General features: G+C 39.7%; 53 protein-coding genes and 5 pseudogenes (2 of these 58 cut by a window edge). 17 read left to right on the top strand and 41 right to left on the bottom strand.

The genetic code is table 11. The annotated features are described in order from the left end of the window. The 11 genes from RRU94_RS16965 to RRU94_RS16920 all read right to left on the bottom strand — a co-directional run. Window positions 1–245 carry the 5' portion of a sugar ABC transporter ATP-binding protein gene (locus RRU94_RS16965; protein WP_315692050.1) on the bottom strand. It extends 1,312 nt beyond the left edge of the window, so only the first 245 of its 1,557 coding nucleotides appear in the window; the start codon lies at window positions 243–245; its stop codon lies off the left edge, out of view. 90 nt (window positions 246–335) lie between these two features. Next, entirely contained in the window at window positions 336–1,319 is a 984-nt protein-coding gene (locus tag RRU94_RS16960) for an ABC transporter substrate-binding protein (protein ID WP_315692049.1), read from the bottom strand. A gap of 1,202 nt (window positions 1,320–2,521) precedes the next feature. Then, on the bottom strand, window positions 2,522–2,665 hold the full coding sequence (gene sda, locus RRU94_RS16955; RefSeq protein ID WP_315692048.1) for a sporulation histidine kinase inhibitor Sda: 144 nt from the start codon (window positions 2,663–2,665) through the stop codon (window positions 2,522–2,524). Window positions 2,666–2,846: 181 nt separating this feature from the next. Further along, on the bottom strand, window positions 2,847–2,984 hold the full coding sequence (locus RRU94_RS25730; RefSeq protein WP_410492982.1) for a helix-turn-helix domain-containing protein: 138 nt from the start codon (window positions 2,982–2,984) through the stop codon (window positions 2,847–2,849). A gap of 84 nt (window positions 2,985–3,068) precedes the next feature. Then, entirely contained in the window at window positions 3,069–3,791 is a 723-nt protein-coding gene (locus tag RRU94_RS16950) for an amino acid ABC transporter ATP-binding protein (protein ID WP_315692047.1), read from the bottom strand. Continuing rightward, window positions 3,784–4,443 carry an amino acid ABC transporter permease gene (locus tag RRU94_RS16945; RefSeq protein WP_315692046.1) on the bottom strand — a complete coding sequence of 220 codons (660 nt, stop codon included), beginning with the start codon at window positions 4,441–4,443 and terminating at the stop codon, window positions 3,784–3,786. Before RRU94_RS16945 ends, RRU94_RS16950 begins: the two co-directional genes overlap by 8 nt. A 28-nt stretch (window positions 4,444–4,471) precedes the next feature. Further along, entirely contained in the window at window positions 4,472–5,263 is a 792-nt protein-coding gene (locus RRU94_RS16940) for a transporter substrate-binding domain-containing protein (protein WP_315692045.1), read from the bottom strand. A gap of 457 nt (window positions 5,264–5,720) precedes the next feature. Further along, window positions 5,721–6,557 carry a sugar phosphate isomerase/epimerase family protein gene (locus RRU94_RS16935; RefSeq protein WP_315692044.1) on the bottom strand — a complete coding sequence of 279 codons (837 nt, stop codon included), beginning with the start codon at window positions 6,555–6,557 and terminating at the stop codon, window positions 5,721–5,723. Between the two features lie 113 nt (window positions 6,558–6,670). Then, the gene (locus RRU94_RS16930; protein WP_315692043.1) at window positions 6,671–7,384 is read right to left on the bottom strand and encodes a GntR family transcriptional regulator; all 714 of its coding nucleotides are present in this window, start codon (window positions 7,382–7,384) and stop codon (window positions 6,671–6,673) included. 88 nt (window positions 7,385–7,472) lie between these two features. Next, a complete protein-coding gene (locus RRU94_RS16925; protein ID WP_315692042.1) occupies window positions 7,473–8,291 on the bottom strand; it encodes a fructoselysine 6-kinase in 819 nt (272 codons plus the stop codon). A gap of 13 nt (window positions 8,292–8,304) precedes the next feature. Next, complete coding sequence (locus RRU94_RS16920; RefSeq protein WP_315692041.1) at window positions 8,305–9,267, bottom strand: SIS domain-containing protein; 963 nt, start codon at window positions 9,265–9,267, stop codon at window positions 8,305–8,307. A 162-nt stretch (window positions 9,268–9,429) separates the two neighbouring features. Here RRU94_RS16920 and frlD point away from each other — a divergent pair, with 162 nt between their 5' ends. The 3 genes from frlD to RRU94_RS16905 are packed head-to-tail and all read left to right on the top strand — an operon-like array spanning window position 9,430 to window position 11,522. Continuing rightward, window positions 9,430–10,212 (top strand): fructoselysine 6-kinase, encoded by a 783-nt coding sequence (gene frlD / locus RRU94_RS16915; protein ID WP_315692040.1) that lies wholly within the window; start codon window positions 9,430–9,432, stop codon window positions 10,210–10,212. 25 nt (window positions 10,213–10,237) lie between these two features. After that, the gene (locus RRU94_RS16910; RefSeq protein ID WP_315692039.1) at window positions 10,238–11,101 is read left to right on the top strand and encodes an amidohydrolase family protein; all 864 of its coding nucleotides are present in this window, start codon (window positions 10,238–10,240) and stop codon (window positions 11,099–11,101) included. Beyond that, window positions 11,094–11,522: a secondary thiamine-phosphate synthase enzyme YjbQ gene (locus RRU94_RS16905; RefSeq protein ID WP_315692038.1), complete on the top strand. Its 429-nt coding sequence runs from the start codon at window positions 11,094–11,096 to the stop codon at window positions 11,520–11,522. The genes RRU94_RS16910 and RRU94_RS16905 overlap by 8 nt, the downstream gene beginning before the upstream one ends. A gap of 49 nt (window positions 11,523–11,571) precedes the next feature. Here the strand turns inward: RRU94_RS16905 and RRU94_RS16900 are convergent, their stop codons facing one another. After that, the gene (locus RRU94_RS16900; RefSeq protein ID WP_315692037.1) at window positions 11,572–12,933 is read right to left on the bottom strand and encodes an MATE family efflux transporter; all 1,362 of its coding nucleotides are present in this window, start codon (window positions 12,931–12,933) and stop codon (window positions 11,572–11,574) included. Window positions 12,934–13,830: 897 nt separating this feature from the next. On the opposite strand from RRU94_RS16900, the gene RRU94_RS16895 reads away from it, so the two are divergent. The 3 genes from RRU94_RS16895 to RRU94_RS16885 all read left to right on the top strand — a co-directional run bounded on the left by RRU94_RS16895 (window position 13,831) and on the right by RRU94_RS16885 (window position 15,414). Continuing rightward, window positions 13,831–14,184 (top strand): hypothetical protein, encoded by a 354-nt coding sequence (locus RRU94_RS16895; RefSeq protein ID WP_315692036.1) that lies wholly within the window; start codon window positions 13,831–13,833, stop codon window positions 14,182–14,184. Window positions 14,185–14,267: 83 nt separating this feature from the next. Further along, window positions 14,268–14,537 carry an STAS domain-containing protein gene (locus RRU94_RS16890; RefSeq protein ID WP_315696015.1) on the top strand — a complete coding sequence of 90 codons (270 nt, stop codon included), beginning with the start codon at window positions 14,268–14,270 and terminating at the stop codon, window positions 14,535–14,537. A 310-nt stretch (window positions 14,538–14,847) separates the two neighbouring features. Then, the gene (locus RRU94_RS16885) at window positions 14,848–15,414 is read left to right on the top strand and encodes a hypothetical protein (protein ID WP_315692035.1); all 567 of its coding nucleotides are present in this window, start codon (window positions 14,848–14,850) and stop codon (window positions 15,412–15,414) included. Window positions 15,415–15,510: 96 nt separating this feature from the next. On the opposite strand, the gene RRU94_RS16880 is transcribed toward RRU94_RS16885, so the two are convergent. The 5 genes from RRU94_RS16880 to RRU94_RS16860 all read right to left on the bottom strand — a co-directional run bounded on the left by RRU94_RS16880 (window position 15,511) and on the right by RRU94_RS16860 (window position 19,359). Further along, entirely contained in the window at window positions 15,511–15,933 is a 423-nt protein-coding gene (locus RRU94_RS16880) for a hypothetical protein (protein WP_315692034.1), read from the bottom strand. Between the two features lie 62 nt (window positions 15,934–15,995). Beyond that, window positions 15,996–16,373, bottom strand: a complete 378-nt coding sequence (locus tag RRU94_RS16875) for an immunity 22 family protein (protein ID WP_315692033.1) — start codon at window positions 16,371–16,373, stop codon at window positions 15,996–15,998. Between the two features lie 41 nt (window positions 16,374–16,414). Continuing rightward, window positions 16,415–16,594 (bottom strand): hypothetical protein, encoded by a 180-nt coding sequence (locus tag RRU94_RS16870; RefSeq protein WP_315692032.1) that lies wholly within the window; start codon window positions 16,592–16,594, stop codon window positions 16,415–16,417. Window positions 16,595–17,134: 540 nt separating this feature from the next. Beyond that, window positions 17,135–18,436 (bottom strand): CitMHS family transporter, encoded by a 1,302-nt coding sequence (locus tag RRU94_RS16865; RefSeq protein ID WP_315692031.1) that lies wholly within the window; start codon window positions 18,434–18,436, stop codon window positions 17,135–17,137. A gap of 284 nt (window positions 18,437–18,720) precedes the next feature. Next, window positions 18,721–19,359 carry an RraA family protein gene (locus RRU94_RS16860; protein WP_315692030.1) on the bottom strand — a complete coding sequence of 213 codons (639 nt, stop codon included), beginning with the start codon at window positions 19,357–19,359 and terminating at the stop codon, window positions 18,721–18,723. A 599-nt stretch (window positions 19,360–19,958) separates the two neighbouring features. Here RRU94_RS16860 and RRU94_RS16855 point away from each other — a divergent pair. From RRU94_RS16855 to RRU94_RS16845, 3 genes are all read left to right on the top strand, one after another. Continuing rightward, entirely contained in the window at window positions 19,959–21,038 is a 1,080-nt protein-coding gene (locus RRU94_RS16855) for an isocitrate/isopropylmalate dehydrogenase family protein (protein WP_315692029.1), read from the top strand. 335 nt (window positions 21,039–21,373) lie between these two features. After that, window positions 21,374–22,027: a class II aldolase/adducin family protein gene (locus RRU94_RS16850; protein WP_315692028.1), complete on the top strand. Its 654-nt coding sequence runs from the start codon at window positions 21,374–21,376 to the stop codon at window positions 22,025–22,027. Window positions 22,028–22,409: 382 nt separating this feature from the next. Beyond that, window positions 22,410–23,705 (top strand): four-carbon acid sugar kinase family protein, encoded by a 1,296-nt coding sequence (locus tag RRU94_RS16845; RefSeq protein WP_315692027.1) that lies wholly within the window; start codon window positions 22,410–22,412, stop codon window positions 23,703–23,705. A 389-nt stretch (window positions 23,706–24,094) separates the two neighbouring features. Here the strand turns inward: RRU94_RS16845 and yyaC are convergent, their stop codons facing one another. The 7 genes and pseudogenes from yyaC to RRU94_RS16805 form a co-directional block, all read right to left on the bottom strand. After that, a complete protein-coding gene (yyaC, locus tag RRU94_RS16840; protein ID WP_315692026.1) occupies window positions 24,095–24,703 on the bottom strand; it encodes a spore protease YyaC in 609 nt (202 codons plus the stop codon). Window positions 24,704–25,182: 479 nt separating this feature from the next. After that, window positions 25,183–25,428, bottom strand: a complete 246-nt coding sequence (locus RRU94_RS16835; protein WP_315692025.1) for an HPr family phosphocarrier protein — start codon at window positions 25,426–25,428, stop codon at window positions 25,183–25,185. A gap of 434 nt (window positions 25,429–25,862) precedes the next feature. Next, a pseudogene (locus tag RRU94_RS16825) lies at window positions 25,863–26,913 on the bottom strand (quinone oxidoreductase family protein). A 133-nt stretch (window positions 26,914–27,046) separates the two neighbouring features. After that, window positions 27,047–27,811 carry an SDR family NAD(P)-dependent oxidoreductase gene (locus tag RRU94_RS16820; protein WP_315692024.1) on the bottom strand — a complete coding sequence of 255 codons (765 nt, stop codon included), beginning with the start codon at window positions 27,809–27,811 and terminating at the stop codon, window positions 27,047–27,049. A gap of 64 nt (window positions 27,812–27,875) precedes the next feature. After that, entirely contained in the window at window positions 27,876–29,057 is a 1,182-nt protein-coding gene (locus RRU94_RS16815; protein ID WP_315692023.1) for an iron-containing alcohol dehydrogenase, read from the bottom strand. Between the two features lie 165 nt (window positions 29,058–29,222). After that, on the bottom strand, window positions 29,223–30,671 hold the full coding sequence (locus RRU94_RS16810) for an aldehyde dehydrogenase family protein (protein ID WP_315692022.1): 1,449 nt from the start codon (window positions 30,669–30,671) through the stop codon (window positions 29,223–29,225). Next, entirely contained in the window at window positions 30,664–31,350 is a 687-nt protein-coding gene (locus RRU94_RS16805) for an aspartate/glutamate racemase family protein (RefSeq protein WP_315692021.1), read from the bottom strand. The genes RRU94_RS16810 and RRU94_RS16805 overlap by 8 nt, the downstream gene beginning before the upstream one ends. A gap of 171 nt (window positions 31,351–31,521) precedes the next feature. On the opposite strand from RRU94_RS16805, the gene RRU94_RS16800 reads away from it, so the two are divergent. Together RRU94_RS16800 and RRU94_RS16795 are read left to right on the top strand one after the other, a co-directional pair. Further along, window positions 31,522–32,397, top strand: coding sequence for a LysR family transcriptional regulator (locus RRU94_RS16800; protein ID WP_315692020.1), 876 nt, complete (start codon window positions 31,522–31,524; stop codon window positions 32,395–32,397). A gap of 168 nt (window positions 32,398–32,565) precedes the next feature. Beyond that, entirely contained in the window at window positions 32,566–33,645 is a 1,080-nt protein-coding gene (locus RRU94_RS16795) for an isocitrate/isopropylmalate dehydrogenase family protein (protein ID WP_315692019.1), read from the top strand. Between the two features lie 180 nt (window positions 33,646–33,825). Here the strand turns inward: RRU94_RS16795 and RRU94_RS16790 are convergent, their stop codons facing one another. From RRU94_RS16790 to RRU94_RS16775, 4 genes and pseudogenes are all read right to left on the bottom strand, one after another. Then, window positions 33,826–34,092 (bottom strand): HPr family phosphocarrier protein, encoded by a 267-nt coding sequence (locus tag RRU94_RS16790; RefSeq protein WP_410493049.1) that lies wholly within the window; start codon window positions 34,090–34,092, stop codon window positions 33,826–33,828. Window positions 34,093–34,113: 21 nt separating this feature from the next. Then, window positions 34,114–34,881, bottom strand: a complete 768-nt coding sequence (locus RRU94_RS16785; RefSeq protein ID WP_315692018.1) for a class I SAM-dependent methyltransferase — start codon at window positions 34,879–34,881, stop codon at window positions 34,114–34,116. 549 nt (window positions 34,882–35,430) lie between these two features. Continuing rightward, window positions 35,431–35,652, bottom strand: coding sequence for an HPr family phosphocarrier protein (locus RRU94_RS16780; protein ID WP_315692017.1), 222 nt, complete (start codon window positions 35,650–35,652; stop codon window positions 35,431–35,433). Window positions 35,653–35,762: 110 nt separating this feature from the next. After that, window positions 35,763–35,972: pseudogene (locus tag RRU94_RS16775) on the bottom strand (tripartite tricarboxylate transporter permease); the annotation flags it as partial. Between RRU94_RS16775 and RRU94_RS16770 the strand changes: the two are divergent. Then, window positions 35,962–36,093 (top strand): annotated as a pseudogene (locus tag RRU94_RS16770) (acetyl-CoA C-acyltransferase); the annotation flags it as partial. The pseudogenes RRU94_RS16775 and RRU94_RS16770 overlap by 11 nt on opposite strands. A 186-nt stretch (window positions 36,094–36,279) precedes the next feature. Here the strand turns inward: RRU94_RS16770 and RRU94_RS16765 are convergent. The 9 genes and pseudogenes from RRU94_RS16765 to RRU94_RS16725 all read right to left on the bottom strand — a co-directional run bounded on the left by RRU94_RS16765 (window position 36,280) and on the right by RRU94_RS16725 (window position 46,942). Next, on the bottom strand, window positions 36,280–37,803 hold the full coding sequence (locus RRU94_RS16765; protein WP_410492981.1) for an acyl-CoA carboxylase subunit beta: 1,524 nt from the start codon (window positions 37,801–37,803) through the stop codon (window positions 36,280–36,282). A 50-nt stretch (window positions 37,804–37,853) separates the two neighbouring features. Next, window positions 37,854–38,636, bottom strand: coding sequence for an enoyl-CoA hydratase (locus RRU94_RS16760; protein WP_315692015.1), 783 nt, complete (start codon window positions 38,634–38,636; stop codon window positions 37,854–37,856). A 41-nt stretch (window positions 38,637–38,677) separates the two neighbouring features. Continuing rightward, on the bottom strand, window positions 38,678–39,580 hold the full coding sequence (locus RRU94_RS16755) for a hydroxymethylglutaryl-CoA lyase (protein WP_315692014.1): 903 nt from the start codon (window positions 39,578–39,580) through the stop codon (window positions 38,678–38,680). A gap of 44 nt (window positions 39,581–39,624) precedes the next feature. Next, window positions 39,625–39,843 carry an acetyl-CoA carboxylase biotin carboxyl carrier protein subunit gene (locus RRU94_RS16750; RefSeq protein WP_315696011.1) on the bottom strand — a complete coding sequence of 73 codons (219 nt, stop codon included), beginning with the start codon at window positions 39,841–39,843 and terminating at the stop codon, window positions 39,625–39,627. A 41-nt stretch (window positions 39,844–39,884) separates the two neighbouring features. Continuing rightward, the gene (locus RRU94_RS16745) at window positions 39,885–41,219 is read right to left on the bottom strand and encodes an acetyl-CoA carboxylase biotin carboxylase subunit (protein ID WP_315692013.1); all 1,335 of its coding nucleotides are present in this window, start codon (window positions 41,217–41,219) and stop codon (window positions 39,885–39,887) included. Window positions 41,220–41,301: 82 nt separating this feature from the next. After that, window positions 41,302–41,886, bottom strand: a pseudogene (locus tag RRU94_RS16740) (AMP-binding protein); the annotation flags it as partial. Window positions 41,887–41,932: 46 nt separating this feature from the next. Then, entirely contained in the window at window positions 41,933–43,072 is a 1,140-nt protein-coding gene (locus tag RRU94_RS16735) for an acyl-CoA dehydrogenase (protein WP_315692012.1), read from the bottom strand. A gap of 862 nt (window positions 43,073–43,934) precedes the next feature. Then, window positions 43,935–44,837, bottom strand: coding sequence for an ROK family protein (locus RRU94_RS16730; RefSeq protein WP_315692011.1), 903 nt, complete (start codon window positions 44,835–44,837; stop codon window positions 43,935–43,937). Between the two features lie 218 nt (window positions 44,838–45,055). Then, on the bottom strand, window positions 45,056–46,942 hold the full coding sequence (locus tag RRU94_RS16725) for a beta-glucoside-specific PTS transporter subunit IIABC (protein ID WP_315692010.1): 1,887 nt from the start codon (window positions 46,940–46,942) through the stop codon (window positions 45,056–45,058). Between the two features lie 180 nt (window positions 46,943–47,122). Here RRU94_RS16725 and RRU94_RS16720 point away from each other — a divergent pair, with 180 nt between their 5' ends. After that, complete coding sequence (locus tag RRU94_RS16720; protein WP_315692009.1) at window positions 47,123–47,833, top strand: GntR family transcriptional regulator; 711 nt, start codon at window positions 47,123–47,125, stop codon at window positions 47,831–47,833. A 281-nt stretch (window positions 47,834–48,114) separates the two neighbouring features. Here the strand turns inward: RRU94_RS16720 and RRU94_RS16715 are convergent, their stop codons facing one another. The 3 genes from RRU94_RS16715 to RRU94_RS16705 all read right to left on the bottom strand — a co-directional run bounded on the left by RRU94_RS16715 (window position 48,115) and on the right by RRU94_RS16705 (window position 51,670). Beyond that, window positions 48,115–48,369, bottom strand: a complete 255-nt coding sequence (locus tag RRU94_RS16715) for a SemiSWEET transporter (protein ID WP_251271812.1) — start codon at window positions 48,367–48,369, stop codon at window positions 48,115–48,117. Window positions 48,370–48,391: 22 nt separating this feature from the next. Then, entirely contained in the window at window positions 48,392–49,855 is a 1,464-nt protein-coding gene (gene bglA / locus RRU94_RS16710; RefSeq protein WP_315692008.1) for a 6-phospho-beta-glucosidase BglA, read from the bottom strand. Window positions 49,856–50,521: 666 nt separating this feature from the next. Further along, window positions 50,522–51,670, bottom strand: a complete 1,149-nt coding sequence (locus RRU94_RS16705; protein WP_315692007.1) for an ElyC/SanA/YdcF family protein — start codon at window positions 51,668–51,670, stop codon at window positions 50,522–50,524. A 727-nt stretch (window positions 51,671–52,397) separates the two neighbouring features. Here RRU94_RS16705 and RRU94_RS16700 point away from each other — a divergent pair. After that, a pseudogene (locus tag RRU94_RS16700) lies at window positions 52,398–52,911 on the top strand (DUF3916 domain-containing protein). 748 nt (window positions 52,912–53,659) lie between these two features. Here the strand turns inward: RRU94_RS16700 and RRU94_RS16695 are convergent. Then, complete coding sequence (locus RRU94_RS16695) at window positions 53,660–54,037, bottom strand: DnaJ family domain-containing protein (RefSeq protein ID WP_315692006.1); 378 nt, start codon at window positions 54,035–54,037, stop codon at window positions 53,660–53,662. A 363-nt stretch (window positions 54,038–54,400) separates the two neighbouring features. Here RRU94_RS16695 and qoxA point away from each other — a divergent pair, with 363 nt between their 5' ends. The 3 genes in view from qoxA to qoxC are tightly spaced (at most 30 nt apart) and all read left to right on the top strand, a layout consistent with a single transcriptional unit that may run on beyond the window. Next, complete coding sequence (gene qoxA / locus RRU94_RS16690) at window positions 54,401–55,330, top strand: cytochrome aa3 quinol oxidase subunit II (protein ID WP_315692005.1); 930 nt, start codon at window positions 54,401–54,403, stop codon at window positions 55,328–55,330. Between the two features lie 30 nt (window positions 55,331–55,360). Beyond that, window positions 55,361–57,307 (top strand): cytochrome aa3 quinol oxidase subunit I, encoded by a 1,947-nt coding sequence (gene qoxB / locus RRU94_RS16685; RefSeq protein WP_315692004.1) that lies wholly within the window; start codon window positions 55,361–55,363, stop codon window positions 57,305–57,307. Then, window positions 57,307–57,671: the 5' portion of a cytochrome aa3 quinol oxidase subunit III gene (qoxC, locus tag RRU94_RS16680; protein WP_315692003.1), read on the top strand. It continues 232 nt past the right edge of the window; only the first 365 of its 597 coding nucleotides appear in the window; its start codon is at window positions 57,307–57,309; the stop codon falls past the right edge of the window. The genes qoxB and qoxC overlap by 1 nt, the downstream gene beginning before the upstream one ends.

Genomic DNA, 57,671 nt, shown 5'->3' with positions numbered 1-57,671 from the left:
GAAATAGGCTGTCCTTTCATATAAATTTGGCCGCCGTTGTTATCCGGGTTATGAATACCTGCCAATACTTTCATAAAGGTTGATTTCCCCGCACCATTCTCCCCCATCAGTGCGTGTACTTCACCAGGATAAAGTTCAATTCTTACATTCTTTAAAACCGTTACATTTGAAAAGGTTTTGCTTATTCCCTCCATATGCAAGACAGGCTCTTTTGCTGTTTCTTTTACCTGCTCCTTTACAATCATATCTTTCTCCCTCCCTTATTTTGTTGAGGTAAAGTTTAAAAGAAAGCTGACAAAAGCTTTGTCCTTGTCAGCTTATTTATAACAAAAGGTTTACCAGCCTTGATAAGAATCCAACGATTCTTGTGTAACAAGTTTTACTGGAACTTTAATAAGCTCCTCTACCTTTTCTCCGTCCTTCACTTTCATTCCAACTTCAACTGCTTTTTTTATCATATTTCCCGGAGATTGAGCCGATGTTGCCACAAATGTACTACCTTCTTTCGCCATTGCTTCTGTTGCTTCCGGAGCGCCATCTACGCCGACGACAAAGAATTCATTTTGACGATCTGCTTGTTGTTGGGCAATCTCAACGCCGATTGCTTCTGGATCGTTTATAGCAAATACAGCATCAATAGATCCTGACGGGTTCGCTTGTAAAATGCCTTCCATGACTGTCAATGCTTTTTCGCGGCTGCCTTCGCCGTTTTGTTTAGCCACTACTTTGATATCCGACTTTTTAATGGTATCTTCAAATCCTTGAATCCGGTCCGTAACAGCCGAAACAGGAGGACCGTCTATAATAGCAATATTTCCTTTGCCACCTAACTGTTCAATGACATATTCGCCGGCAAGTTTTCCAGCTTGATAGTTATCAGATGTAACAGTAGCGTCAACGCCGCCTTCTGCTTCAGTATCCACTGCGATAACCGGAATACCTGCTGCTTTAGCTTGTTGAACCGCTGCAGCAATGCCTTTAGTGTCAACTGCATTCAGTAAAATAACATCTACATTTTTTGTAATAAAGTTTTCAATTTGAGACGTTTGTTTCGCTAAATCATATTCGGCACTTTCAACAAGAACTTCCGCTCCTAATGCTTCGCCTGCTTCGGTAGCACCTTTTCCCATTGCTACAAAGAAAGGATTCGCTAATGTTCCTACTGTTAAACCGATCTTTAACTTTTCATCGCCACTCTCTTTCCCGCCGTCAGAAGATGAACCAGCATCGGCACCGCTTTCCGCTCCGCTGCATGCAGCCATGACGGACATGGCAAGCGCTAATACTAATATTAATAATGCCCTGAAATTTTTTGTCATAATAATTCCTCCTTAAATTAAGTATTAAAATAATGAATTACAGAATATGTTATCCCTTGTTTCCGCTTACAAATATATTTGCATCACCCCCTTTAAAGATCATTCATTTCCTCAGAAATCTTTATGATCATTTTTGATCGATTAGGATTTTAAAAAAATAAAAATGATAGCGTTTTCACAGTTGTTAATTGTGAAATGCCAGTAAAATTAATTTAAATATACTGTTTTCACTCATGATTATTTTTGATTGTTTATGACTTTTTATGATTGTATTATGTCAGATTATTATTGTCAATGTTTTCTAAATATACCAATATTATTTATGTATAGTAAACTAATTTTTTTTATGATAGGTGTTAACAAATCAGAATCTATATATCAATGGTTTGACACATGATAATTGATTAAAGATTTTTATATAAATTAAATCCATATTTCTATACCTATATACTTTGCTTATAAATTTTTATTTAATTTTTAAAAAAATCTTTTTAGTACTATCAACTTAAGGATTTATTAATGAAATAAACATGAAAAATCCGCACACTTGAAAGTATCAATTAAGAAATGGTTGATAAAACTGTAAAGTATTGGAATTTTAACACAAAATCGCCGGGTTAAATTTATACAATTTCCGTACCTTTTTCGAAGCCTTTGTTGCTCATTCGGTAACTGAGGTCATTCAGAGAGAATACTCGGCCATTTCTAATAGTCACTCTAAAAAAAGTGTGGTATGCTATATTATTTTTGGAAGCTTCTTCAGTGAGGGCGCGCTATTCTGACTGAATGGCCGGCAGTCTAAGTGATTTACAGTATGTATCAATGAGCTGGTTCATCGCCTTTCACTACCTTCCTGAATGAATTGGTCGTATAAGCTTAACGGGCGGACAGCGACCTATACATCATTTGCAGCGTGAAAGGTGCCAGCCTTTCCTTGATCCAGAATTCTGCCGGCTTTTTTTCCGTTGTTGAATCGATTCTCGGAAGAAGAGCTGCTGTCAGTTTCGCTTTCGGTAGATATTAAAGATTGGTTACGTAAAAAAGGAGAACAGACAGGCAAGAGTATGCAGGATATTGCTGCGGAAATCCTTGAAGAAATATATCAGCGAGAAAGAAATTGAATTAGATGTAAATCTAATTAACAATATAATCTTAAATAAATAAGGAACTGATCTAAAATGATCAGTTCCTTATTTGAAACATCAGCGAGCTTCGTCTTTTGTTGAAAGATTTCTTTTATAGATTTCCTTCTCAAGCATGTAGACGAATTCCTTATCCAGATTAATTTTTTTCGCCTGCTTATACGCTCGGATAAGTAGTTTGTCTGATAAATGGGAAAGCTTCATTTTTTTCCTACTTTGTTTATATCGTTAAAAACCTTCAAGACCATTCATTTATTAATTATTCGAAAATAATGAGTTTTGAAACATGTAAAGTTAACATAAAGAGAAAGAAAACTTATCAGGGTGAAGATAAATCACTTTCTGTCCCCGTATGGAATAGAAAAAAGAGTATAGTTAATTGGTTTTATATAAATGTTGCTATACTCTGCGTACAACAAAATGCCGACCGGCCGATTCTTTTGGCAATGTCCCTCAGGGAACAGCCGGATTCTTTTAGTATTTCTATGCGTACGCGTTCAAATGGCAGCTCGTGACAGCCCACCGTGAATGTTGATGTAGGAACTTACATTTTACACGAAACTGCCACGGGCAATTTTTATTACTTTTCCAACCTTATTCAAACTTTCTATAGCATCTTTTCTAAAAATTCCTGAGCACGTTTGCTTTTAGGGGAAGAGAAAAACTCACGAGGATGAGCATCTTCTACGAGAGCGCCTCCATCTAAAAACAGGATGCGGTCTGCCACTTCCCGAGCAAATCCCATTTCGTGCGTTACAATGGCCATGGTCATGCCTGTTGTGGCAAGAGATTTTACCACTTCCAGCACTTCTTTGACCATTTCCGGATCCAGCGCTGAAGTTGGTTCATCAAACAGCATAATGTCAGGGCTCATAGCAAGTGCTCTTGCAATGGCGACGCGCTGCTTCTGTCCCCCGGATAAACGGATTGGATACTCATTTTCTTTCTGGGCCAGGCCCACTTTCTTTAAAAGCTCTCTTCCTTTTGCTTCCGCTTCTGCTTGTCCTACTCCTTTCACTTTTACAGGCGCATACGTTAAATTTTCCAATACCGTCTTATGGGGAAACAAATTAAAATGCTGAAACACCATTCCTACATTTTGCCGGATTTTCCGAATATCCGCTTTCGGTTTTGTAATTTCGATGTTTTCAATAAAAATCTGCCCGCTGGTCGGGACTTCTAATAAATTAAGACATCTTAGAAAAGTAGATTTTCCAGAACCGGACGGGCCGATAATAGCGACCACTTCGCCTTCTTTAATGTCAGTTGATATGCCTTTTAACACTTCGTTTGTACCAAACTTTTTGTGAAGATCTTTTATCTTAATCACTTCTCCGCATCCTCCTTTCCACGAGTTTCCCTAAGAATGTTAATCCAATAATAATGATATAGTAAATCAAACCAGCTATAATTAGAGGCTCAAAAAATCGGTAAGTCTGCCCTCCAATAATATACGCCCGGCGCATCACATCCAGCGCCCCGATTACGGTGACAATCGCTGATTCTTTTGTGAGGGTAATAAATTCATTCATTAAAGCCGGCAGAATATTTTTCATAGCCTGTGGAAGAATGATATCTTTCATTGTCAGCTTGTAAGGAATGCCTAGTGCAAGAGCAGCCTCCCGCTGTCCTTTATCAACGGCTAAAATTCCCGCACGGATGACTTCAGAAATATAGGCACCCGAATTTAATCCAAATGCTAAAACGGCAGCCCAGTATGCATCAATATCAAACCCAATAAATTGCGGAAGCCCGTAATAAAAAATCATAAGCTGCAATACTAACGGGGTCCCCCGGAAAATGGATGTGTACACATCCGCAAATCCAGAAAGCACTTTATTATGGCTAATTTTCAAAAGCGACAAGATCACACCAATGATAAAACCAAAGAGGGCTGATGTTAATACGATTTTGATGGTAACCCCAAGCCCCTGTAAAATATAGGGGATTGAGGGTATGACTTGGGTAAAGTCTAAATTCATACCCCTCATTCCTTTCAGCCAAAATCTTTTATTTCTTTACTTCTAAACTTTTTTCGCCAAACCATTTAACCGTTAACTCTTCCAGCTCTCCGTCTTTTTCCATTTTCTCAATAACAGGATTGAACTTCTCCGGCAGCTCGCTTCCTTTAGGGAAGGCGATTGCAGCGCCTCCCGTTTCAACACCCGGAATCGCAACCGTTTTTAACTCTTTATTATTAGCCATATAACCTTTTGTCACAGGCATCTCCATGATTGTTGCATCAATTCTGTCAACCGCGATTTCCTGAACAATTTCAGCTACCCGGTCCCGCGTCGTAATCTCAAAATCTGTTTTTTTCTGAAGGTCCTTTGCCATTGTTTCTTGAAGGGATCCAGCTTGAACACCGACTGTTTTTCCTTTAAGGTCCTCTACACTGTTGATTCCGCTGTCTTTCATCGTAAGAAGTACAAGCTCACTTCGGTGGTAAGGAATTGAAAAGTCTGCATTTTTCTTTCGCTCAGCGGTTGGTTCAATCGCAGAAATAGCAAAATCTACTTTTCCATTTTGCATAGCTGTAATTAAGCCTGAAAATTCAATATCGACAATTTCCAGTTCATATCCTAATTCTTTTGCAATTGCTCTGGCAAAGTCGATGTCATACCCTACAATTTCGTTCGTTTCCGTGTCTACATATTCAAAAGGAGCAAAGTCAGCAGAAGTTCCCATTCTCAACACTTTCTTCTCGCTCGAAACACCATCAGCCCCGCTTTGATTGCTGCAGGCTGATAAAATAAGACAAAGGAAAACCGACAAAATAAGTAAAACACGTGCTTTTCTCATCATTCGTCCTTCTTTCTTTGGGGAATTTTAATGACGATCTTGGTTTCATTAATAAAAAATCAAAATGCATTGCTGTTAAAAATAAGTGATATGCCACTCGCATATTTTTTAAATTTTCAAATAATTTTTTTGCGAAATGCCCCCTCCAACCTTACTGAATCGGTTTTTGCTATACTTTTTCTAACAGGTTAAAAGTCGTATAAAGTATGAACATTCGATGTAATGTTATATAACGTTATTTAACTATTTATACAACTTTCTATTTAGGCTGTCAATGACTTTTCATGACATGTTTCTTGACATTTAATATTTTTTAAAAATCAATGAAGATATTAAAGTTAAGACGAAATGGTTCCTTTAAAATTGCATACATTTGCAAAAAAGAGTAATTATCCTGTCAGGACAATTGCTCTTTTTGCGCTTCCATTTAAAATGCATACGATGTTTATTGGTGTATTTAGTCGTTAAAAAACGGAGTTAAGTGATCCATAATCCGCTGATCGACTTCATCCGGCTTTTCAAAGTATTTCATCTCTGTAATTTCCTGGCCTAAAAAGCCTTTGTATTGATATCGATTGAGGATTTCAAACTGCTTGCTTACATCCAGGCTGCCGTCTCCCCATGCCAGGTGTCCGTAAGGCTTGCAATCTACAAAGTGGATATGCGCAATCTCTTCTCCAAATGCAGCGAACCAGTCTTCCATCGTTTCACCAGCTACGCTCATCGCCACTGTATCAAGCATGATTTTAAAAGCAGGCGAATTGATTTCTTTATGCATTCTTATCGCTTCTTCAAGAGTGGTTACAATTTTTGATTCTTCTGGCCGTAATGTTTCCATCGTAATGGTAACGCCTTCTTTTTCTGCTACAAGGGCTAAGTGGTGAAGCATTTCTGCTGAACGTTTCCATGCTTCTTCCTTAGCTTCATTTAAATATCCATATCCTGAATTAATCGTCATTAAAGAAGTGCCTAATTCAGCAGCTGCCTTTACCGCATTGGTAAAGTAAAGCTTGCTTTTCTCAAACTGGTCCGGATCAGGCGCCGCAATATTATAAGGATAAATGATGGATTCAGGGGTAAAAGCCACAATTTTCACATCATGTTGGGCAGCTTTTTGCTTTACCTTTTTACAGTCTGCGTAAGACATTGAATCCATTAAAAAGTGCGGAGCTCCTCCCCATAACTCAATGCTTTCAATGCCTGCTTTTTGCTGGGCAGCAAAAAAATAATCAAGTGAGTAAAATAAATAGTGAATATTCATTCCGGCAATTTGGCTGCGCTTGATTTGCGGCATTCTGCTATCTCCCTTTGGACTGATTTTAAAGCTGAACTTGATAACGACATAAAACGTTACAGGTAAAGGCAGAAGAATGGTAAAACATCTGTTGTAAAGAAGCAGAAAGAGATTTATAGGGTAAATTGATAGCGTTCACCAATGATATACTGTCTTCCGACATGAACAGGCTGATTATGCTGGTCATAGATAATCGTTCTCATGTAAAAAAGCGCTTTTCCTAATGAGGTCTCTAATAATTGTGCTTTTTCTTCATCCGCTAACGTAATTTCCAAAATGGTCTCTCCCGGGTTTTCAGGACGAATATCATATTTCTTCTCCAATAAATCGTAGAGAGACCCTTCCAATGATTCGTTCATTAAAAATTGAAAACGATGCTGCGGATAATAATTATTCTCCAACATAAGCGGACTGTTTCCCGCATACCTTTTCCTCTGAATATAAATGACTTTCTCATCCTCTTCCAGGCGTAAATCCTTCTTCAAATCCTCGTCCGGTTCGATTATTTCTTTTTTGGTAATAACACTGTGAGAAGTCAGCCCTTTTGACTCGCAGGCTGCACTGAAGCTCATTACATGTTCCACTTTTCGGTCAATTTTTAAATTGTTGACGAAAGTTCCTTTGCCCTGCTTTTTGATTAAATAGCCTTCTTTCACCATTTCTTCTACAGCTTTTCGTACTGTAATCCGGCTGATATTATACTGTTCACTTAATTCAACTTCAGTCGGGATTTTATCTCCCTGCTGAAAATCGCCATTGAAAATCATCGCTTGAATGGCTTTTTTTAATTGTATATATAAAGGTTCCTGATTTTCCGGCTTTAACATATTCCGCCCCCACTTGTCCAATATAGAATTTGGTTCTTATGAGCAAGAGTACCAAACGTTTTACTATAGCACAAGTAAGTCTCAGCACTTAACTGTATGAAATACCAAAGCCAAACGATCCTTCTACGAGGCAGCTTTTGGCTGCATAGGAGACGGCTGACTTTAACGACTCGCTTACTTCATTGCCCGTAATATGGGAAAGCAGGAAAGCCGTGATAAAGGAGTCCCCTGCGCCCATCGTATCTACCGCTTCAACAGATTCAGGAGCCTGGCTGTAAAATCCGGCTCCATCATAAGCAATGGCAGGTGCATTTCCACGCGTGGCGATCAAAAGCTGGCCACTTATTTGAAAGTTTCTCTTTAAAAATTCCCTTGTTTCGTTTTCAGACAAGTGGCTGCATGAGAAAAACGCATACTGTACGTGAGAGATATACTTGTCTATTTGTTCCTGCTCAAAATCATCAGAAAAATCAAAAGAGAGCGGCACTCCTAAAGAGCTTAATTCACTTAACAAGTGGCCTGTATGGCTGTAAAGACCGGTATGCATCAGGTTAAAACCTTTTATATACTCTTTATCTTCTTCCGTCAGAATAAGTGGGTTTTCCCCGGTTACCCCTCCATTGTTGCTATCTAGGAAAACACGATCCCCCTTCTGCAAAGTAACCCGTGCACATCCATTTTCTCCTTTTAAAAACCGGCTCCTCGAAAAATCAATGTCGAGTTCTTTTAAAACGCTTTGAACATGTTCTGCTTCTTTGTCGTCTCCAAACGTTCCGATAAACGCTGCTTCAATCCCCAGTTTTTTTGCAAAAACGGCGAAATTCAATGCGTTCCCGCCCGGGTACATTACCTTTAAATGAACGTATTTATCGACAACATTGTCGCCTATTCCTAATACCTTTATCATATCCTTCACTCCATTAATAAGCTACTTTCCCCATATATCTGCGTGTTTCGAGAGGATGATTGCGTACGTTTGCCAATGCTTCACGATATACGCACATAACACTGTAAAATAAAACCGGGTTAAAGAATTCTACAACATTGTCGGAAATTGTGTTGATACCCAGTTCCTTCGCATCCACAATCTCTACTTTTTCCGCATACTTTGCTAAAAACTCTTTTGCCCTTTCGTCTAAAGCGCGTGTCCGCCCTTCGTTAACGAGCAAAATAAAAGGTGTTTCTTTATTTGTCACTTCAAAAGGGCCGTGGAAGTACTCACCTGAATGAATGGAAGCAGCATGCAGCCACTGCATTTCCATCAAAGAGCAGATGGCAAAGCCGTACGCATGACCATAAGAAGCGCCGCTTGATAAAATATAAAACAATTCTTCTTTTTGATAGCGGTCGGCAAATACACTTGCTCTTTCAGCTACAAGCTCTTCTGCTTTTTTGATAATGCCATTCGCTTTTTGGATGCCATCGCGGAAGTCTTCGTAGTGTTCATATCCTTCTACAGTCTTTAATACTTCAGAGGCAATTTCCAAAATGATGGCCATTGGATTATTTTTCACATCACTGTCTGCTCCCCATTCATATAGGAAAACATGATCAGAATGCTCGATGAGAGCTGCCTCTTTGTTATGTGTTAATCCGATTGTATGCGCCCCGTGCTCTTTTGCCCGTTTTGCAGCATGGACGGATTCAGGCGTGTTGCCTCCATGTGAACATACAATCACGAGGGAATTTGGATTTAACCGCTTAGGTGTAGCATGAACAAATTCATTGGCTGTGTAAAGACCTGTAACGATTTCTTTAGCTTCACTTTCAAGAAAATATTTAGTTGGATACATATCTACCAGCGATCCTCCGCATGCAACTAAATAAACTTCTGTAATGTTTTCTTCTGAACTAATAGCTGCAACAACTTGTTGTGCGTTCATTGTCCCACTCTCCCATAACGTTATATAACGTATCTATTTTTTATTACTATAATCCCTTTCTATCCATGCGTCAATATAATTATTAAAATATTCTGTAGATTTAAACTATTATATAATGTATTATAACGTTATTAACTACATACTCTTTAAGGAGGTTTTATTTTGAGAATAGCTGCCGCTGGCTTTTGCTGTATAGATGTATATAACAATCTTAAAAAGTATTATCCAACAGGCAACGGAGTCGATTTTGCCGTTCATATGAACCGACTCGGTTACGCCTCTTCTCTTATCAGTGCCGTTGGAAATGATTCGTATGGCGAGCTAATGAAAGAAACCTTGAAAAAAGAAGGAATCGATATCTCCCACCTTCATACCCTGGCAGGCTCGACCGCTGTGATTCAGCTAGAACTGAATGGAAATGACCGCGTTCATGGAGATGAAGACGAAGGTGTAATGGAGCAATTTTCACTCACACAAAAAGATATCGACTTTATTTTAACTCACGATTACCTGCATACAGACTTATTCGGAAGAATTTTGAACCGCCTCCCCTTCTTTCAATCGAGCGGGTTGAAAACCGTTTTTGATTTTTCCACTTTTCTGCAGGATGAAAGAATTGAGCGGATCTTGCCTTCGGTTGATTACGCTTTTTTTTCGTATGAACAAGAGGACAATTTTATTCGGGATTATATGAAATGGGCAAAAAACCTCGGCCCTTCACTTGTTACGGTTACGCTTGGCGAGCATGGAAGCCTTTCTTATGATGGGCAGGCCTTCCACAAAGGGGAAAGCATTCCTGTTGATGTAGTAAATACAGTCGGTGCGGGAGATTCTTTTATTGCTGGTTTTATCCATGGCATAATCCGCGGACAAAGCATTCCGGATTGTTTAAAAAGCGGCGCCACGCTTGCCTCCAGCGTAATCACTCAGTTCGAGCCTTATTAAATAAACCGAAAAGGTGGAAGAAAAAATGGTCATTGATGTGCACACACATCCGATTTTTTTTGAGGATATTTGTACTGATAAAGAAAATTTACATTATCGTATGGAGCAATTCGGCGTATTCAAGCAGTCTCCTTATCCGCTGGAGGAATTGCTGATTGAAATGGATTACAGCGGTATTGATAAAACGGTTCTTTTGCCTTTAGATTTAACAACTCAATCCAGCGGGCATATTGTTTCAAATGAGGAAGTCAAAAAGCTCATCGATTTATGCCCCGAGCGCTTTATTGGCTTTGCAAGCGTAGACCCACACCGTCAGGACGCACTTGATATTTTGGACTATGCTTTTAAAGATTTAAAGCTTATGGGATTAAAATTACATCCGTCCAAGCAAACATTTTATCCGAATGATCCGTTGCTAAAGCCGATTTACGAGAAATGTATCGAGTACAATAAGCCAATTATGTTTCATTCCGGTATGAGCTGGGAGCCGAATGCACTCGCTAAGTACGCACAGCCGCTTAACTTTGAGGAGATCGCTCATGATTATCCAGCTCTGCGGATTTGTTTGGCACACTTTGGATGGCCCTGGATCAATGAAACCATTATGCTACTGTTGAAATATCCAAATGTTTATACAGATACATCCATGCTATATATGGATTCTGCTAAAGACTTTTACGAACAAATTTTTAAGCGTGATATGGGTCCATTATGGCTTGAACGAAATTTAGGCCATAAAGTCATGTTCGGCTCAAATGGCCCCCGTTTTAGAGCTTCAAGGTTAAAGCCCGCTTTAGAAAGCTTAAATCTTCGCCCGAAAACATTGCAAAAAATCCTGGGAGGCAACGCTGAATATTTTCTCGGATTGGAGGAACAGCACCATGGTTGAATTAACGACGCTTACCGTTCTTACCCGCGCGCAAACGGAATTGGCAAATATCACTTCCCAAGTAAAGAACGCAGTAAAAGATTCTTCTATTTCCAATGGCCTTGTCGCAGTTATTACAGCACATACAACTACTGGAATATTGGTAAATGAAGGTTTAGAATGTGTAGAAACCGATATGGAAGAATTGCTGGAGCGGTTAGTTCCTCCTCACCTTCCTTATGCTCATGCTCATTTTCTGCCAAGCTACGGGGCAACCGGCAGTAATGCACCCGCTCATTTAAAATCCCTTTTATCCGGAAATCACTGTTTATTTCCAGTAGCAGATGGCGAAATACTGCTTGGATCTGCCCAGGATATTTATTTAGCTGAATATGACGGCCCTCAAAGCAGAAAAATCTACGTGCAGTTGATCGGAGAATAATTCGCTTTTACGCGGACAGCCCCCTGAAATAGGTTTCAGGGGGCTGTTATCATGACTGTTTTTCACCGAGCTGGTTTTTTCTTTGAAGCCATTGCAGCCTGATAAATAAAGCAGCGGCCATGGATGCAAGCGCGGAAATCAGGCCAATCCAATAACCGAAAGCTGCCAGCTCTGTAAATATGGCCAGAAGAGAGCCTGTTGGAATGCCAATCATCCAAAACGATATAAGCGCAATAATAAACGTTACCTTTACATCTTTATATCCTCTCAGCACTCCTTGTATAGGCGTAGCCAAAGCGTCTGAAAGCTGAAAAAAAATCGAGAAAACTAAAAACTTTTGAATTAATAGGGCTACGGAAGGGCTGTTTGTATACAGATAAGACACTGGCGTACGCAAATAGAAAATGAATAAACATGAAAGCAAACCAAGTCCAAAAGCCATCATTATCCCTAAATGGCTGTATTTTTTCGCTTCTTCCCTTCGGCCTGCCCCCAGCTCATAGCTGATACAAATGGTCAGTGTTAAAGCAATACTCAGCGGCAGCATATAAAATAAATAAGCAAAATTTGCCGCTGCTTGATGAGCGGCGATGATATCGGTATCATACTGGCTCATTAGAATCGTTACTACGGAAAAAATACTTGATTCTAAAAACATAGTCACGCCGATAGGCACCCCTAAACCGAGGAGCTCTTTCCACTTGCTCAAAGAAATGCCTGGAAATGACTTAAACAAATGATAGCCTGAAAAAGCCTTTTCTTTTGCTATATAAAAAAAAGCAGATAAAAACAAAAACCAGTACGTAATGCCGCTCGCATAACCTGTCCCTGCTCCTCCTAGTGCAGGAAAACCGAACCTGCCGTATATAAAAAGATAATTAAGCAGCATATTAATAGGCACCGCCAGGAAAATAATTGTCATCGTGATATGGGTTTTCCCATGTGAATCAATAAAGCTCCTCAAAGCCGTATACATAAATAATGGCACAATTCCGCTCGATAAACCTGTTAAATACCCTTTTGAAATGACCCTCACTTCGTTTTGAAGCGGCATCATTTGCAAAACCGGATCCAAAAAAAGAACTCCTATTACAAAAATACCTAGTGATAATCCAATAGATAAATATAACCCCTGTATAAGCGAAAATGAAATATCTTTGTTTCGTTTAGCTCCTATATTTTCGGAAATAACAGGGGTTAAAGACATTAAAATACCGCTTAAGCACGTAAAAACCGGAAACCATAAACTGGTGCCAACGGCTACCCCGGCAAGGTCTTCGGGACTTGCTCTTCCGGACATAATCGTATCGATAAAATTCATCAGATACATTCCTAATTGCGTGAATAAAATAGGTGTCATGATTGTTAAGAAGACTTTCATTTTTTCGCGCCTGGTGTTTGTTGCTTTCAAGTTATCTCTCCTTTCTTATATGATTTGCCTGCTCTCTTATATAATACGTATTATAACGTATTATAGAAACTGAACACAAAATTATAGACTTTTTCCTTTCTGCTTTCCAAAAGCACCTGTTTACTTTTCCCCCGTCTTCATGGCTCGTTCATCTTCTTAAGCAAAATAAATATTATTAAAAAATAAAAAACTGCTCATTGAATCGTGGAACTAACCCCATAGAGTGAGACAAATAAAAACACTCTATTTTTATGTCTTACGATTGTAATTATTTGATTCCTACTTGTTTATTAAATAAGTGAAAAACCTTTTATAAAAGCTATGTGGAAGAAGCCACACTGTTTTTTAGTAATTAAGCGCTTAACTCAGCTTTTCTAAGAAAATATATATCCTGCCTTCTCATCGTCTGGAAACCATGTTGGTATATTATTTTATGGTATATTTGTTTGAATTTAACACATAGTGTTAAACAATAATATATATACGAAATAAATTATAATACTGTTAACAGTACCCCTCTCTTTAGACTATGAGTTATGATCCCGCTTTAACCTTTATTTTGCTACTGTCGATAGGAAGGTGGCTCTCCCAGCGGCAATATTACAATAAAAAAGCCAAAGAAGCCGTTTACCAACGCTTTTCTTCTCCTTCTATTCCAGAAGCAAGACTTATGCGCAAAGTTTTAGGGGACTGGTACTTTATTGTGCCGGGAACGGATGATACTTTTAGCTATATGGTTTTAGCTATATGGAAGGCATTTATACACATAGGTTAAAACCTGACTACTCCATTGAAATGGGCAAGCGCAGCACCAAGCCTTGATATGCGGTGCTCAACCTGCCGGCTGCTTATTCCCTTACTTATCAAGTAATGGATCTGCTTTATCAGCAGGTTCCTGTGGCCAATCTATACGTGAAACGATTAAAGGATCGATGGGTCATTCACATGAAAGATACGCGGCTAAATGGTGTTTCGGTTGAATTAGCTGACTTTATTAAACGTTTGGCTAAGCAAGGGCGTGTGCGTTATGTTCCAGAATATGAGGCACTCAACATTGGATTGGAGGAAGAATTGCTGTCGGTTTCTCTTTCAGTCGATATTAAAGACTGGCTGCGTAAAAAAGGAGAACAAACAGGCAAAAGTATGCAGGATATTGCGGCGGAGATTCTTGAAGAAGTGTATAAACAGGAGCAAGGCCGAAGTAAAAGTAATACCAATAATTTTCAATCATTCAATCAAAATCAGAGCTGACTTAGACAAATCAGCTCCTTATTTTTGTATTTAATATTCTAATTCTCTAGTTCCTGTTTCTCTGAGGAACCTGTTTCAAAAGTATTCAACTCAAGTTCTCTAGGATAGGCTCTCCGTCGAATGCAAACTATGTTGAATTCTCTTGGGATATCGACACAAAGAGGGCCCAGCAATTAATGGACAATGCTTTATTGCAAGGAACACAATTAGAGCTGAAATACCTCATAATCGATTTGTCTGGTGTACCAATTATTGATACGATGGTAGCTAATCAGATTTTTAAAATCATCAGTGCGCTGAAACTGACAGGCATTCGCACCATCTTAACTGGAATATGCCCAGAAATTGCTTAAACCATGACCAATCTTGGCATAAAAGTAGAGGAAGTGCCTACATACGCAAGTCTCCATCAAGCTATGAAAAAGTTGCCCCCTTACCAAAAAACGATCGCTTCTGATTTTAACATGTGCTGATTTTTTGCCACTCCCTTCTTCATCTGACTTTGTTACAATGAACGTTGTAGAAGTTTCATTAGGACTGGCTGCGCAAAAAAGGTGAACAGACAGGCAAGAGTATGCAGGATATTGCTGCAGAGATCTTGGAATAAATTTATCAATGAGAAAAGAATTGAATTCAATCGGTGACAAGAAAGAGGAACAACTAATGTTTAAAATTAAAACCTTTTTAGAAAAACACTCATATGAACGTGCAAACTTAAGCAGTATTGGGAATACAAGAGAAGATTATATTGGACTAGAGGAATCATCCAAGTTAAAGGATTACTTTATTTATAAAGACTTTACTCCTGAATATATTCAAATGCTCGTGACCATCCAATACAAAGATAAAATAGTAGTAGGAATCGACGGATTAAATGGGTTAGATTTATGGGAGCAAACTTATTTAACTGCGATTAAACAATATCTAAAAGCACGAAATGCTGAAACTATGTATGGTATTGATCCCGTAACACTGAAATTACAATCAATAGATAACACATTCTTGCACTTTATCATTAAAAGCGATTGGGAACCGAAAGATGTTTATGCTGAAGGTGTGCTTCCTGAAAAAGAATTTTTGGAAGCTCTGTTAATGGAAGCAGAGCATTTTTGGCAAGTGCTGCTTGAGTACAAGGTATTTGAAGGGGAAAATAAGCGTGAAGATAGCCCGATCGATTATCCAGCACAAATGATCAAAGAAGTGAAAAAGCTGAGAAAAAAATTAAATTAATATAATAAAGAGAGAGCATGTTAAAGACACATAAATATTAAGAGTAAAGGTAGTAAGGATTGAATATCCCTACTACCTTTTTTATGCCCTGGCATCTTACTTTTTTTCTAGAACAATTTCTTCTGTTTTTGGCTCATTATTTTCTAACCAGCTAAGTGTTAATCTAACTTCCTCTGTTTCTGAAGTCACTGCTTTAGTAATGTTTTCGTTATCTAGTGCGACTTCTCCTAGTTCATTTAAAGAGACATCTGTCCCACTAATGCTTCCTTGTTCTGATTCTAGTTTATATTCAATATTTTTTATCCCCTTAGAATTTTCACCTTTTGGTTTGAAATATACATAAGGCTCTATCCCCTTTACTTCAGGTTCAATTACTTTACCTGTGTAAACTTCTGCTTCCCAGCTTTCACCCTGACCTTTAAATAATAGATCTTCTCCGTCATTTTCAGTAGAAGTACAGGCAGAGAGTAAAGACATCATTAAAAATGCTAAAAAGAAAATAAATAAACGCTTTTTCAACTACAACACCACTTTTTTATGTTTTTGTATAATCACACCACTAATTAATATTACTTTTACTTCTATTTGTAGCGCACACTCCCTAAATAGTGTACGTGGCTCGGTTCACGGCCGCCCTTTTCGCTGTATTTAAAATTATAAAGCAGAATAATGCTATTAACGGAGTAAGGCAGTTCCTCTCCCTGGATTTCTGTAAATAGAGGAATAACGACATCTTCATAGGAACAGCCGCTTAATAATATAGAAAGTTGTCTTGATCCTGTTTTGAAACAATCAGCTTCCCTAAAATCAGAATCATGATCATCAATTTTGTATTCCTCTTCAAACGCCGAAGCAGCTGCATTCCCATCTTCATCGTAAGTGTTCAGCAGATACTTTTGAAGTTCTTCATTAGATGAGAAATTGCCGACCCACAACGATACATACCCTTCTTGTTCCATTAGATGATACCCCTTGCAAGGTTGTTTGAGATCTAGTATACTTAATGATTATCAAGGTCCTTATCGAGGAAAGAAGGCTTCTTTTCTTCTTTGATATCTAATTTTTCCTTAATTTCAGCTAAATCTTTAAGAATGGTCAGTGTATTTATGCAAGCTACAATCGAAGCAAAGGCACCCAAAATTAAAACGATCGTAATTATAAGATTAATATTAATCTCCAATATATCCACCTCTAATCGATTCCAGCATTATCTAATTGTACCTTTGATACATTCAGTTTATGCTGGAAAACCCCCTCTTTTTCAATAAATTTATTGTAAATGATAAGGATAAACCGTCCTATTTTATTTTGAATTTATTAATCTGGTCATTTAACTTCATTGCTAATACATCTAACTCTTTAGCAGAATTTGCAGTTATCTCAGTAGAAGCTAACTGTTCTTTGGATTGGTCGGAGGTCGGAAATGAACTAGGCATAAATTCCACAGTTGAATTAATTCTTCAAAGCACAGTGCATAAAATAAATATTCTTAGCCTGCAATCAGAATAGGATCGGCTTATTAGGATTGCAGTCAAGTCTCTAACATTACTCTCTTGCTGCTGAAAAATTTATTGAATATATAAAAATTACAACTAGTAAGCGGCAATTTCAAACTGTAGGAAAAAGCAGCCTCAAATATTTAATTTTAAGGCTGCTTTGTCTTTTTTAATAGGTTCTTTGACAAATCCCTAAGTATAGCGGTTTATTAATGGATCAATTTTTAAAGATTAATTGAAATTGCACCAGTTACTATAGTAAATATTATCAGCATCAATGAGAGTATCGTGACAGGAATCAGAGCAAACCGTTGAAATGATCCTAAATCTCTTCTTACAAGCTCCAATAAAACCCATAATGGAGCTGAAGTTGGTCCCATAGAATGTAATGGCTGCCCGATTACTCCTGCTCTTGCTATCTCCATTGGACTTATTCCATATTCGGCAGCAGATTGTGCCAATACAGGCAGTGCACCAAAGAAAAATGCGTCGTTTGACATTAAAAAGCTTAGTGGCAAACTGATTAGCGCTACAATAACAGTAAAAATCGGACCAAATGAGTCAGGAACAATACTTAACAGATCAGATGCCATAGAGTCTACCATTTTTGTGGATGATAGAATACCTGTAAAAATCCCTGCTCCCAGTACCAACATGACAACTGGTACGGCATTGCTGGCATGCTCTTTAATTATTTTTTTCTGATCATCAAGTTGGCGGTGGTTTAAGAGTAACGCTATTACAGTACCTAAAATAAATAAAATCGGCAGTGGCGCCAATCCTAAAACAAGAGCGATCATCAATGTTAACGTTAATAAGAAGTTTACCCAAATGAGCTTCGGTGTCTGATACTGAGCTTCTGCTGTAGAAGTCATAGCTAGTTCTTGAGCTGCCTTGTTAATAAGCTCCGTTCCAATTCGTTTTCTTTCCATTAGTCCCATAACGTAGGCCGTCAATAAAATCCAGATTGACCCACAGACAATAGCAGGAATTAACGGTACAAAGTATTCTGATGCATCCAGCCCTAAGACACTGATTGCTCTAGTGGCTGCCCCTCCCCATGGGGTCATGCCTGAAATAGTTCCAAGCGCCATCACAGAAATTGTTGCTAATATAAGAGGATTTATTCCGATTTTTCTGTAAATTGGCAACATAGCTGAACCAATGATCATATAGCTGGTCGTTCCGTCTCCGTCTAACGCAACCATCAGAGCCAGAATAGCAGTACCGACGATAATTTTTACTGGGTCTCCCTTGGCTACTTGCAGGATTTTTCGAGAAATAGGGTCAAACAAACCAGCGTCCATCATAATACCAAAATATAGAACTGCAAACAGTAGAAGGACAGCTGTTGGAGCAACCAGCTCTACCCCTTCCATCATCATCGGGCCGAGCCCTGCTCCAAATCCGCCAATCACAGCAAATATGATCGGTGAAATGACAATAGCCATAAATGCAGACAATCGTTTTGTCATAACCATAAACATAAAAAACAGTATGGTTGCGAATCCTAAAATTGATAACATAGATATGTTCCCTCTTTCTTTGAGCACGCTTTCAAAATATGCTTTTTTTGTAATTGAACAGCAAATGCGTAGGGGTATTTTGTGAATTTGAGTTTCTAAATAGAACTTCCCATTTTATCTTTAATAGATAATCTTAATTAGTAGTCTCTATGCTGCTTCTTTAAACTGCCGCACTTTTGCAAACGATATCCAATTCTATAAGATGCCTAGTTAGAAACTTGATCCTTAACTCCGGGCAAAGAAAAATATTTCTCTTATGAAACAGGCCAGGCTTCTAGCCTGTTTCATTGTGATAAAAGGCGATCCAGATATGCTATGATTTCTTCTGTATCTCCTGAGACTTTCTGAGCTCGCTTTACATCTTTATCTACTTTTTCTAACGATTCTTTCAGCACTTCTTCTTCCCTTTCCTGTGGAATAACGATAACACCATCGGCATCACCCACCACAATATCCCCAGGTCGAACCGTAGCACCGCCACAGGAAATAGGCACGTTTACTTCTCCATCTCCCGCCTTGCCGCTTGCTGCAATGGTTGTTCCTTTACAGAAAACGGGATAATTTAATTCTTTAATACCGACTACATCCCGAATCACGCCATCTACGATGATTCCTTTGATGCCAAGCGTTTGCGCCATTCCAACAATAAAGTCACCCGCTATTGCCCGGTATGTATCTCCTTTTGCGTCAATGACCAAAACATCGCCTGGTTTTGCTTCCCTGATGGCTTTCAGCACGACCAAATTATCCCCAACTGGCATTTTCACTGTAAAAGCCCGCCCGGCAACACGGTATTCTTCTTTAAGCGGTTTAATCGCTGATGACAAATTGTTCATCCCCTGCAGCGCATCTGAAATACAAGTCGTTGGGACATCTTCAAATTGCTTCCCAATACTCATTTTTTCTTGGTTTTCAACTGTCATTTTTCTCTCTCCTTTCACTGCCTAAAGACGACTTCCTTCTTCCAGCTTTAAGATAACGCTTTCAAAAAAAATCAAATACAGTGCTTACTGATTTCTCAAATGAAGGGAATTCATGAATTCTCTTCATTGAAATTAACGATCATTTACAACCCAATATTTAAATTTTGAATAGCCTCCCTCTCCGCCTTTTTTTCCTTTCGTATTTATTCTTCACTTTCATCCTGCAGATAACTTCTTTCTGGCTATTACTTTAGTACAAGTTAAGGAATAAATAAAATAGGGAATCCTAATCTAAACCTATAGAAATTATTAATTCCTTATCTACTTTCTTTCCAATTCGCTGCTGTTTCTTATGAAAGTATTCAATAATCCCCTTGTTATCTTTAAACTAATCGTAAGTTTAACAACCTTCAAAGTTCCTGAAATAACCATAAAATGAAGGATTTATATAAAGTTTTAGATATTGAAAAATTGAATCGTTTAATATCAAAAAACAATATTTTATTTATTTCTTTAAATCCTTTACATTAGATATAGAAAGTTCACTACTGCTTTACGGAACTTAGCATCTACTTTATTCAAGAGAGGAAGTTATTGAAATGACTATTTATCGTCTAGGAGTACTCGCTGGAGACGGCATTGGACCTGAAATTGTAAGCGCTACAGTAGAGGTTTTCAAAACAGCCGCCCGCAAAACGGGCGTTGACATTGACTGGGTTGACCTGCCAATGGGGTGGGAAGGAATCAAGCATCATAACGACCCTCTTCCGGAGATCACAACAGAAACGTTAAAAAATACACATGGCTGGATTCTCGGCCCTCATGATTCAGCTGCTTATCCTCCTGAGCATAAGATTAAGCTGAACCCAAGCGGTGCCCTGCGCCACTCCCTTGATTTGTATGCCAATATCCGTCCAGCCAAAACAATGCCCGGCATTAAAAGTGTTGTCGGTGAAGCAGATCTAGTGATCTACCGTGAAAATACAGAAGGCTTTTATGCAGACCGCAATATGTACAGCGGACATGGTGAATGGCAGATTACCGAAGACGTAGTCGTGACATCCGGCGTCTTTACCCGAAAAGCGGCGGAACGTATTGCCCATGCAGCGTTTAAAATGGCCATGCAGCGCCGCAAGAAAGTAACCATTGTCCATAAAGCAAATGTGCTTCGTTTGAGTACCGGCTTGTTTTTAAAAGTTTGCCGGGAAGTAGCGGAGCAGTATCCTGAAGTAACGGTAGACGATTACCATATTGACGCCATGGCGGCCCATTTGGTACGCCGTGCCAGAGACTTTGACGTGATTGTGACGGAAAATATGTATGGGGATATTCTTTCTGACCTTGCCGGTGAACTTGTGGGCAGCCTGGGCCTGGCTCCATCCATTAATTCAAATGATAACCTTGCGATGGCGCAGGCGGCGCACGGTTCTGCACCGGATATTGCCGGCTTAAATATCGGCAATCCAACGGGCATGATGCTTTCTACGGTCATGCTGATGGACTGGCTGGCAGAACGCCATAACGATCCAAAGCTGAAGGAGATGGGCCAGCTTGTAGAGCAAGGCTTGTATCAGTCACTTGAAGACGGCGTGAAAACAAAAGACCTGGGCGGCAGCGCATCAACATCTGGCTTTGCAGATGCGATCTCAGAGCGGATTAATCAGTCTGTTTTGAGTTAAGGCATTACTTGTCCCGGATTTTACAATAGTGCCTATCTATTGTAAAATCCGGGATTTTTTAAAAATGCGGGATTTTCATGGTTCTAAAAAAAGAAGTCATTAAAGCTGCAAAAAATATGGTCATTTCCAAAACCGTTTGGGGACTAAACAGCAATGCTCAATCCCCAAATAGAATCAGGCCCTCTTCTACTCTAAATTATTTACAAACGGAATTTGATAACTTGACGGGATGGGATATAGCTGTACAGCAGGAAATAAGAATCCATAAAACTCACATAAATATCCAGGAGAATTCAGCAATTCACAAAGATATTTAATATATAAGGAGTTTATTTATGAATCCAAAAAATGAACTGATTCAAGCAGGAAAGTATTTAATAAATCATCAGCTAGCTTGGGGAACTTCCGGTAATCTGAGCATGCGTTTGGATAACGAGCACATGTTGATCACAGCTTCAGGCACTAAAATGGCCCAATTGACGGAAGATGATTTTGTTCAATGGAATATCCAAACAGGTGAAAAATTAGGAGCGCGAAAAGCTTCGAAAGAAACGCCTATGCATTCCGGTATTTATGCGAACCGGCCAGATGCCCAGGTCATTCTGCACTCTTCTCCTTTTTATACAACCCTTTTTGCCTGCAGCAATGAAAAAATTCATTCAGAGCTGTTTATTGAAACGATGTATTACTTAGAACATATTGCGTATGCCGATTATTTTCACCCTGGTACAGTCGAGCTGGGCCAGGCCATAGCAGAACAGGCACTGTCCGCTAATATCATTATGATGCGGAACCATGGAGTTGTTGTTTTTGACGACACAATTGATGATGCACTGATGCGGTTAGAAACCTTGGAGATGGCCTGCCGCATGATATTAAAAGCAAAAGAAGCGGGAGTGAAACTAACCTTGATTCCGGATCAAGTAGTGACCAGCTTCCTGGATGATTCTCGTTACAAGCCGCGTAAAAAAATCAATAGTGCCTTATAAATATCGATGACACAGTGTTAAAACGGATGGTTGAACAGAGAAAGAATTGGCGTCACTATTACTTTGGCAGAAGGCCCAATAACATCCGCCCCATTCAGAAGATAGCCCAAAAGAGAAGATAACTGTTTATACAGAAATGAATATAAAAGCTTTGAAAGCTTATTAGCTGAAAAAATTTATATACATGGTGTTTTAATACAGAGAAAAATGAACGAGTTATCGGACAATTGAGGTGAGATTGTAATCGTAAAATTATTAATGATCCGGTCACTGAATGACTTTCAATTGTTTATTCCTCTTTTAACAGGTGGCGAAATAAGTATTAAGAGTTTAGTTGAAAAATTTCATCCAGTAAACCTATAGCGGGAAAGAGGGAATATATATGAACAACATTATTGGGGTTGTAGCCGACGATACAACCGGTGCAAATGATATTGGTATTATGTTTAGTAAAAACAACTGGACTGTAAAGGTTATCGCTTTTAATGAAGAAATGGAATTAAAAAAAGATGCCAATGTAGTAATTGTTGATACGGACAGCCGGCTGGATGCACCTAATCTCAGCTACCAAAAAGTATACGCAGCTACTAAAGCATTGAAAAAGTTGCCGTGTACGCGTTTTTTCAATAAAACTTGTTCCGTTTTCCGCGGCAATATCGGCAAGGAATTTGATGCGATGCTTGATGCACTTAATGAAGAATTTGCCGTTATAGTACTCGCTTTTCCCAAAAACGGACGCAAAACAGTGAACAGCATCCACACAGTACATGGAAACAGATTAGAAAATTCCGAATTTGCGAATGATCCCGTTCATCCAATGCGCCAGTCGAACCTCGTTTCCATTTTACAAGAACAGACTAATAGGAAAGTAACCTCGATTCAACTAGGAACAGTAAGACAAGGAGCAGCATTTTTAAAGGATGAAATCGGGAAACAAAAAGAGAACTTTAACTACTGCATTATTGACGCTGAAACACAAGATGATTTGACCATTATCGCAGAAGCAGTGAAAGACATTAAAGTGTTGTGTGGAAGCTCTGCTCTTGGAGAAGAACTTCCAAAATTCCTGCCGACAGAACAGCTGGAAAGCCCTCTAGAGACGCTAAACGTAAAGGATAAGAATGGTGTCTTGATTGTATCGGGAAGTCTGACACCGCAAACCCGCGAACAAACAGCTATGCTAATCAAGAATGGATGTCCATCCATTGTAATTGATTCCCGGACTATTTTTTCTGCTGCAAAACGCCAGGAGGAATTGGACAGCGCATTGCAACAAACCATTGAAAAGTTGAAAAGTGGAGAAGATGTCCTTTTAATGGCTGACAATAACCCTGAAATTGTTCAGCAAACAAAAGAAATGGGACATCTGGAAAACATTGAACCTCTAACTATCAGCAAAATGGTTTCTTCTCTCTTAGCCGATATTACATTGCAGGCTGTAGATGCCGTTAATTTAAAAAGGCTTGTTGTTGCAGGAGGCGATACATCCGGTACGATAAGCAGAAAGTTAGGTATTAAAGGAAATTTTATTCTTGAAGAGATTGCGACTGGTGTCCCTTCTGGACTTGCCTTTGGCCGAGATATGCTCATTGTGTTAAAGTCAGGCAGTTTTGGCGCATCCGATTTTCTTATTAAAGCAACTGAACATTTAAAAGACTTAACTTTTTTAAAAAGATAATCAAGAAGTAGAAATGGATTAAACCATCATAATCACTAGCCTTTGCAGGCAAAATGGTTGTGATGGTTATTAAAATCTTATACTCTATTCTCCTAACAAGAAGGAAAAGGTCTTAATCATTTTTCACTCATCCTGCTGGTCTAGTCAGGATCGTCACCACATAAGTTTAGACATAGCTTTACGACTATTAGCTACATGAACAACGGTGGTGTGTATGCAATCGACAGCTGATTGTCTAATTTGGTTGGGATACGGATATAGTTATAATAGTAAATATAATTTTCGCAAGGTTAATCTACGATTGCTATTATATGGATCCCCAGCTCACCAAGATAGAATGTTTCAAACATAATGAAAAAAGTGCAATACTTCTTATAATCCTTTGTATTTTATGATGAATGCTCCTTATCGGGGTTAATTTTTTCTTTCTGTTGAGTTGTACAACTTATAATTAATGAAGACACTTTTTGTACCATAGTCATAACTGTGTGCAATCGTAGACTTTCAAAAAAGTGGTTAGGGTCTCTTTTGTCTATATGACTCACTACAGCTTTAATATGATAGTCTCCTACTTCAACAAGCTGCTTATTCATTGCCTTTCCGGGAAATAGTGGCCCTTTTTCTATAATTACCTTGCCTACATCCTTTTTTTCACCGATACATGCATCTACCGCGATAAGAAGAGAGTTGGGAAACTGTTGGTTTATTTCTTTTGAATTCTTTTCCAGATTGAGTGCATGTACTGGACAATCAAGTGTTCCGTACACATGATAGGAAAAGCTTTTATTTTCTTGAAGCATGGTTCCAACCAACGGACCAAGAGAGTCAACAATATAACGATCCGATCCAATACATAGAAAAATGACGTCTTTCTCTGTTGAATGGATAATATCCCTTAGTTCAGTATCTGTAATGATGCCTAGCCTTTCCTCGTCAGCTATTACAAATTTCATCTCTTTTGCTTTTTTCCCTTTTCTTCCTCCCCAGAAAAAATACATGCAATTCCCCCCATACATCCACCTCTAATTTCCTTTATATTTATCTTATTTATAAAAATGTATACTTGATTTACTAATACCAGCCCAGTTACTTTTATTTTATTCGTTTTCGTAAAAAAGATCCTGCTATAGATTTACCAAATGTCTTCACAGGAACTAATGGACATAGCACCCGGAGATAAATCCCATCATAAATATACAGGAGCGCATGCTGCATCAATCAGATTTTTTATGTAAACGGTTACAAAACAGTCGAAAACTAGCAATAAAAATTTCTGCTCCATTCACAAGAGAAACAATAAGAATAACCTTTAAGCCTGTTCATTCAAGGCTCTTAAGAACTATCTCACTCTTAAAGAATCGCGGGATCTCTCGCTCGGAAAGTAAATAAAACAACTGCCTGCTATCTTATTATGACAACTAAAGGAAATAAAAAAAGCAAATTAAACGAATAAACGGTGGCTTTAAATGCCTCCCGTTTATTCGTTTATTCCAATCGGTAGATTGTATTTCCAAAATATTATCATCATCTCTTTTTTTGCTTCTTCTTCATCTGGACCATGAATCTCAAGATGAAACTCTTTTGAGTGTAGGATTGAGTATGACAAACCCAGCATACTCTTCGCATCTATCATTTTTTCATCTGTTTTAATAACGATACTTGATTTAAACTTTGATGCTATTTCATTAATTTCCACTACTGCATGAGCTAACGTTAAAGACATCCACAAAACCTCCTACTCAGTTTATATAACTTAGTATACGTGAGGTATTTTCATTAAGAAAATACGATATTTTGATACATTAGGATAGAAAATTTTTATTTCTACTATCCAGACTGACCGTAATCTCGCGGTTAACATAGAAGGTATAGAAAAATTTAATAATTCATTGTAAAAATAGTATCTTATTGATTCCTTTTTGATTTCCAAACAAGGTTCTGCAACGCCCGGAGAATAAGCTAAACTTAAATCATTCATATTTTGTACGGTAACTTAAAATTGAATTTCGATTTCCCCCTTTTTTTCTCCATACATTGTAGTGCAGCTTGTTTAAGGTTCGTCATCTTTGGATCTCTCCCATTCTTCTCTTCTATGATTGGAACATAAAAGCATAGCTTATTTGATTGTTTTTCAAATCTTGCCGGTTCACTGTTTCTTTAAATCTCTTTTTTATTAATTTTCTTAAACCTTGAAAACTGTTGCAGCTGCAGGGATTGATTTAATTCAGAATAAGGAGGAATTAAATCAATTTTGCCTTTACTTTTTCTTTTTTCGATTAACGTATGGCTTTTGGCTGCATCAGCCAGTTTATATGTATGGCCAACCATCATGTTTAAACGCTTTTCTTCCAGATAACGAATAATTTGTGACGCAACAGGCTGTACAAGTTCCGGCTTGTGCTTTCTTACAGTCCCAAAGCTGAAGCCGCGTATAGACCGGCAGCTTGCATGAAGGTCTTTCGTTTGAATCAACCCGCTTTTTCCCCCGGCATTGCCAAAGTGTGCAATTCTTCCGAACATCGCCAGGCAAGTCCAGGCTTTTCTCGGTCACTTCCGCTGCAATAGAGTCTAAAATAATATTGACGCCAATACCGTTTGTGTATTCAAGTGTTTTTTTGGCAAAGTCTTCTGCCGATCTATTAATAACATGATCCGCTCCAGCTTCTAAAACAACGGCTGCTTTTTCATCTCTGCTTACAGTACCGATCACTTTGCCGGCACCTAGCAGCTTTGCAAATTGAATGGCCGTTGTCCCTACACCTCCGCTGGCTGCATGAACCAAGACGGTTTCCCCTGCCTGAATGCGTGCAACGTCCGCCAAAAGCTGGTAAGCCGTAAACGAAGCAATGGGTGCCGCTGCGGCCGTCAAAAAATCAATTTTTTCTGAAATAGGGAAGGTAAGATTTGCAGGCGCCACCGCGTACTCAGCATAAGCTCCGCCTTTGGGAAAGGCTATTACTCTTTGCCCAACGGTAAGACCGTGTACGTTCTCGCCTACTTCTGTAATGACTCCTGCTGCATCAATTCCTGGCACGTAAGGGACCTTCCCATTTCCTTTGGATCCCCGCCGTGTTTTAATATCACTGAAGTTCACACTGTAGGCTTCCACTTTGATGAGCACTTGACCGGGACCCGCCTGAGGCTGGTCAATGTCGGTATAGGTTAATACGTCTGGAGCTCCGAATTGAGTCGCGACAACAGCTTTCATAAAAGGGCCTCCTTCTTATTGTGACAAAAAAGCCTCCTTGGTTTATAGAATAAGAAAACATTCTTATTCTATAAACCAAGGAGGCACCCGAAATATCGAGACTATTAATTATAATCGTACAAGTCTATTATACTTATATTGCTGTCCAGCCGCCGTCTACCCGAATGGTTTCCCCTGTAATAAAATTCGCCATATCCGAAGCCAGGAATAGAACCGCCCCTGTCACATCATTTGGCTTGGCTAATGAACCAAGTGGTATCCGATTCAATACATCCTGATGAAAGTCTGGATCCTCAAACATCGCTTTGGTGAAATCCGTCTCAATAAATGTCGGGGCTACCGCATTCACTTTTATCTGATGGGGAGCCCATTCAACAGCCAAAGCTTTTGTCAGCTGCACCGCTCCGCCTTTGCTGGAGCAGTAGGCTGCACGTTTGATGTAACCAACGAATGCCATCTGGGACACAATATTAATGATTTTACCGGCATGTCCCTGCTCAATCATATATTTGCCGGCCCGCTGGGTACAAAAAAACGTTCCTTTTAAGTTCGTATCGAGCACCCGGTCCCAGTCTTCTTCTGTCACTTCTAAAGACGGCTTCGCAATATTAATGCCTGCATTATTCACCAGCACATCAATCCGGCCGAGACGTTCATGAGCATGATCGATCATTTCATAAATTTGCTGGACATCCTGGATATCAGCTGTTAAATACGAACATTGAGGATTGTGCTGTTGCAGTTTCGCTGCTGCTTCTTGAAGATCCTGTTCGTTTCTGCCAGTAATGATAACGTCTGATCCTAACTCAGCGAAGGCAAGGGCCATATCTTTGCCAATTCCCTTGCTTCCGCCGACAATCACTACTTTTTTGCTTTTTAGTTCTGAAAAATAACTCATAATTTTGCCTCCTGCTGATTCATTTATTTCAATGAATCTGGACGTGTTTGCTTAACGGAGCTTATCAAGTAAGAGATGGCTCTTCAACAGCGCCGTATGCTTCTTCATAAATCTTCTGGATTTCTTTCACTGTCAGCCATCTTGGATTGTTATTTAATAGACGATCGACTTTGCTCGCTTCTTCTGCCAAAGCTGGGATATCGGAAGCTGTTACGCCTACCTCTTTCAAGCTGGAAGGAATGCCAACATCCTGAGACAGCTGGGCAAGCGCCGTAACAGCACGGTCTGCAGCTTCACGAAGCGATAATCCTTCAATGTTTTCTCCAAGCGCTTCTGCTACCTCTGCAAATTTTTCCAAGTCCGCTACTACATTGTATTTCATGACATACGGCAGCAGGAGAGAATTCGCTACACCGTGTGGAACCTTAAATTTTCCACCAAGAGGATATGCTAACGCATGGACGGCTCCGACCCCTGCATTTCCAAGGGAGATCCCCGCCAGAAGACTGCCCATTGCCATATCTTCGCGTGCTTTTAGATCTTTTCCGTTATAAACCGCTTTACGGATCGAGCGGGAAATCAGCTTGATCGCCTGTAAAGCGATGCCGTCTGTTAGTTCTCCTGCACGAATAGCCGTATAAGATTCTACAGCATGCACTAACGCATCCATTCCAGTTGCCGCTGTAACTGCTGGAGGAACAGTCAATGTCAGTTCAGCATCCACAATAGCCACACTTGGAAGCAGGTATGGGCTGACAATTCCTTTTTTCACTTTGTCTCGTGTATCGGTAAAAATAGCATTATACGTCACTTCCGAGCCAGTACCGGCTGTAGTCGGCACTAGAATTGTAGGAACCCCCGGATTCTTTACTTTCTCAATGCCGACAAAATCACGCACATCCTCTTTATTTGTCAGCATAACGGAAAGCACTTTTGTGATATCTAATGCACTGCCGCCTCCTACACCTACAAGCAGGTCATAGCCTTTTCCTTCAATCTGTGCAGCCAGCTGCTCTAAATTTTCAAATGGCGGTTCTGGTACCACATCATCGATAATATCTGCTTCCAGGCCAGCCGCAGCCAGTGGTTCTGTCACTTTAGACAAAAGACCTGTTTCACGGATAATTTTATCCGTTACAATAATCACTTTCGTTGCTTCTAATTTCTTAGCCTGCTCCCCTACTTCAGCTATTGATCCTGTTCCTGTAATGAGCGTTCCAGCTGTACGAAAATATGAAATTCCCATGATCAATTCCTCCTTAAGACAATTTAATATTTATAAATTTACTTTCGGTTATGCCTTTAACTGCGTGTTTTGTACCTTCGGCGCTTATAATTTTTAATCTAATTCCTCTATGAGGGATATTTTCCTGACAATACGTGAACGCAAGATATACATGACGAGTTTTACTTAGCTTAATTTAATACCAATAAACTTGATTTCCGTCATATCCTCAATTGCATATTTAACGCCTTCTTTTCCAACACCGCTTAATTTAACTCCACCATAAGGGTAATTATCTTGACGATATGTAGAGGTTTCATTAATCCAAACGCCTCCTGTTTCAAGCCCTTCAGCTATCCGCATAGCGCGATTAATATCATTAGTGAATACCCCTGCCTGCAATCCGAATACAGAATCATTTGCCATTTCAATCACTTCTTCTTCTGTTTCAAATGGAATCACAGAAACAATCGGCGCAAATGTTTCCTCACACACTACTTTCATATCTGGCTGAACATCTACAAGAATTGTTGGCTCCAGCAATGTTCCATTCCTGTTGCCGCCAGTCGCCAGCTTTGCACCTGCTTTTACAGCTTCCTGGATCCAGTTGTGCGCACGGATGGCTTCTTTTTCACTAATCATTGGCCCAATATCCGTTGATTCTTCTGCTGGATTGCCAATTACCAAGTTCTTTACCATAGAAACATATTGATCTAAAAATTCCCGGTAAACCTCTTTTTGTACATAAATACGCTGTGCTGAAATACAGACCTGTCCGGAGAAAGCAAATGCTCCCCGTACTAACCCTGTTGCAGCTGCCTTAACGTCCCCATCATTAAATAAAATGTTTGGTGAATTTGACCCAAGTTCTAATGTTACTTTTTTCAATCCAGCTTTTTGACGAATGTCAATTCCAACAGAAGGGCTTCCAGTAAACGTGATTTTGCTGATACGCGAATCTGTGACTAAAACATCCCCAATTTCTGACCCGTTACCGATTACCAAATTCAGTGCACCTTTAGGCAGCCCCGCTTCTTCAAATAGCTTTACAAGCATATAAGCTGTGAGCGGTGTTTTGCCTGCTGGTTTTAAAACGACCGTATTCCCTGCAGCAAACGCTGGTGCCAGCTTATGCAAAGCCAAGTTTAAAGGGAAATTGAATGGTGTAATAGCAGAAATAACACCTATTGGCAGACGGCGAACCATTCCAATTCGGTTTTCTCCACCAATGGCTGCATCCATTGGAACAAGTTCTCCTTCAATTTTTTTGGCTTCATCCGCTGCAAAACGAAGAACCTGTACAGCTCTTCCTACTTCCCCTCGGCCGTCTCGAATTGGCTTTCCTGCTTCTAAAACAAGAACTTGTGCAAATTCTTCTGTTTTTTCTTCTAGTAAATCTGCTGTTTTTCGTAAAATATCTGCACGCTGATAAGCTGGCATTTTCTTCATCGTATGGTGAAAAGTTTGGTAAGCTGATTCTATTGCTCTTTCAGCAACCTCTTTCGAAGCTAAACTCACTTTTCCAACTACTTCTCCATTAAATGGGCTGATGACATCCATCACTTTTTCTTCTGATTGTTTAACAGGATTTCCCTCGATCAGGGAAGTTACATGCATTACCTCAACATTAATCATTTAAAACAGCCTCCTTTTTTGTTACTGCATTAACAATTGCTTTTACGCTGATTTCGGGACTGGTCAATATTGGCTTTGATTTAACTTTTAGTGTTTTAAGCGCCTGAGCCATAGAAAATTGTGCAAAAAGGATAACGTCGCAATCCGAAGATAACTCTTCTACTTTCTGGTGAATAAGCTCGTCATGTTTAGCAGCTTGTCGATTTTGTAATGCTTCAAACGCTTCATAAATAACAGCGGTTTCAATGAAAACATTCTTTTGACGTTGAGCCGCAATTCCTTCTAATAATTTTGTAGTTGTAGGTCCAGCGGCTTCTACAGTGGCAATTACCCCAATACGGCTTCCCATCTCTACTGCCTGCTCAAGCATGCTTAGATCAGCACTTAACATCGGAACGTCAAACAAGTGGCTGATTTCCGCAACGGCCGGCGTAAAAGAAGAGCATGTCAGCAATATCCCATCTACTCCATGGCTGGCAGCTTTTTCAGCTAAATTCATTAATCGCCTAATCATGTCTTTCGTTACTGTATGCGTTTCGTTTAATTCAAAGATTAAACTTTCATCCATAAAGTTCACTAATGTAACATGGGGAGCATGTTCACGAAATGCCTCTAAAATCGGCGGAACTGAATTCATCGTTGCGTGAATAAGCCCAATTCGATAATTTTCTTTTGCCAAATCCTTTACCTCCCGGCTGTTTGAATCCGTTTTCAATAACGATAAATTATAAGTGCCTTTTAAAAAAGATTACCTGCTACACAGTAAATATATTATAATTATAGAAATTAATAAAATATTTAATTTCTATATAAATGGATAGAATTTTTTTATTTCTTAAGGAGGAAAATGATGGACAAAAAAGATTGGCTTATTTTAGAAAAGGTCTTCCAAGAGAAAAATATTACCAAAGCAGCCGAACAGTTATATATTTCACAGCCTACTTTGACTTATCGGCTCCAACAGATTGAGAAAGAATTTGATGTTAAACTTTTTTACAGAGGCAGGAGAGGAGTAGACTTCACAGAACAAGGAGAGATATTAGTAGAATACGCAAAAGATATGTTAAAACAACAGCAAAACATTGAAGAACTTTTATGGAATAAAGAAAATGAAGTGCGGGGTACTTTACGCTTAAGTATTTCAAGGACTTTTGCTTTTTACGAATTGCCTCAAATGTTAAAGGCTTTTAATGAAAACTTTCCTAAAGTTGAATTTTACGTCAACACTGGCGTAAATATTGATGTCGTCCAATCCGTTTACAAGCAAGATTCTCACATCGGTATTGTCCGGGGAGACCATCATTCACCGCACGAAGACATCATTATAACAGAAGAAAACATTTCCATACTTTCTGCACAAGAAATTGACTTAAACGACCTTCCTTCTATGCGAAGAATCAGCTACCAGACTGATCCTGCACTGGAAATGGTTATAAATAATTGGTGGCAAGATAACTTTTCAAGACCTCCTATCAGCAATATGAATGTTGATAATGTCGAGATTGCAAAAAGGATGGTTCTTAATGGGCTGGGCTATTGCATAGTTCCTAGTATTGTATTAGAAAAGAATAACCATTTAGAAAAAGGGATACTGAAAGATACCAGCGGTTCACCTATCATCTGGAAAACCCGCCTGTTATACCGTAAAGAACTTTTAGAATTAGCAATGGTAAGAGAATTTGTTGATTTTGCAAAAGGATATTATCAGGACTTTTCGCCAAAATAAATTGTGAAAGAGTTTTCCTTTCTGTGAAATTAAAAAAATTGATCAATAACTATCAATTTTATCTATTTTATTAATTCCTTTTTTTGATTTACATTATTTGATATAGCTATAGTTTTCTTGAAACATTAACCAAGGCTGAAAATATCGTCAAGAGAGGAATGATTAATAATGACTGTTTATCGTATAGGAGTACTAAATGGAGATGGCATCGGACCTGAAATTGTAAGCGCTACAGTAGAGGTTTTCAAAACAGCCGCCCACAAAATGGGCGTTGACATTGACTGGGTTGACCTGCCAATGGGGTGGGAAGGAATCAAGCATCATAACGACCCTCTTCCGGAGATCACAACAGAAACATTAAAAAATACACATGGATGGATTCTCGGCCCTCATGATTCAGCCGCTTATCCCCCTGAGCATAAAATTAAGCTGAACCCAAGCGGTGCCCTGCGCCACTCCCTTGATTTGTATGCCAATATCCGTCCAGCCAAAACAATGCCCGGCATTAAAAGTGTTGTCGGTGAAGCAGATCTAGTGATCTACCGTGAAAATACAGAAGGCTTTTATGCAGACCGCAATATGTACAGTGGACATGGTGAATGGCAGATTACCGAAGACGTAGTCGTGACATCCGGCGTCTTTACCCGAAAAGCGGCGGAACGTATTGCCCATGCCGCGTTTAAAATGGCCATGCAGCGCCGCAAGAAAGTAACCATTGTCCATAAAGCAAATGTGCTTCGTTTGAGTACCGGCTTGTTTTTAAAAGTTTGCCGGGAAGTAGCGGAGCAGTATCCTGAAGTAACCGTAGACGATTACCATATTGACGCCATGGCGGCCCATTTAGTGCGCCGTGCCAGAGACTTTGACGTGATTGTGACGGAAAATATGTATGGGGACATTCTTTCTGACCTTGCCGGTGAACTTGTGGGCAGCCTGGGTTTGGCTCCATCCATCAATTCAAATGATAACCTTGCGATGGCACAGGCGGCGCACGGTTCTGCACCGGATATTGCCGGCTTAAATATCGGCAATCCAACGGGCATGATGCTCTCCACGGTCATGCTGATGGACTGGCTGGCAGAACGCCATAACGATCCAAAGCTGAAGGAGATGGGCCAGCTTGTAGAGCAGGGCTTGTATCAGTCACTTGAAGACGGCGTGAAAACAAAAGACCTGGGCGGCAGCGCGTCAACATCCGGCTTTGCAGATGCAATCTCGAAGCGGATTAATCAGGTAGTAGTGAATTAAACATTAAACCCGGACTTACAAAGGATAACTTTCTTGTAGGGTCCGGGACTTTTTATTACTGAACAGCTATTTTCCTTTTTTAAGAACATAAAAAGCCCTTTGCTTGAACGGTGAGCAAAGGACTCGCTAAAGTCGAATTCATTAGGCCAATAAAATCAGTTAAGTTTATGCATGCCCATGTTATTCTTGATTTAAAAGAAAAGCCTCTAAGGCTGCCTCACTCTTTTGTTCATTGCTCCCATCAGCAACTAACATAACTTCTTCTCCCTTTTTAATAGCGGAGGCCATAACCCCCATTATGCTTTTTGCAGCGATAAATTTCCTCTGCTTCAAAACGATTGTAATATTACTTTCGAAATTAGATGCTTTCTGTACAAAGTGGGCAGCACCTCTTGCCTGAAGGCCGTTTTGCAACTGAACAATTACTTTTTTCTCCACCAAGGGCATCGCCATTAAATTTTATCTATTCTATTTTACCGCTGCTAATAAAATTGCTTGTCCTTGAAAGGAGCGAACCTGATCCTTTTCAATTTCTATTGAGAAAAATTCCAGAATGTCCTTCGAAGAGGCAACGATAAAGCTATTTAATTCTTCTTTGTCTTTGTCCGAAAGGTTCATCGTACGGCACCACTCATTAAATACAAACCTTTTCTTAAAAGTAGTAAACATCTCAATTGAAAACCCTTTTTGCTCCAGCCATGAAATCCATTCTGTTTTTTTATAAGCACGATAATGGCTAGGGTCCCTTTTTTTCTCAATATAATTGTAAAATTGATCGTATTTGTTTAATTCCGGGGAAACATTATCGACTAATACGAACAAGCCATCATCTGTCAGAACCCGAAAGGATTCGCTGATAAATCTATCGATGTTTGAGAAGTGATGTGGAGCAATCCTGCAGGTTACAGTATCAAAGTTTTTCTCAGGAAAGGGCAAATTTTCTGCATCTCCCTGTACAAATGAAACGTTATTATGGCCGTTTGACTGTATAAAGTTTTTAGCGTTTTCCAACATCTCTGGTGTTAAATCTAACGCTGTAACATCATTGAAAAGAGGTGCTAACTTGTTCGCCACATGGCCGCCACCAGTAGCAATATCAAGAAGACTTGAATTATTCCTGCCCTCCGCTATCTGCAACATAAGATCCAGATCCTTGCCTTGCGCATGCATTTTGCTTGTAACATAATTCGCCGCATTTAAACCAAACTGATTCATAACGTTTTTTTTATTGTCCACTTTCATCTCTCCCATTCTGTACTATCTATAACCTCATCAACCATTTAAAAAATGCCTTAAACGGGATATAACTTTTCTTTGTAAAAGTGGATCGATAGCCCGCGTTAAATGAGCCTCTGCTGCTACTGGCTGAACTGAATGCATTGTGACTTGAGTCATTCAGCTTTATAATTTTTTACGTATTCACTCTCTACTCAGAACTTGAATTCGTTTTCATAACTCTATTGTAATCATTACTTAAAATTGTTAGAAATAAGTATAAAATATGTTTGCTTTGGATTAAATATATTATAAATCCAGGCATTAATAAAATATTAAATTTTAATGATGTTCAATCAAATATTTGAATACCACTAAACTTTTTTACATAAGGCACTGATCAACAATTTTATTTATTTTTTTGATGAGGTCTGTCAGCTGTTCAGCTGCTACAGCGACCTGGCCAATAGCTCCAATCTGTTCATCAATGGAAGCCTTTATTCTTCAATTTCTCCGCTTTCCTTTATATATAAAACTCCTGATGGATTTTCAGAAGTTCATGTTTTCATATTATTCATTTATATCTGCATGAACGTTATAACGATGAAACACTTGGATCATTTCTTTCTTCGCTTGTTCCTCATCAGGTCCGTGGATTTCAAGAACAAACGTTTCAGAGCTCAAGATGGAATAAGTCAGTCCTAAAATACTTTTAGCATCAATGCTTTTATGGTCTGTTTTGATGACAATACTTGACTGAAATTGCTGGGCGGTTTTATTAATTTCGACCACTAACTAGGCAAATGTGTTGCTAATATTCATCTTCACCCCTCCTGTTGTTAGATAGAGTTTTATACATGCTTCTTCTTCAGAACAGGGTCTCTTATATATGTGTTCGCTGTTTATCCTTCTTCATTAATGATCATTTTTTTCCCTCTTAACTTCAGTAAGATCGGTGTTAGAATCCATAGCAAGCCTACAATAATAAAAACAAGTGAGATAGGCTTTTCAAAGAAAATCATGATATCGCCATTAGAAAGCGTTAATGCTCTTCGCAGATTGTTTTCGATCATTGGACCAAGTACCAATCCTAATACGAGCGGTGCGAGCGGAGCCGGGATTATTTTGACTCTAGCTTATGAACTGAAACGTCGCGGCGGCGGGATTGGCATCGCAGTCATCTGTTCTAGAAGCGGCCAGGGTGATGCGATCATGATTAAAGTAGCTGGATAAATTGGATACAACAACAATGAAAGCAGCCAAACGGCTGCTTTCAACTTTTCTCACTAGATGTATTCACTTTTAATCAGGTTTATTTTATATAATGAAGAAGAAACAAAACAACATTGATTTAACGCAAGTGAACGACATTTAATAAATGTTATTTTAAAAATAATTTTTATATAAGTAATACATAAGTCAAACCGGATACACCGGATGCTTTCGTTCAGAAAAGATAACATACTTCGATGAATATGCTTCAAACCGAGTTACTAACTCTTCGCGTAACGAATTAGCCGGAACAACCCCATCGATAACCATTTCAGAGGCTAGTCTATAAATATCAATATCCTGCTTATATTCCTCCCGTTTCTGTTCAATAAAAGAGGTCCGTTCATTTTCCGGTAACTCGGCAATTTTATTGGCATATACGGCATTTACCGCAGCCTCTGGTCCCATAACCGCAATTTGAGCTGTAGGCAGAGCAAGACAACAATCTGGTTCAAACGCAGGTCCGCACATGGCATAGAGTCCTGCTCCGTATGCTTTACGGACGATAACTGATATTTTAGGTACAGTCGCTTCTGACATGGCCGAAATCATTTTTGCACCATGGCGAATGATACCTGCACGTTCTACCTTGGTACCGATCATAAAGCCAGGTACATCAACGAGAAACAGAAGTGGAATATGAAATGCATCACAAAGGGTGATAAATTTAGCTGCCTTATCCGCTGTATCATGAAATAATACTCCGCCCTTAACTCGCGGCTGATTGGCTATGATGCCGACCGGCTTTCCATCCATTCGGGCTAAACCTGTAATAAGTTCACTGGCAAAGAGCTTCTTGATCTCGAAGAATGACCCTTCGTCAATTACTCCATTGATAAGATCGTACATGTTAAATGGAGTGTTCTGGTTGGATGGGATGAGCTCTTCTAACGTTTTCTCGAAATGCTTAGGTGCTAAAGCTTCCTGAACAGGCGGTTTTTCAGAAAAATTAGCAGGAAAATAAGAGAGATAATCCCGAGCCATCGCAATAGCTTCTTCTTCAGTTTTAGCTAGCACATCTCCGCATCCTGAAACTGAACAATGCATGCGGGCACCGCCCATCTCTTCTAACGTGACTTTTTCTCCAATAACCATTTCTGCCATCCTCGGGGATCCGAGATACATTGAGGCATTTCCGTCCACCATGATAACAATGTCACAAAATGCAGGGATGTAAGCTCCACCTGCAGCTGACGGACCAAACAAAATGCAGATTTGCGGTATTTTACCTGAAAGTTTAACTTGATTATAAAAAATTCGGCCAGCTCCGCGGCGCCCAGGAAACATCTCTACTTGATCCGTAATACGCGCCCCTGCAGAATCTACAAGATAGACGAGCGGTACATTCAATTTTTCAGCCGTTTCTTGAATCCTTATCATTTTTTCTACGGTCCGCGCTCCCCAAGAGCCCGCTTTTATAGTCGAATCATTAGCCATCACACAGACAATCTGTCCATTGATCTTCCCCATCGCTGTCACTACACCATCAGCAGGCAGATCTTTTGCTAAGCAGTTTGCAAATAAGGCATCCTCCACCTCCAGCCCCTGATCAAACAATAGCTTTAAGCGGTCACGAACAAACAGCTTGCCCCGTTCCTGATTTTTCTGATGGTATTTAAGTGCTCCACCTTTTTGAATCTGTTCCATTCTTTCCTGTAATGTTTGCTGCATCGGTTTCCCATCAGATGACATTGTTTTTCCTCCTCTTTTGAACTTCCATATTATTTTCCAATAAATACAGGAGGTCTTTTTTCTTTGAAAGCTTGTATGCCTTCTAACCGATCTTTTGTAGGAATGGTTAATTCATAAGCATTTTGTTCAATCGAAAGCCCGGTACTCAAATCCACGTTCATTCCCTTATCTATGGAGAACTTCGCCTGAGCAATAGCAATGGGAGCATTCAGCACGATTTGATTGGCTATACTTAATGCTTTATCCAGAAGTGAGTCTACCGGTGTTACATACTCGATTAACCCAATCTCTCGTGCTTCTCTGGCATCAACCCGTCTAGCAGTGAAAATGAGCTCTTTGGCTCGCCCTTTTCCAACCAATCGCGGCAAACGTTGTGTTCCGCCTGCACCCGGAATAATTCCAAGCGAGGTCTCTGTAAGGCCGAACTTGGCTGTTTCTGAAGCAATCCGGATGTCACAAGCCAGTGCCAATTCCATTCCGCCTCCCAAAGCGACTCCGTTCAGGACTGCGATGACTGGTTGTGGCAAAGCTTCTAACTCATTAATGCTTTCACGAATTAGAGAAACAGTTTTACGTACCTGACTGAGATCCATTCCGGCCCGTTCTTTTAAATCTGCTCCTGCGCAAAAGATCTTCTCCCCGGCTCCAGTGATTAGTACACAGCGCACTGATGAATCAAATTTACATGCAGCAATTGCTTCTCGAAGTTCGCTCAACATTTGTATCGATAAGGCGTTAGCAGCTTTTGGACGGTTTAAAGTAATGAGGGTAATTCCATTTGCTACTGTTGAAACCAATACAGCTTTATCCATCTTCTTCCTCCCTCCTATACGAATATTGATTAACCTGTGGCCTATTTATTTATACCGCGGGCTTGCAGACTTCGGCTAGGTAAAGGCCTTCCTATCTTATCCTGAATAAAACGCGAGGCAGAAAGTAGTTTTTCCTGATCCACTCCTGTGTGAATCCCCATACCGTTCAGCATATAAAGCAAATCATCTGTAGATACATTGCCAGATGCCCCAGGTGCGTATGGACATCCTCCCAGTCCACCAAGGGAGGCATCGAATGAGGCTATTCCCATATCTAACGATACTAGGATGTTAGCTAAAGCTGTACCACGAGTGTCATGAAAGTGTAGAGCAAATTTATCTGAAGGAAAACGCTTTAACAAGACCTCTAACACTTCTTGTACTTGCTTCGGATTTGCTATACCGATGGTATCACCAAGTGACAACTCTCCAATTCCCATCTCAAACAACGTTTCTGAAACCCTAATGACCTTCTCTATATGAACGATGCCCTCATAAGGGCATCCAAATACTGTGGAAATATATCCTCGAGTAGACTTTCCTGCTGAGAGTGATTGTTGTACCACTTCTCTTAAAATAGGAAATGTATCCTCAATGGATTTGTTAATATTTTTTTGATTATGTGTTTCACTGGCTGACATAAATACAGCTGCCTCATCAATGTTGGATTCCAGCGCCCGTTCCAGCCCTTTACGATTCGGAACAAGAGCTGTATAAACTACACCCGGCATTCGCGTAATACCTTTTGCCACCTCCGCAGCATCAGACAGGGCAGGGATCCACTTTGGATGAACAAAGGAAGTAATCTCAATATATTTCAATCCAGTGGAAGACAATTGATTGATCCAAGCAATTTTATCCTCCGTCGAAACAAAAACCTTCTCATTTTGTAACCCATCCCGCGGCCCTACCTCTTTTATCATTACACTTGCTGGCCAATTCATCGCTATCCCTCACTTCATCCCACCCAAAATCTTTTTGTGGAATGTTATTCAAATTCAACTAACACGTCTCCTTCATTAACAAAATCTCCTTCATTGACTTTTATTTCTTTGACAGTCCCATCAAATTCGGCTCCAATTGGAATCTCCATCTTCATTGATTCTAAGATAACCACATCCTGCCCTTCTTCTACCTGATCCCCATTTTTCACAAGAATCTTCCATACGGTCCCTGCCATGTTTGCTAACAATTGATTCACGTTTATTCCCCCTATTTCTCTCGGTTCATTGCGGTTTCTTAGTTTCCTTATAAATACTTTGTCACAAAGCTGGTTGTCGTATCTCCTGCACGGAATGCCGGGTGCGCGGCAACTTTTTGTAACATTGAAATATTTGTTTTAATCCCCTCAACTTGATAATGGGCTAGCGCTTCTTGCAAACAGTCAATCGCCTCGTCGCGATTTTTGCCTCTTACCACAAGCTTTGCAATCATCGGGTCATAAAAAGGCGTAACGACCGATTGACCATGTACAGCTAATTCATGCCGAACTCCCGGACCTTCAGGTAAGGATAATTTCGTAATGGTTCCTGGAGATGGAAAAAACGTTTTAGGATCCTCTGCATAGATTCTTACCTCAATCGCATGTCCCTCACATTTAACATCATCCTGTGCAAAACCTAGTGAATCTCCCGCTGCAATCCGAAGCTGCTCAGCAACCAAATCCAATCCAGTAATTTCTTCTGTGACCGGATGCTCCACTTGCAGACGGGTATTCATTTCAAGAAAGTAGAAGTTCTTGTTTTCATCAACTAAAAACTCAATCGTCCCAGCATTCTGGTACTTGATTGATTGGGCCGCTTTTACTGCTGCTTCTCCCATTTTGCTGCGAGTAATGTCATCTAGAAACGATGATGGTGCTTCCTCGACTACTTTCTGATTGCGGCGCTGTATCGAACATTCACGTTCCCATAAGTAAACGGTATCCCCAAATCCATCAGCCAGGATTTGAATCTCAATATGCCTTGGATTTTCTATATATTTCTCTATATACATTGCACCATCACCAAAAAAATCTGTTGCTCGTTTTTGGTTTCCAGCAAATGCTTTGTGAATCTCGTCTGCATTGCGAACAATTTGCATTCCAATACCGCCTCCACCGGCTGAGGCTTTGAGCATTATCGGGTACCCGATACGATCGGCTACCCGCACTGCTTCTTCCGCATCTGCTAACGGATAGGCTATTCCCGGAACAATTGGGATACCCGCTTCTTCCATTACCTTCCTCGATTCAATTTTGCTGCCCATCCGAGAAATTACTTCAGGGGAAGGACCGATAAATACCAGCCCCTCTTCCTCACAACGGCGGGCAAATTTCGTATTTTCTGAGAGAAGACCATATCCGGGATGAATAGCCTCTGCTTTAGAAAATCGGGCAATTTCTAAAATTTTATCGATGTTTAAATAGCTTTCTGCTACCTTTGGTCCTCCAAGCAAGTAAGCCTCATCTGCCATTTTCACATGTGGTGCCTCCATATCGGCTTCCGAGTAAACCCCAACCGTAGCAACACCTAACGACTTACATGTTCGCATAACCCGAGCTGCGATTTCTCCTCGATTAGCAATCAAAACCTTTTTAAACATACTTTGCCTCCCTTTACTGTATGTCTCTAATTAACATTTCACTTTGCAAGTTCAGAATCCGACCTGCATCCTGTAATTTCCCGATCCCCATCCTCTCTGTAACCGTTCTCATATTTTCGGCCGGACACGAAGAACTAGCCATGATCCCTGTTCGTAAAGATGATAAATCAAATTCATTGAAGACGGGATGATTTAATTCAGCGATAAACATGGTAGGGATTCCGTGTAAAGCGGTGCAGTTCTCTGCACAGCTTTCAGAACAGACAATGCACCAAATTCTTGGACCGGAACCATGGCTGCTCCTACACATACGCAAGTCATTGTTCCAAGTACACCACTGAAACAGTGGAAGAAAAGTACTGGTATACACATGCGGTCCTGATGAGTCAAATTCATGCAGGGTGCTATATTCATTGCATTGTTGACCAAGTTGATATGTGTGAGCATGACATCTTTAGGAAATCCCGTTGTACCTATGGCCAGATGATCACCCTTTTTTAATTCCTAACTTCATATATCCATTGATCACTTTCCTGCAAAAGTGATCAAACTGCTTATAGGTATAACGAAGGTTTCGGTCAGGATAAACAACTGCCTCATGTTCAGGACGCTCAATCGTCACCTGTTCCAGCAGATTTCCTAGCGTGACTTGCATTGCCTCACCCATTCAGGAGATCCGCCTTTTTAATATTGATATTTAATAATGTTTTTTCTTAACAACCCACTTCACGTGCTATAACCATTCGTTGTATTTCAGAGGTTCCTTCCCCAATCTCTAAAAGTTTGGCGTCACGGAAGAACCGCTCAACTTGATACTCTTTCATATAGCCGTATCCGCCATGGATCTGTACGGCTTGATCACAAACTCTCATGCATATTTCCGAAGCATATAATTTAGCCATGGCCGCTTCCTTTTTAAATGATCTTCCTTGATCTTTCAGCCACGCCGCTTTGTAAACCATGTTGCGTGCTAATTCAATATTCATAGCCATATCAGCAAGCTTAAATTGAATAGCTTGGAATGCGGATAAGCTTTTGCCAAATTGTTTTCTTTCTTTCGCATATTGAAGTGACTTTTCATAAGCCCCCTGAGCAATTCCAACAGCCATCGCTCCAATGCCAATTCTCCCGCCATCAAGAGTGGCCAAAAATTGTTTAAAACCATTTCCTTCTACACCAAGGATATTTTCTTTGGGAACGCTTACATTTTCTAAAACTAACTCTGTTGTATTTGAAGCGTGAAGACCCATCTTTTCATAATTGTTAATGACAGTAAAGCCAGTTGTATCAGTAGGCACAATAAACGCACTAATTCCATTCGTTCCTTTTGTTCGGTCCGTAACAGCAGTGATTGCGAGGTTTTGGGCATAGCTTGCATTGGTTATAAAACATTTAGAACCAGAAAGCATCCATTGATCCCCATCAAGCGTTGCAGTCGTTTGTGTGCCTCCTGCGTCAGAACCAGCATTTGGTTCAGTCAAGCCAAAAGCCCCTAGGTATTTCCCTGTACACAGTGGAGTTAAATATTGCTCCTTTTGCTCATGCGTACCAAATAAATGAATAGGTGCTCCCCCTAAAGAAATATGTGCAGAGTAGGTGATACCTGTAGATCCACACACACGGCTTAACTCTTCTACAACAATGGCAAAGCTGATTGTATCTGCCTCAGCGCCCCCATATTGTTCAGGAAAAGGAAGACCCATCATACCCAGTTCCGCTAATTGCTCGAATATCTTCTTTGGAAATTCACCGGTACGGTCCCTCTCATCTGCTCCGGGAGCTACTTCAGCTTTTGCAAAATCACGAATCAACTTACGTATCATAGCTTGTTCTTTCGTTAAATCAAAATCCATTCATCTTCAGTCCTTTCTTTTTTCGCTTTTTTAAAACATTTAAGTAATGATCCTGCATTAGAGAAATAGTATTAATTTAATCGGATAACTTGTTTAATGAATGTTATTATTTCAATTTATTCAATAAAACACTAAAATTAAGACGGTTTCTTGCATTCCTAAATATTCCAATAACTGCATTATAATGAATTGGACAATACAGCACTATACTCATCCTCCTGAAAATTGGACGAAAAAATTTGTGGAATCGCATCAAAATGAAAATCACTTGTAAAACGAAAAGAGAATTAGTATGAGTGATGATAAGTAAGAATCGGGAATCGGTGTAAGAAAAAAGGTAGAAGAACAGGGAGAGTAAAGACCTTAGCGCCTAACCCCCACTAAACCAAAGATTTTGAAGGGGAATGCGGCGCTAATTTTTTGTTCAATTATAATTAAAACGATTTCTGCCGTAGATGCTGCGGGTGGAGGGTCTTTATAACTATACAATAATAACCAGAACTGTTTGATCGCTAAATCAGCTCAAGGCCTGTTTTATCCTGAGATTTTTAAACAAATTAAACTAAAACCCGGTGAATCAATGACTGGTAAGACTTTCGCCATAAGAAAATGCCTCACTTTTCCTAACAAAGGAGAAATAAAAAAAGCTCCGACACCTTTATCCACAAATAATTATGATTTATTAAGAAACTCTATTCCAAAAAATTTTCATTTCACACTGTAATTTATTATCCTATTCTGTTAAAATACCGCTTTATCGGAATTATCACTTCAGATTCGTGTGAACCTCTCCATCAAAATCTTGAATTTAGGTGGAGAGGTTCACTACTGGCTTAAAACCGGGATCAGTCCCACCGGCTGACTACCGCTTTTTCATTGTTACCAAAAAATGATACAGGGCGCCGTACAGATTGGCATCGTTTTGAAAATGGCAAGTGACCACTTGTGGATTTGCCATATGCAAAATTGGATTGTGCTGTTTTAATTCTTGGATTGCCCAGTTAATACGCTCAAGTAAAACCGGCTGGGCACTAATGCCTCCGCCAATGGCAAACCGTTCTGGATCAATGATATACTGTAAATTTAAAATTTGCGCCGCCAGCTGAAGGCAATATTTATCAAAGATTGCGGTTGCTTCTTCATCTTGATTGTTAATGAACTCAAACACCGCTTCACCATCAGTCAGGTTCTCAAGCTGCTTCGCACCTGCAATTTGGCGTACCATTTCTACCGCAGAGCAATAATTCCCGAAAAGACTCGCTTGCTTTGTGTCAGGGTGGATATCCCTAATAATATAGCTGACTTCGCCGGCAGACATGGTGATCCCCCTGCGGACTTTCCCTCCTAGAATAATACCACCACCCACGCCGCTGCCAAGCACCAGCACCACAGCATCGTTGATTCCTTTGACGCTTCCAAGCCACATTTCTGCCATCGCAGCGCATTTTGCATCATTTTCAATGGAAACATTTTTTTGGTATTTCTTTTGAATCATTTCCATTATATTTACTTCATGTAAAAAAGGGAAAGACCCACCGTGATAAATAATCCCTGTTTCAACATCTACAATGCCCGGACAGCTAATGGCAATTCCTTTTATCTCGTTTCTGTCGCCTTGTTCTTCAATAATAGAAAACAGAGCATGAAGGAAATTCGTTAAATTGGTTTTCGGTGTTGGCTTTTTGTTTTTATGAATAATAGCTCCTGCTCTGGTCATAAGGGCATATTTAATAAACGTGCCACCGATGTCAATTGATAAATACATAAGCATCTCCTTTACGCTAATCCAATTTTTTAAGTATATGTACAAGGATGAAAAAGAAGATTGTGGTACTGAATAAAAAATATTACTTGAAAAAGAGTTTAATTTTCATCCTGCAATATGAAATATGATAAAAAGAAGCGGCTTCTTTAAGCCGCTTCTTAATTTTGATGCTCGTCTTTGTTTCTTTTTCTCTGTATCCAAAAAGCTTTCAGTTTTTCCTATTTTACAACTGTAAGCAGTCTGTCACTTAATGTACTTGTTTGGATATTTTCAACGATCACTTCTTGATAAGCACCTGAATTTGTAATAATGATCGGTGTGATTGTTGTCAGCCCTTTGCTGTGAATGAAGTCTTTATCAAATTCGATCAGGGTATCACCTTTTTTGAATTTGTCACCATCAGCTACCTTCAGCGCAAACGGCTCACCATTTAAGTTAACTGTATCAAGACCAATGTGGACAAGCAATTCAACTCCTGATTCTGAACGAAGACCGATTGCATGCTTGGTTGGTGCCACCATCACAACCGTTCCGTCAAATGGAGCATGCAGCTTGTTGTCTGTCGGTTCAATCGCCAGCCCCTGCCCCATAGCACCTGAGCTGAATACTTCATCCGGCACTTCAGAAAGCGGGATCACTTTGCCGTTAAATGGAGCGTATACTGCTTCTTCATTGTTTGTAAGGCTGCTTGATTGCCCTTCCTCTGCAGCAGGTGTATCGTCTGCTTTTTTGGCTGTATCTTCACCGAAACCAAAGATCTGGATTAACACAATAGGAAGTACGATCGCAATCGCAGCACCGAGTAAAATCCCCCAGATAGACATTGGGTACTCTGGATTGATTCCGTTTACAATCGTAAGCGGTCCTGGAAGTCCTGCGTAAGCAAAGTAATATGGATTAAAGAAACTTGCGGCAACCGCACCGATTGCACCGGAAATGCATCCGAAAATAAATGGCTTTTTAAATCGTAATGTTACCCCGTAAATGGCTGGCTCTGTAATACCAAACAGTCCGGTTACACCAGCTGACACACTGACTTTGCGTGTTTCCTGGCTTTTTGCTTTTAAGATCACACCGAGTACTGCACCGACTTGTGCAATAACGGCGATCGTTTGATACGCCTGGAACGAATCGCGGCCGTATAAATCATAGTTTGCCAGTACCATTGGCGTAATGCCCCAGTGAACGCCGAAGATTACGATCACTTGCCAGAATCCGCCGATGATGGCTCCCGCTACAGCCGGTGCATTTTCAGCTAAGAAGTTGTATCCGTTTGCAATTCCAGTCGCACCCGCTGTTGTAACAGGGCCGATCAATAGAATTGTGAGCGGAACCATAATGACCAAGGATAATAATGGAACAAGCAATGGTCTAACAACTTCGTTCATGTTCTTGTTTAAAAATCTTTCAAGGTAAGACAAAATCCATACTAAAAAGAGCGGCGGCAATACAGACGATGTATACGTCGTTGGAGACAGCGCAAGCCCTAAGAAATTCATGCTGTTTCCTTCTGTAATTTGAGCTGCGATTTCTGCCCAGGTTGGACTGACTAGTGCCGCACAGCAGGCAACTGCGATATACAAATTGGTTTTAAAATGATTCGCTGCTGTAATCGCGATAAAAATCGGCAGGAACGTAAACGGTGCCCATGAAATAAAACTAAATACTTGATAAGTCCCTGTTTCAGCAAAGCCGGGAAACAATAAATTAATGATGATGAGCGCACCCTGCAAAATACCCGCTGCAGCCAAAATGTAGATAAATGGCGCAAATACCGCTGACATCGTTGCAATAATACGGTTTACAACCGTGCCTTTGTTTTCATTTTGTACATCGGTTGATTGCAGGTTTACTAATCCAGCAAACTTCTCGTACACTTCCCCTACGTGCTGGCCAATCACGACTTGAAACTGGCCGCCGTTTTCTACTACGGTGATCACGCCTGGCATGGATGCTACTTTATCTTTTGCTTTTGGATTGGACCGCTTCAGCACCAGTCTTAGCCGTGTCGCACAGCGTGTCGCTCCAATGACATTTTCTTCTCCGCCAACTGCTTCTAAAATATCTTTTGCAAGCTGAGAATAATCTCTCACTTTTCCGGACATTTGAAACCCTCCTTTAATTGCGTTTTGTTTTTTTATACGCTTTCATTATAATTGTACCGGTACAATTAATCAATACCTAAACAAAAAATTTAATTATATATAATTCGAAGAGAGGGTCAATTTGAGTTTATGCTATAATGCTGATAATGAATAAAACGAATACACAAATGAGGACGGACTATGCTAAAATACCAGCAAATCGCGGCAGAAATTGAAAAATACATCGAAGATCATGCGCTTCAGCAGGGCGACAAACTGCCTGTTTTAGAAACATTAATGGCACAGTTTGAAGTAAGCAAAAGCACGATTACGAAATCATTAGACCTGTTAGAAAGAAAAGGAGTGGTCTTCCAGGTTCGGGGCAGCGGCATTTTTGCCAGAAGGCATAAAAGAAAAGGCTATATCAGCCTTCTGTCTAATCAAGGGTTTAAAAAAGAGCTCGAAGGTGTTCAGATAACCTCAAAAGTAATCGAATTAGAAGTAAAGAAACCGACAAAAGAAGCAGCCCATAATTTAAATATTGGACTTGATGAGGAAGTGTATTATGTTAAACGGGTTCGCTATATTCAGGAGCAGACGCTATGTTTAGAAGAATCCTACTATAATAAATCCATCATTACTTATTTAAATAATGAAATTGTGACCGAATCGATCTTTAACTACATTAAAGAAGGATTGGGATTAAAGGTTGGCTTTTCCGATGTGTACTTGCATGTAGATAAGCTGAACGAGGAAGAAGCAGATTATTTAGGCTTGAAAAATGGAGACCCTAAGCTTTTAGTGGAAAGTGTTTTTCATTTAACGAACGGACAGCCCTTTAACTTCTCAAAAGTGACCTATAACTATCAGCAGTCACAATTCTTTATCCAGGCAAACAGCCATTTCTCCTGAAATGGCTGTTTGTTTGTTTTGTTTAGAGTCAGCTGGCTTGAGTTGTGATGTGTAAAGTCCTCTTAATCACGCCTCTTCTACATCTGGTATTACTAATGCACTTTATTATTTAAAGAAAGAGGTTTGTGATACGTATAGCTCTGCTAATCATGGAAACTAGTGCAGCCAGCTTGAATAGGGTGCCTGAATGCATAAAAAAAGACAAGGTGATCTCAAATCAGAGATTTAAGAACCACTTTGTCTACAGTTTGAAAGCTGGACAAAAGTCCAGCTTTTCTTTTTTAATTATACTTTACTTTCAGCCCCAGAATAATTAAGGCGAAAAATAAGGTAATGGAATTGGCCAGTATAACCGGCAAGTCATTCGTGAAAACCCCGTACACTACCCAAAGAGCTAGTCCCGCTGCAAACATGCTGTACATCAGCAGGGAAATGCCTTCTGTATTTTTTTCTTTGAGCGTTTTAATCGTTTGGGGCAAAAAGGATAAAGTGGTCAGGCTGGCGCCTAAAATACCAATGATTGTGAAAAGACTCATCGTTCATCTCTTTTCCTGGCGATTATTTTTTTACCTGGCTTACAGGTTCTAACTGTTTGCCGTTTGTCGCAATGACATTTTTGTACCATTCAAATGAATCTTTCTTGAAACGCTTCATTGAACCGTTTCCTTCATTGTCACGATCCACGTAAATCATGCCGTAGCGCTTCTTCATTTCACCTGTTGTGAAAGACACAATATCGATAATTCCCCATGGTGTGTAGCCCATCAAGTCCACGCCATCGTATGTCACTGCTTTTTCTAATGCTTCGATATGTGATTTCAAGTAATCGATTCTTTGTGTGTCATGGATGGATCCATCTTCTTCTACGGTATCAATCGCACCAAATCCATTTTCAACGATAAAGAGCGGAACTTGATAACGGTCATAGAAACGGTTCAATGTGTAGCGCAGTCCCGTTGGATCGATCGCCCAGCCCCAGTCGCTTGATTTGATGTAAGGATTTTCCACGCCATTCGGCAGCCCGCCGTTTACAATATCTCCTGTATTGTCCTGCTCTACATCGCTTTTAACTGTTGTCGACATATAATAGCTGAAACCTAAGTAATCGACTTTACCGCTGCGCAGGATTTCTTCATCTCCGTCTTCAAACGGAATGCTGTAGCCTTCTCTTTCAAATTCTTTGAGCGCATAGCTTGGGTAATAGCCGCGCACTTGTACATCCGCGAAGAAATAACGCTGTCTCATTTCTTCTTCCGCCAGCATCACATCTTCTGGATTAGAGGAATAAGGATAAATCGGTACGTGAGACACCATTGCGCCGATTTGGAACTCCGGGTTAATTTCTTTTCCTTTTGCGACTGCCAGTGCACTGGCAACCAGCTCATGATGCCCAGCCTGATACATGACTTCTTTTGCATTTTCGCCTTCTTTAACCACCACGCCGGAGTTTGTCCACAAGAATAACGGGTTGCGGACGTCCATTTTGTTGTTAATTTCGTTAAACGTCATCCAGTATTTCACTTTGTTTTTATAACGCTTAAAGCATACTTCAGCAAACTTGGCAAAGAACTCAACGACTTTTCGGCTTCTGAATCCGCCGTACTCCCGTGCCAGATGAAGCGGCATTTCAAAGTGAGACAGGGTAATCACCGGTTCAATGCCATGCTTTAGAAGTTCATCAAATAGATCATCATAAAATTGCAGCCCTTCTTCGTTTGGCTCCGCTTCGTCGCCTTTTGGGAAAATGCGGCTCCAGCCGATTGATGTGCGCAGGCATTTCAATCCCATCTCCGCAAAAAGAGCAACATCTTCTTTGTAGCGGTGGTAGAAATCAATCGCTTCATGGTTTGGATAAAATTCGTTTTCTTCAATCGTATCCGTAATTTTTCTTGGCACTCCATGCGCCCCCGCTGTCATCACATCTACCACACTTGGCCCTTTACCGCCTTGATTCCATCCACCTTCAAATTGGTGGGCGGCTAGTGCGCCGCCCCATAAAAAGTCTTTTGGCATGTTTGTCATTATTTTTTCCTCCTTGTTTTACAACGTTCCATAACTTTTGATTTAATACACTTTTTTCATATCTTCAATACTGATCCTCCCTAATTATAATTGTTACGGTATAATTAATCAATCAATGTATAAAAAAATTATTTGATATAAATTTAAAAGCTTTTATTTTATTTGTTCTATAATGTTTTTAAGGTAATTTGAGAAGACCAGCGTTTTTCTTCTCCTTCCATTCCGGAAGCGAGACTGATACGCAAAGGTTTAGGGGACTTCTATTTTATTGTGCTGGGAAATGACGGCACTTTGGGCTACATGGATGGGATCTATACATATCGAGATAAATAATGAATCAGCAACGTTAATTAAAGAAATACAGAGTTAATCTGTAAAAATTAGCTCTATATTTTCTTTAAAGAGATGTTAATTTTGAGCAATATGTTGAGACGATTTAAAAATTAAAAAACAGCTTTCATATTTCTTGAAAGCTGCCTCTCTTTGAACGAAAAATTAGCCCTGCATTCCCCATCAAAATCTTTGATTTAGGTGGAGAGGTTCACTAAAGAAAAATAATCCCTCCTGTGTGACATGTTTTTTTCAACAGCCTACACAAAAGGGATAATATCTTCTAAATTCCAGAAAACTTACTTCTAATAAGAATGTTTAGCAGGAACTTTTCGTTTATCTTTGAAGCCCAGGATATTGCCAGATTCCAGAAGTTCTAAACAGGTCACGATAGATAACAAGAATTTCATCTTTAGATACTTTGTGTGCTTCCTCTATGGATGGATAATCTAAATAAACAACGTTAGTAAAGTTTCTGTCGCTGTTTTCACCATTCATTTTATCGTAAAAATTGCTGGCTTCTTTAAATACAGTTAATGCTCTTCTCATGTGGCTTGCACTTGTAACAAGCGTCACATCTTTTAATCCCTCTTTATCAAGCATGGCGGTTGAAAAAAGAGCATTTTCAACAGTATCTGTTGACTTGTTTTCGAGAATAATTCTATCTTTTTCAATTCCTTGAGAGATCAGCCAATTACTCATTGCATCAGCTTCTGTAATTCCTTGTTTAGGAACTCCACCAGTTACAATAATTTTTGAATTTGGATATTGTTTCGCAATGGAAAGTCCTGCTTTCAAACGCTCAATTAGAGTTTCCTTCATAGTTCCATCATCGGCAAGTGCATATCCAAGTATTACAATTGCATGATCTTTTTGTGGTAAATCTGATGGAGCCGAAGTGTTTAGTTTTCCATTTATAATAGTTTCTGTCGTTTTTAATTTTTGAAGATATTCATTTGCTTTTTTAGAATCTATCTGTTTTAAGTTTGAAATCGAGCTTTTATATGAAGAATTGTCACCATTCACTTTTGAGTAAACTCCGTGAAGCAGATTTGCATTGAAATGATTTGGATCCAGATTTAAAATCTGCTTATATGTTTGTAAAGCTTCTGGAGTTTTTTTCTGAATGATTTGTGTTGATGCAAGTGAAAGTTTCAAATCAAGATCATAAGGATCTAGTTGTGCTGCTTCTTTAAATGCATTTTCAACTACATCATATTTTCCTTTTAGTGTGATTCCCTTAAATATCTCTTTTTCTGCTTGTTGAATATCTCCACCATGCCAGTAATAGTACATGGCGATATCTTTAAATTCATTGATTCTATCAGCTGTAGGTTCATCATTTCTTATAGAGTTTACATTAACATTTTCCGATGGTGCAGCATTTGTTAGCTCTGTCGTTGTTGTATACGCTGTTGCAATGGATACAGTAGACAAAGTAACAGCTAACGCTATACCCAGTTTCTTTTTTATCAAGTTTTTCATGATGTCCTCCTTATTTCTGTATAACCCAATATTTTTTGAGATTATCAGAGTGTCTTAACTATTTGAAAATAACATTATTTTATTTAACTAGTGTGAAGATAAGGTAAGTGTTTTGTAAAATTTTGCGTTTCATGCATTGGAACAAGGGCTGTACAAGAGAAAAGAACCCTCTGTGAAGTGCACCCCAATTGTTAGATGGTGTCTAACAATTGGGGTGCACTTCACAGAGGGTTCTTTTTTTGTTTTAGTCAATTTGGACAAGGTATTTAATCAGCAGTATTGGTCAAATACTGACTAAGTAGATATTGGGCCTGAAAGTAAAGTTTGTACGTTTATAAAATAGAACAGAAGGAGTAAACAACGAGAATGAATAGACGTTCTTTTAGCATTGTGCCTGTTCTAATACTGGTCGGTGTTATTTATCAATTTTCCTGGATGCTTTACAGGGCAATTACTCGCTTTAATTGGGGAACTTTTGGTTCAGACTTAATTGCATTCCTCGTCACAGCTAGCTGTTTTTTTGTAATTTTAAAAATTAAGAAAGATAAACAGTAGCTTTTGAAGAAATGCTCATCCTCATTTCTTACTCAACAATATTGGCCAACTGCCGCTTAAGCTAGAATTAGTCCTGCTTATCTGTATGGACGTACTGTTAAGTAAGAACCTGCTTGTTTATTTAGAAGCTCAAAGTACATAATTTATTATTAGTTAATAAGGAGAAAAAGCCATGCGAGTAAAGAAAGTTCGCGGCATTAAGCGAAAAACGAAAAATATGATTAAACGAATTGAAGAGAGTACAATGGAATTTCCTTCAGAATTTTATAAAGGATACTGGCATTTGCACTTGCCGGTGGCTCAAGCTTTTATAGATTCTAATAAGACTCCCTACAATGTTAAGCAGCTATGCATTCAAACTTTAATAGATAGGACAAAGCATCTTATTGAAGTAAAGCCCGACAGCAAAGAAAAGCTTCGGGTTGTGGCATGTATTGATTTTCCTCATTTATGGGATTCGCAAATTATTGTTTTCAAAGGCGATAGTCACTTTAAGAATTTCTTTAATCGAAACGATGACTCTCAAAGATGGACTCCACTGACAAAGGAAAGAAATATTGAAACCGAATGGGGATTATTTATTTCAAACGGAAATGGAGATAAAGGGTTTTAAAGAAGAAGTTATTGACGATGAAGATGAATACTATCATACAGGAGAAATTTGGTTTATAGGGGAATTGACGTAATTTAAAAGGGGTATCTGTCCCCTGACAGGTTTGTCATGGTTACTTAATGATTTGAAATGGCGAATACTAATAGAAATTGACATATCCCGAATATACCATTTTTTAAGATCCAAAACAGAGTTACTGTAATTACAGTAGTTCTTCTTCATTAATCAAAGAAAATAATCTCTTCAGATATTTGTTTTTTCCCTTTTGAAAGCCGAATTACCTGGATGTTTGGAAGCAAAATGTCTAAAAATGAATATGGAAGCGATACTGCACACGAAAAGAAGAGGCAAGGATTGATAATCTTTAGGAGGAAATCTCTTTTTAAATTAATTTTTGTCTAGCCAATATAATACTCTAAAGTAGAATTGGATGATGAATTAAGCTTATTATTGACTATATCTCAAATTAATTTATTTAATATAGCTAAATCATGAGTCAATTTGTTTCTTACTTCAAAAGAACAAACCATAGAGAAACCAAAGAATTGTTAATCATTGAGTTGTTTTAACGTTATTCCAAACTGTACTTTTTGGTATAGTTTTAATAAGAAGTTAAAATTTTATGTTCATTAAAAACATAAACATAATCCCCCTGGTCATGAGCAATAAGCTGCGGGTTCGACCTTATAATTATGTCAACAACCTCATAACTCCATTCTGTAAGACCCTCAATAAATATTATGTTAACTTTAAAATAAAAAAACGAAGCAAGCCTTTTATATATTTCCCCTTTTTCCTTCCTTTCACTTCATATCCAGCTTTTACTTATCAAACAGTTTTCGTTCGATTTTGTCCTCGTATTGCTTAAACATGGCGGAATTTGTTTTAATTCTTCTTTTAGACAGCAGCTGATTGTAACGAAGCCTTTTTTCATTTAGCTGCTCGTTTAACGACCGTGCCTGGTCTGGATCGTCACAATTGCTTACTAATCGTTCAAGCTCGCGGATATCCTGGCGCAAATGAGCGTCTTCCTGTGTAAAACCAGCATTTTTCAGCATTCTTGCGGCCATTCGCATTTCCGGCGACAATGATGCAAATTCATCCTTCGGCAGCGGTTTTCCAACACCTGGCAGGCGATCAAATGCGCCTTCCTCCATTGCTTTCTTGATCCGTTCTTCAGCAATCCGGAATGAATCCATTTATATTCCTCCATTTTCAATTGAGTGATCTTTATTATAGCCGATCCGAAACAAAATACCGGTAATAAGCCCTTTTTCAACTTGGCAATACTTTACATGCAGCGCTCTGTAAAACAGTTTTATAGACATATTTTCACGAAAGAATCTACTAAGAATTTTCATTTTGTACAAACAAAGGCGAAAACTGTTGAATTTTTTGTGACACTGTCGTGAAAATATTGTTTTTTGCGGCTAATAGGATTAGCATAGAGAGTGGTGAAAAGATCGTTACAACTAGGTTTATCTACTGAAAACAAGCAATTGTGAAGTTGTTAACATTCTTTACGCTTTGAACTACGGAACTACATAAGAAAGGGGTACAGCATGAAAAAGAAATGGTTGTTATTACCAGCGATTTTCACTATTGCTACAGTGCTTGCAGGATGCGAAAATCCGCTAATGGTACTTGATCCAAAAGGGCCGAATGCCAAAACGCTATCTGACACCATTATTATGTCAATCATTGTGATGTGCGGTATTTTATTTGTTGTTTACGTGTTGTATGCGTACATGCTAATCAAGTATCGGGCGTCCAGAATGGGAGAGGATTACGAGCCTCCTCACGAACATGGGAGCACAAAACTAGAAATTATTTGGACGGTTATTCCGATCATAATTGTTGTGTTTTTGTCCGTTATTACAGTGCAATCAACAAGTAAAGTAGAAAGCAAGCCGGTTGGCTATGAAAATGAAGAGCCGCTTGTTATCTATGCAGCATCATCTAACTGGAAATGGCATTTCAGCTATCCGGAGGAAGGCATTGAAACAGTTAACTATGTAAACCTTCCGGTAGATCGTCCAGTAGAGTTCCGTTTGTATTCATACGGACCAATCACGAGCTTCTGGATTCCACAGCTGGCTGGTCAGAAGTATGCGATGAGCGCCCACGTTACAAAGATTCATATGGCTGCAGATGTGCCAGGATCATACATGGGACGTAACTCAAACTTTAATGGTCAAGGTTATGCTCAAATGGAATTTGAAGCACAGGCCATGACACAAGCGGATTATGACGAATGGGTAAATGACGTTAAAACAACAGCACCAAAGCTGACTGACGCTGATTACGATAAGCTGCTTGAAACAGATTTCGTAGGCCGCAAATCGTACTCATCTACTCACCTTGAGTTTAACCCGCCGCCAGAAGGCCAGCATCATGGAACACCTAATGAAGGAACACCTAACACAGAAGAAGATGGAGACAAAACGGCTCCTTCTTCAGAGCCACATACCCATCCGAATCATACTGAGTGATGGACACAACAATGAAAGGAGACACTTAACATGGAGTCGCATGAGCAACAATTTCTCATTCTTAACGAACCCATGATCGTCGGAGCGATGATCAGTATTGTGGTCGGTGCGCTATCCCTTTTTATCGGGATAACCTACTTTAAAAAGTGGGGCTACTTATGGCGTGAATGGATCACAACGGTTGACCATAAAAAAATCGGCGTTATGTACATCTTAGTCGCCCTTGTAATGCTATTCCGTGGAGGCGTTGACGCCCTCCTAATGCGCGGACAAACAGCGATGCCGGAAAACGGCTTGCTTGATGCGCAGCATTACAATGAAATCTTTACAACACACGGCGTTATCATGATCCTGTTTATGGCGATGCCATTTATCATTGGATTAATGAACGTTGTCACACCACTTCAAATTGGTGCGCGTGACGTAGCATTCCCGCGCCTGAACTCCGTCAGCTTCTGGCTGTTCGCGGTTGGGACAGGCTTGTTTAACATTTCATTTATCATCGGGGGATCACCGGATGCCGGCTGGTCTGCTTACTTCCCGCTGGCGAGCTTGGAATTCAGCCCGACAGTCGGAAACAACTATTACGCAATTTCCCTGCAAATCGCAGGTCTTGGTACATTGGCAACGGGGATTAACTTCCTTGTAACGATTTTGAAAATGCGTGCACCAGGCATGACATTAATGAAAATGCCAATGTTTACTTGGTCTATCTTGATCACAAACGTTATCATCGTGTTCGCATTCCCTGTTTTAACAGTAGCACTTGCATTGATGACAATGGACCGTCAATTTGGCACGAAGTTTTTCGCCATGCAGGACGGCGGAATGGACATGCTTTGGGCTAACCTTTTCTGGGTTTGGGGACATCCTGAAGTATATATCGTTATCCTCCCTGCTTTCGGTATTTACAGTGAAATTATTTCAACGTTTGCACGTAAAAACTTGTATGGCTACAAATCAATGGTTATTAGTATGGTGGCGATTTCCCTTCTTTCTTTCGTTGTTTGGGCGCACCACTTTTACACAATGGGCCACGGCGTTATGGTCAACAGCGTATTCTCGATCACAACGATGCTGATTGCCGTTCCAACCGGTGTAAAAATATTCAACTGGCTGCTTACCCTTCATAAAGGGAAAATTAGTTTTACGACACCAATGCTTTACTCGCTTGCATTTATTCCGATTTTCACAATCGGTGGTGTTACTGGGGTTATGCTTGCGATGGCAAGTGCCGATTACCAGTACCACAACACAATGTTCCTAGTGGCGCATTTCCACTATGTATTAATTCCAGGTACGGTATTCGCCGTTATTGCCGGCTTCCATTTCTGGTTCCCGAAAGTCTTCGGTTTCCGTTTAAATGAAAAGCTTGGCAAACTTGCTTTCTGGTTTATTACAATCAGCTTTAACGTGGCGTTCTTCCCGCTGTTCATTCTTGGACTAAACGGTATGACTCGCCGTATGTACACATATTCTGAAAACACTGGCTACGGCCCGCTGAACATGCTTTCATTCCTTGGTGCGGTTGGCTTGGGGATCGGCTTTATCATCCTCGTGTATAACTTGTACTGGAGTATCCGTTATAGCCCGCGCGATGAAACAGGCGATCCATGGGATGCCCGCTCTCTTGAATGGGCAACACACGGTCCTGTACCGTTCTACAACTTTGCACGCATTCCACAAGTGAACGAGCTTGATGCATTCTGGTATGCGAAGAAACACAACAAACCGCTTTGGAGCGGCCCAATTGAAAAGATTCACATGCCAAACAACAGCGGCATGCCGTTCCTTATGAGTGGCGCGTTCTTCGGTGCTGGCTTCTGCCTCGTATTCAGCTGGTGGATCCCGACCATTATTTTCACAATCTTGATCTTTGTCTTTATGGCCCTTCGTTCATTTGAACAAGATCACGGCTACTACGTTTCTGTCGAAGAAGTTGAACGGATAGAACGGGAACTTGGAGGTGAAAAATAATGAAAATTGATGAATCGCTGCCGCTTGAATATAGTACAGAAGAAAACCGGCTGAAGATTCTCGGCTTCTGGATTTTCCTTGGCGCCGAGATCGCCCTTTTCTCTACGCTGTTCGCGGTTTACTTTACGCTTCATAACGGTCACGGAGACGGACCGAGCGCAGAGGAACTGTTTAAAATTACGCCGGTTATGATCGAAACGGTTTTGCTTTTAACAAGTAGTTTCACGATTGGTCTTGGTATCCATGCGATGCGTCTTGGCTTGAAAAAAGCGATGATGACTTTCTTTGTTATCACCCTTGTCCTCGGCCTTGGATTCCTTGGTACAGAGATTTATGAGTTTGTAGAATATATCCATGAAGGTGC

The organism is Domibacillus sp. DTU_2020_1001157_1_SI_ALB_TIR_016 (genome assembly GCF_032341995.1).
Taxonomy (GTDB): Bacteria; Bacillota; Bacilli; order Bacillales; family Domibacillaceae; genus Domibacillus; species Domibacillus indicus_A.
The sequence above is the reverse complement of the archived record's forward strand: the minus strand, read 5'-3'. Positions and strand labels throughout refer to the sequence as shown.

Excerpts from the sequence above, each read along its gene's own strand:
- RRU94_RS16960 (WP_315692049.1), bottom strand. The coding sequence starts at position 1,319 with ATGACAAAAAATTTCAGGGCATTATTAATATTAGTATTAGCGCTTGCC.
- sda (WP_315692048.1), bottom strand. The coding sequence starts at position 2,665 with ATGAAGCTTTCCCATTTATCAGACAAACTACTTATCCGAGCGTATAAG.
- RRU94_RS16945 (WP_315692046.1), bottom strand. The coding sequence starts at position 4,443 with ATGAATTTAGACTTTACCCAAGTCATACCCTCAATCCCCTATATTTTA.
- RRU94_RS16940 (WP_315692045.1), bottom strand. The coding sequence starts at position 5,263 with ATGAGAAAAGCACGTGTTTTACTTATTTTGTCGGTTTTCCTTTGTCTT.
- RRU94_RS16935 (WP_315692044.1), bottom strand. The coding sequence starts at position 6,557 with ATGCCGCAAATCAAGCGCAGCCAAATTGCCGGAATGAATATTCACTAT.
- RRU94_RS16930 (WP_315692043.1), bottom strand. The coding sequence starts at position 7,384 with ATGTTAAAGCCGGAAAATCAGGAACCTTTATATATACAATTAAAAAAA.
- RRU94_RS16925 (WP_315692042.1), bottom strand. The coding sequence starts at position 8,291 with ATGATAAAGGTATTAGGAATAGGCGACAATGTTGTCGATAAATACGTT.
- RRU94_RS16920 (WP_315692041.1), bottom strand. The coding sequence starts at position 9,267 with ATGAACGCACAACAAGTTGTTGCAGCTATTAGTTCAGAAGAAAACATT.
- RRU94_RS16910 (WP_315692039.1), top strand. The coding sequence starts at position 10,238 with ATGGTCATTGATGTGCACACACATCCGATTTTTTTTGAGGATATTTGT.
- RRU94_RS16905 (WP_315692038.1), top strand. The coding sequence starts at position 11,094 with ATGGTTGAATTAACGACGCTTACCGTTCTTACCCGCGCGCAAACGGAA.
- RRU94_RS16885 (WP_315692035.1), top strand. The coding sequence starts at position 14,848 with ATGTTTAAAATTAAAACCTTTTTAGAAAAACACTCATATGAACGTGCA.
- RRU94_RS16875 (WP_315692033.1), bottom strand. The coding sequence starts at position 16,373 with ATGGAACAAGAAGGGTATGTATCGTTGTGGGTCGGCAATTTCTCATCT.
- RRU94_RS16865 (WP_315692031.1), bottom strand. The coding sequence starts at position 18,436 with ATGTTATCAATTTTAGGATTCGCAACCATACTGTTTTTTATGTTTATG.
- RRU94_RS16860 (WP_315692030.1), bottom strand. The coding sequence starts at position 19,359 with ATGACAGTTGAAAACCAAGAAAAAATGAGTATTGGGAAGCAATTTGAA.
- RRU94_RS16855 (WP_315692029.1), top strand. The coding sequence starts at position 19,959 with ATGACTATTTATCGTCTAGGAGTACTCGCTGGAGACGGCATTGGACCT.
- RRU94_RS16850 (WP_315692028.1), top strand. The coding sequence starts at position 21,374 with ATGAATCCAAAAAATGAACTGATTCAAGCAGGAAAGTATTTAATAAAT.
- RRU94_RS16845 (WP_315692027.1), top strand. The coding sequence starts at position 22,410 with ATGAACAACATTATTGGGGTTGTAGCCGACGATACAACCGGTGCAAAT.
- yyaC (WP_315692026.1), bottom strand. The coding sequence starts at position 24,703 with ATGTATTTTTTCTGGGGAGGAAGAAAAGGGAAAAAAGCAAAAGAGATG.
- RRU94_RS16835 (WP_315692025.1), bottom strand. The coding sequence starts at position 25,428 with ATGTCTTTAACGTTAGCTCATGCAGTAGTGGAAATTAATGAAATAGCA.
- RRU94_RS16820 (WP_315692024.1), bottom strand. The coding sequence starts at position 27,811 with ATGAGTTATTTTTCAGAACTAAAAAGCAAAAAAGTAGTGATTGTCGGC.
- RRU94_RS16815 (WP_315692023.1), bottom strand. The coding sequence starts at position 29,057 with ATGGGAATTTCATATTTTCGTACAGCTGGAACGCTCATTACAGGAACA.
- RRU94_RS16810 (WP_315692022.1), bottom strand. The coding sequence starts at position 30,671 with ATGATTAATGTTGAGGTAATGCATGTAACTTCCCTGATCGAGGGAAAT.
- RRU94_RS16800 (WP_315692020.1), top strand. The coding sequence starts at position 31,522 with ATGGACAAAAAAGATTGGCTTATTTTAGAAAAGGTCTTCCAAGAGAAA.
- RRU94_RS16795 (WP_315692019.1), top strand. The coding sequence starts at position 32,566 with ATGACTGTTTATCGTATAGGAGTACTAAATGGAGATGGCATCGGACCT.
- RRU94_RS16790 (WP_410493049.1), bottom strand. The coding sequence starts at position 34,092 with ATGCCCTTGGTGGAGAAAAAAGTAATTGTTCAGTTGCAAAACGGCCTT.
- RRU94_RS16765 (WP_410492981.1), bottom strand. The coding sequence starts at position 37,803 with ATGCAGCAAACATTACAGGAAAGAATGGAACAGATTCAAAAAGGTGGA.
- RRU94_RS16760 (WP_315692015.1), bottom strand. The coding sequence starts at position 38,636 with ATGGATAAAGCTGTATTGGTTTCAACAGTAGCAAATGGAATTACCCTC.
- RRU94_RS16755 (WP_315692014.1), bottom strand. The coding sequence starts at position 39,580 with ATGAATTGGCCAGCAAGTGTAATGATAAAAGAGGTAGGGCCGCGGGAT.
- RRU94_RS16745 (WP_315692013.1), bottom strand. The coding sequence starts at position 41,219 with ATGTTTAAAAAGGTTTTGATTGCTAATCGAGGAGAAATCGCAGCTCGG.
- RRU94_RS16735 (WP_315692012.1), bottom strand. The coding sequence starts at position 43,072 with ATGGATTTTGATTTAACGAAAGAACAAGCTATGATACGTAAGTTGATT.
- RRU94_RS16730 (WP_315692011.1), bottom strand. The coding sequence starts at position 44,837 with ATGTATTTATCAATTGACATCGGTGGCACGTTTATTAAATATGCCCTT.
- RRU94_RS16725 (WP_315692010.1), bottom strand. The coding sequence starts at position 46,942 with ATGTCCGGAAAAGTGAGAGATTATTCTCAGCTTGCAAAAGATATTTTA.
- RRU94_RS16720 (WP_315692009.1), top strand. The coding sequence starts at position 47,123 with ATGCTAAAATACCAGCAAATCGCGGCAGAAATTGAAAAATACATCGAA.
- RRU94_RS16715 (WP_251271812.1), bottom strand. The coding sequence starts at position 48,369 with ATGAGTCTTTTCACAATCATTGGTATTTTAGGCGCCAGCCTGACCACT.
- bglA (WP_315692008.1), bottom strand. The coding sequence starts at position 49,855 with ATGACAAACATGCCAAAAGACTTTTTATGGGGCGGCGCACTAGCCGCC.
- RRU94_RS16705 (WP_315692007.1), bottom strand. The coding sequence starts at position 51,670 with ATGAAAAACTTGATAAAAAAGAAACTGGGTATAGCGTTAGCTGTTACT.
- RRU94_RS16695 (WP_315692006.1), bottom strand. The coding sequence starts at position 54,037 with ATGGATTCATTCCGGATTGCTGAAGAACGGATCAAGAAAGCAATGGAG.
- qoxA (WP_315692005.1), top strand. The coding sequence starts at position 54,401 with ATGAAAAAGAAATGGTTGTTATTACCAGCGATTTTCACTATTGCTACA.
- qoxB (WP_315692004.1), top strand. The coding sequence starts at position 55,361 with ATGGAGTCGCATGAGCAACAATTTCTCATTCTTAACGAACCCATGATC.